Genomic DNA, 54,516 nt, shown 5'->3' with positions numbered 1-54,516 from the left:
GGCGCCTGGATCAGCGCCAAGGGCGCCGCAGGCACCTACAGCAAGGCCGCCACGCCTGGGCGGGAAATCAAGCTGAAACTGCACAAGCTGACGTTCGAGTCCCTGACCCTGGACGTGCGTGGCGGTCGCGGTGCGCCGGGTTACGCCGGGCTCGACGGTGCCCATGGCAAGCCGGGTGGTTGTACCTGGGGCCAGGCCAGTGCCGGCTACGATGGCCAGGACGGCACCGACGGGCATGCCGGCGCGGCGGGTGGCAACGTGGTGCTGGAAGTGCCGCACTATGTCGAGGTCGAGCGCCTGCAGGTGTTGCTCGACGGCGGCGAGGGTGGTGTGGCTGGCGCTGCAGGGCGGCCCGGCCACGGTGGCGCGGCCAAGGACTGCCTGCTCTATGGCGTCGATGGCGCCGCCGACGGCAACCCCGGCCAGCCGGGGCGCGCCGGCGCTGCAGGGCGCAGTGGCGCCGTGCAGGTCTTTCGTTTCTGAGGGACGCAGGCTGCCTGCGCCCAGCAGGCAGCCCGTTCGATCAGAAGCTCGGGCGCATCGCCACCAGCGTCATCAGCGCCAGGCCGACCAGCAGGTTGCTACCGACGATCTTGCGGATCTTCCCCAGTACCTCACCGCCGGCGGGCCAGTTCTCGGCCTCCACCGCGCGCCGCAGCTCCGGCAGCAGCAGGGCCTGGATACGCAGGAAGAGCGCGAGCATCACCAGGTACAGCCCCATCATGATGTGCACGTAGCGCGGCGCCGCGTCGAAACCGCCGTAGCTCAGGTGCAGCATGCCCACGCCGCTCAGCGGCAGCAGCAGTACCGCCAGCCAGACCCAGACGAAGAAGCGCTTGAACACGTTCAGCCACAGGCGCAGGCGGGCAGGCGGCTCCAGTGCGTCGACCGCTGCCGGGCGCAGGATCATCCAGGCGAAGAACATCCCGCCCACCCAGATGACGGCGGCCAGCAGGTGTAGCGCATAGAGTGGGGCGTAGGGGGTCATGCAGGGTCTCCAGAGGGTTCGGTTGACGGCTCGAGCTGCCCGATGTGCACGGGAGTCTGCGCCAGATCGATTGCCGCGTTATGATAGCGGCCGCTCCGCGAATACTGAAAATTTATCCAGCCTTTTTCGTTTCAGAATCCATGCTCAGTACCGAACTCAAGTCCCAGATTCAGGGCGCCTACTCGCGCTTCCTCGAGGCCAAGTCACTCAAGCCTCGCTACGGTCAGCGCCTGATGATCGCCGAAATCGCCAAGGTGCTCGGCACCATCAGGAGCGACGACGAGGGCAAGCGCCTGGGCGATCCCGCCGTGGTCGCGGTGGAGGCGGGTACGGGCACCGGCAAGACGGTGGCCTACAGCCTGGCGACGATTCCCACGGCCAAGGCGGCGGGCAAGCGCCTGGTCATCGCCACCGCCACCGTTGCGCTGCAGGAGCAGATCGTGCACAAGGATCTGCCCGACCTACTGCGCAACAGCGGTCTGAACTTCAGTTTCGCCCTGGCCAAGGGGCGTGGTCGCTACCTGTGCCTGTCCAAGCTCGATCACCTGCTGCAGGACGGCGCCGCGCAGAGCGCCACGGCGCAGCTGTTCGAAGAGGAAGGCTTCCGCATCGACGTCGATGAGCAGGGGCAGAAGCTGTTCACCGCGATGATCGAGAAACTCGCCGGCAACCGCTGGGATGGCGACCGCGACAGCTGGCCCGAAGAACTGGACGACAGCCGCTGGGCGCAGCTGACCACCGATCACAGCCAGTGCACCAACCGGCATTGCCCGAACTTCCAGCAGTGCGCCTTCTACAAGGCCCGCGAAGGCATGGGCAAGGTCGACGTGATCGTCACCAACCATGACATGGTGCTGGCTGACCTCGCGCTCGGTGGCGGTGCGGTGCTGCCCGATCCACGCGAAACCATCTACGTGTTCGACGAAGGTCATCACCTGCCGGACAAGGCCATCGGCCACTTCGCCCACTTCACGCGCCTGCGTTCGACCGCCGACTGGCTCACGCAGATCGATAAGAACCTGACCAAGCTGTTGGCGCAGAACCCGCTGCCGGGTGACCTCGGCCGGCTGATCGAGCAGGTGCCGGAGCTGGCGCGCGAGCTGAAGAGCCAGCAGCAGTTCATGTTCAGCGCCTGCGAAGAGGTCGCCGACTTCAAGGCCGGTGAGGACATGGAAGGGCGCGAGCGCCCGCGCCACCGCTTCGTCGGTGGGGTGGTGCCGGAGCACCTGACCGAGCTGGGGCTGGAACTGAAGAAAGGTTTCTCCAAACTCAACGACCTGTTCACCGGCGTCACCGAGTTGCTCAAGGAAGCGATGGACGGCGAGGGCGCGGTCGGCATCGCCAGCCACCAGGCCGAGGAGTGGTACCCGCTGTTCGGCAGCCTGATGGCGCGCGCCAAGGGCAACTGGGAGCTGTGGCTGGCCTTCACCGCCGAAGACCCGGAAGAAAGCCCGCCGATGGCGCGCTGGCTGACCCTGGCCGACAGTGGCGCGCTGTTCGACATCGAAGTCAACGCCAGCCCGATTCTCGCGGCGGAAACCCTGCGCCGCAACCTGTGGAACGTCGCCCACGGCGCCCTGGTCACCTCGGCCACGCTCACCGCGCTGGGCACCTTCGACCGCTACCGCATGCGTGCCGGGCTGCCCAAGGTGGCGGTCACCGCCATCGTGCCGAGCCCCTTCCATCACGCCGATGCCGGCGTGTTGCGCGTGCCCGACCTCAAGGCCGACCCGCGCGAGGCGGCCGTGCACACCGCAGCCATCGTGCGCGAGTTGCCGGCGCTGGTCGCGGGCAGTCGCGGCACCCTGGTGCTGTTCTCCTCGCGCAAGCAGATGCAGGACGTGTTCGACGGCCTGGATCGTGACTGGCGCAAGCGGGTGTTCATCCAGGGCAACCTGTCCAAGCAGGAGACGCTGAACAAGCACAAGGCGCGTGTCGACTCCGGCGAGGAGAGCGTGTTGTTCGGCCTGGCCAGCTTCGCCGAGGGCGTCGATCTGCCAGGTGCCTACTGCGAGCATGTGGTGATCGCCAAGATTCCCTTCGCCGTGCCCGATGACCCGGTCGAGGCCGCGCTGGCCGAGTGGATCGAGGCGCGGGGTGGCAACCCGTTCATGGAAATCGCCGTGCCGGATGCGTCGCTGCGCCTGGTACAGGCCTGCGGCCGCCTGCTGCGGACCGAGGCCGATCGCGGCACCATCACCCTGCTGGACCGACGCGTGGTGACCCAGCGCTACGGCAAGGCGATTCTCAATGCCTTGCCCCCCTTTCGTCGGGAAATCCAGTGAGCGCCTGACTGTCGGCTGTAGCGCACGGGTCCGGAAGAGTCCGGGCCAGCGCCGAGTCGCCCGCGTGCCCCGCGTAACATCGACGGCCAGCGGTTCCCAACGGCGGCGGGGGCTGGAACAATGCAGGCAATTTCGTTCAAGGAGACAGATGTGCAGGTTCAGGGCTATTTCGACTTGCGTTTCGAGGCGGTGAGGGATGCCTTCGCCAGCCTGTTCGAGGACTCCCAGGAGCGCGGCGCGGCGCTCTGCGTGCAGATTGGCGGCGAAACCGTGCTGGATCTGTGGGCCGGGGTGATGGACAAGGACGGCCAGCAGGCCTGGCACAGCGACACCATCGCCAACCTGTTCTCCTGCACCAAACCCTTCGCGGCGGTCGTCGCGCTGCAACTGGTGGGCGAGGGCAAGCTCGACCTGGATGCGCCGGTGGCGCGCTACTGGCCGGAGTTCGCCGCCGCCGGGAAAGAGCGCATCAGCGTGCGCCATCTGCTCTGTCACCAGGCCGGTTTGCCGGCGTTGCGCCAGCCGTTGCCGGCCGAAGCCCTGTATGACTGGCAGACCATGACCGCCGCGCTGGCCGCCGAACAGCCTTGGTGGCCGTTGGGCGAGGGGCACGGCTATGCGCCCATCACCTATGGCTGGCTGATCGGCGAGCTGATCCGTCGGGTGGAAGGGCGTGGCCCGGGCGAGAGCATCGCCGCCCGTATCGCCAGGCCGCTGGGCCTGGATTTTCATGTCGGCCTGGCCGACAGCGAGTTCGATCGCGTCGCGCACATCGCCCGCGGCAAGGGCAACCTGGGCGATGCCGCCGCGCAGCGCCTGCTCAAGGTGATGATGAGCGATGCCAGCGCCATGAGCACGCGCTCGTTCACCAATCCGCCATCGATCATGACCAGCACCAACAAGCCGGAGTGGCGGCGCATGCAGCAACCGGCGGCCAACGGCCACGGCAATGCCCGCAGCCTGGCCGGCTTCTATGCCGGCTTGCTCGACGGCAGCCTGCTGGACAGTGAGCTGCTCGGCGAAATGACCCGCGAGCACAGCCTGGGTGACGACAAGACCCTGCTGACCCGCACCCGTTTCGGCCTCGGTTGCATGCTCGACCAGCCCGAGGTAGCCAATGCGACCTACGGCATGGGCGCCGGCGCCTTCGGCCACCCCGGTGCCGGCGGTTCCAGCGGCTTTGCCGATCCGCAGCGCGACCTCGCATTCGGCTTCGTCATCAATAATCTAGGACCGTTCGTCTTGATGGACCCTCGAGCGCAGAAACTTGCGCAACGGGTTGCGGACTGTATCTGATCGAGCGGCTAGACTTGCGCCATTCGTTCAGTACCACCCATAACAAACCGACCATTAGAAACTTGTGCGACCTCGGGGGCTTCATGCGCGCCAACAAGATTTTTGCCTTTACCTGCTGCCTGCTGATTGCCGGCTGCGCGGGCTCGGAGAAGAAAGAGGTCGCCAAGGCGGCCGTGATGCCGCCACCGCAGGTGACCCGTGCCTGGCTCGACGAGTACGAGCCGCGCGTGCGTGACGCCGTCAAGGACAGCGCATTCGAGTTCGAGCGGCGCGACAACCTGCTGGTCGTCACCGCGCCGGTGAAGGGCTCGTTCAACCCGGACCGTCCGCAGATGCTGCTGCCGGCCAGCCTGGGCCCCATCACCCGGGTCGCCAAGCTGCTCGAGGCCGACAACGACATCGCCGTGGTGATACTCGGCCACGCCGACAGCAGCGGCGATGCCTCGCTGAACCGCGACCTCAGCCAGCAGCGCGCGCGTGCCGTGACCTCCATCTTCCGCCTCAGCGGCCTCAAGCAGAACCGCCTGCAGGTCATGGGCCTGGGTTCGGACATGCCGCGTGCCGCCAACGACAGCGCAGCCGGGCGTGCGCTCAACCGTCGTGTGGAAATCCTCCTGACCTCGCGTGACACCATGCAGGGGCTGATCGCCAAGTACAGCCAGCCGGCCAAGGCCGGCCTGAAGGATGGGCCCAAGGTAGCTGCCGCAGATCAAGGAAAACTGGGCAAGTCAGAGTAAGCTTGGCGGCATTTCCCACCTGTTGAGGGTGTATCCGCAACCCGCTGGCGACAGCGCCGAGGGTTGCGGCAGGCGCCCCGAGGAACTGCCATGACCCAGACACTGGCCGATATGCGCCGTGACTACACCCGCGACGGCCTGAGCGAAGCCCAGGCCCCGCTGGAACCCTTCACCCTGTTTCGTCAGTGGTTCGACGATGCCGTGAAGACCGAGCAACTGCCGGTCGAACCCAACGCCATGACCCTGGCCACCGTGGACGAGCAGGGCCGGCCGCACTGCCGCGTATTGCTGCTCAAGGGCCTCGACGAGCGCGGCTTCACCTTCTTCAGCAACTACGAAAGTGCCAAGGGGCGCCAGCTCGCGGCGCGCCCGTTCGCCGCCATGACGTTCTTCTGGCCCAGCCTGGAGCGCCAGGTGCGCATCGAAGGCCGGGTAGAGCGCGTCACTCCCGCCGAGTCCGATGGTTACTATCAGGTTCGTCCGCTGGGCAGCCGTATCGGCGCCTGGGCGTCGCCGCAGAGCCGGGTGATCCGTGATCGCGCCGAACTGGAAGGGCTGCTCACGGAAACCGAACGGCGCTTTCTCAACCAGGCCCCGCACTGCCCGCCACACTGGGGTGGCTATCGCCTGCTGCCGGAGCGCATCGAATTCTGGCAGGGCCGCCCGAGCCGCCTGCATGACCGACTCAACTACCGCCTGCAGGGCGAGGCCTGGATTCGCGAACGCCTGGCGCCCTGAGGGGGGCAGGGTTCGTTTACTGAATAGCAAAACGCTTGGTCTGGAGAGGGTGGGGAGCTACTTTCGGCCAGAAGCGGCCTTTGAGGTGGTTGCTGCGTGTGACGGCTTCTGGCTGGTTCCTGTAACTTCCCTACCCCAACCTTACTTAAAGAGCGCCCTATTCATCGTCTTCATTTGCGGCCTCGTTGGAAAATGCTTTACCTTGGGTAACTTCTAAACCCTCCCGATATAGCATTGGAACTTTCCATGTGTTCCGGCCGCGTATTTCCTCAAGGAAGCCTATTTCCTTTAGATGTCTTATGGCCCTGTTAAGGTCTTCATCTGCCATACCAAGCATCGAACTCAAGGATGCGAGGTTCTGCTCAGCCTTAGCACCTCGGAATTTGTCTATACGGCTAGCGGTTTCTACTCCAGCCTCTGCCATCAAGGTGTCCTCAACGCGTTGAGCGCTAAGTCTCACTTGAGCTGCTTTAATTGCGTCAGAAGCAATCAGAAATCTTTCGGCTTCTAAAGTTCTTGGCGTTCTGGCGTCCGCGCGTATTTGTTCTTCACGGGCCATCTCAACTAAATCGATCAGATTTCTCGGGGGACGGACATCATTGCCGTCACGTATCCTCGACATTATCCAATTTAGTGTCGTAGGTTTTCGTTCTGCCTGGTCAACTTTGGGAGGGAATATCTGATAAAAGATCTGCTCATCAGTAGAGTTATTTCCAGATATTTTTTCAATAAACTTCTCTCCATCCTTGATCCTTCGAGTCAGGAGATTCAATAAATCGGCTTCATCCCAGATGATTTCTTTTTTTCTTGCGTTGATATGGGTTAGGTTGACGAATCCATCTCCGATAATTCTACGAAATAGGTCGCGCCGTACGAACAGTTTTAAACGGAATTGGTCAAACTCCCAAAGGTCAAGATATGTCCTTAGCAGTGCACGTAGCGCTGGGATCTCAATATCTGGAAAGCCCTGAAAAGCTTCGTCAAGGCGATCCATTGCCACCCAGACTTTAACATCTAGCTCTTTGAGGCAGTCGTTTAATAGATTCAAAGAGTTTTCGTGGGGTATTTCCTTTACAGGAGCCTCCTCATTTCTCCCGAAATGCAATCTCGGTATTACTATGGGTACCCCGGTCTCAGAGATGCTCATCTCCATCTCTGCGGATGTTGGGGAGAAAACCCTTTGAATAGAGTTGATGATCTTGCTGAAGATAGTTGCAGGCTTATCATCAGCGGACCGTAACCCTGTATCGGTCAACAGATTTTCTAGTTTAATAAACGCCGGCGTTACGGCCTCTCCAACGATGCCGAGAGCCCAATTTCCAATCAGGGAAAGAAAGTAGGCTTTCCATAAAGAGGAATATTGCCCCTCAGTTAATTGCTCTTGCTGTACAAGCTTCTGAAATATCGGGCTGCCAGACAGATTGAAGCCCGGCAAAACTTCGATACCTTTTAATTCAGGTAGACTGGCATATCGCTTCTGAAGAATGCGATATACGGCTGTTTTGCCCGTGCCTTTGTCGCCCGCAATAATATCTGCGCGATCACTGATTAGCGAGTTGAATGCTTCGTTTTCTACAAAGTACTTCTCTAGTGATTGGTCAAACTCAGCAACAGAGTTTCCTACGTCTAGTAGATTTAAGACTTCCCGTGTATCAGTAGTAGTGTTCATGCTGATCTCCATAGACGCATGTACAAATCAGTTTGCTAATCGCTTTCTGCCTGAATTCCGGTCCGGGCGCAACAAAATAGTGCTGTTTGGGAGCGAGGGGCGTCCCCTGTCAGCCTCTGGGGCTGTACATCGTGCCAAAATGTAGAATTAGCCCAGCACAAGCGCCCGCTCCTGGCCGGTTGCCGCCGGTCTGCGCGCTACCTTATCCGCATATGCCAGCGATTTCCCCCCGCCTTCACAGCTACCGCCGAGCATGCCGGCTGCCAATGGGGCTGTATGCGAGGAGCACATGAGATACCCTTGCGCCACGAATCAACCAGAGCGCTGTGAACCGAACGATGGGTTTTGAACAACTAGCCGAACTGCGTGACCGCCTGCGGGCGGAAAAACAGCAGGCCGAACCTGAAAGTGCCAAGCCGCAGAAGCGCAAGGCACCGCAGAAAACCAGGGCACCGAAAACCAAGGCACGCGAGCAGGATCCGGCCGTCGAGGCGATCTGGCGACTGCAGAAGCATTTCCCCTTGGCCTTCCCGGTCAATCCGGCGCCCAAGGTGCCGCTGAAAGAGGGCATCCTCAAGGATGCCGAGCAGCATCTGGCGTTGCTCGGCATCAGTCTCGAGCAGCTCAAGCTGGGCATCGCCGCCTGGTGCCGGGGCGGGCGCTACTGGTCTGCGATGACCGAGAACGCGCCGCGCCTGGATCTCCAGGGCCAGCCGGTCGGCATGGTGACGGCGGCGCAGGCACTGCATGCCCGGCAGCAGGCCCGGCGGCAGCGCATGGAGGCCCGGCGCGCCCAGGCCAAGGCGAAGGCGCCGGCGGCTGACGAGGCTGTCGAGGCCGCTGCGCAGCCTGACGAGGCGTAAAGCTCCGGCAATCCGGGCTTGCCTCGGGTTCTGCGGCGCATCGTGAAGCGCCGCTGATGTGCCTACAATGACGGCCTCAATCGCGAGGCCGCTTCCGATGCTCGAACTCGATTCCACCCTGGCGCAGCACATCGTCGACCGCGCCATGGCCATCCTGCCGCACAACATCAACGTCATGGATGCCCAGGGGATGATCATCGGCAGCGGAGACCCCAGTCGTCTGCATACGCGGCACGAGGGCGCGCAGCTGGTGCTGGCCAATCGTCGCGTGGTGGAGATCGACGCGCAGGCGGCCGCGTGCCTGCGTGGGGTCAAGCCCGGGGTGAACCTGCCGCTGCTGCACGCCGAGCGCCTGATCGGCGTGCTCGGCATCACCGGCGAGCCCGAGCTCGTGAGGCCCTACGCCGAGCTGGTGCGCATGGCTGCGGAGATGCTCGTCGAGCACCGGGTGCTGCAGGCGGAGCGGCATTGGCAGCGCCATCAGCAGGAGGCCTGGCTGCGCCAGTTGCTCGACCCGCATCTGCGCCTCGCCAGCCTCGAAGCCGATGCCGAGCGCCTCGCCCTGCAGCTCTCCTGGCCGCGGCAGATCTGCCTGCTGCAGCTCGACGCCGACGGCGACCCGCTGCCACGCCAGGCGCGCCTGCTGGCCAGCCTCGGTGGCAAGAGCGATCACCTGATCGCCCCGCTTGGACGTGACGAGCTGCTCTGGTGCCGGCCGTTCAGTGCGAGCCGGGATGACCGGGCCTGGCTGGCCCAGGCCGACGAGCGCGAATGGGGCGTGCGCTCCCTGACGCTCAGCGATCCGCTGCACGACCTGGCCGAATTGCGCCAGGCCAGCCTGGTCCTGCGTGACCTGCAGGCCTACGGTCAGGCGCGCTTTCCCGAGCGCCGGCTGTTGCGCCTGGACGAGCTGCGCCTGCCGACGCTGCTGTATGCCCAGCGCCACAGCTGGTTGTTGCAGGGCTGGCTGGCTCCCTTGCGCAGCGTGCTGGCGCAGGACCCCCAGGGAACCCTGCGCACCACCCTGGAGGCCTGGTGCGCGCATGACGGTCAGGTACAGACCTGTGCCCAGGAACTGGGCATTCACCGCAATACCCTGCGCTACCGCCTGGAGCGCATCGCCGAGCTGAGCGGCCTGGACCTCAATCGCCTGGATCAGCGCCTGCAGCTGTCGTTGGGCCTGGGCCTGCTGGAGCCGGAGGCCTTGGCCGCGGCGCCGACGAGCGAATAGGCGGCCGGCAGGGCGATGCGGCTTTGTGCGCCCGCACAGGCCGGTGGCGTTCGTCAGCATTGTTTTGGTGCCTGCGCACAGGGCGAGGGGAGTGGTGGCTGAGCCACAATGAGGCGCCTGTCGGCACTTCCACTCGGGCGTCGCGCCCGCCATAACAACAATGAGGAGACTGGTCATGGGCCTGGTCCTGATTCTGGTGGCACTGATCGCGTTCATCGTGCTGTCCACTACCCGTTTGAAACTGCACCCCTTCCTGGCATTGCTGGCCGCTGCCCTGATCGCCGGCTTCGCCTATCAGTTGCCTGGCAACGAAATCATCAAGACCATGACCGCCGGCTTCGGCGGCATTCTCGGCTACATCGGCATCGTCATCGTCCTTGGCACCATCATTGGGGTGATCCTCGAACGCAGTGGCGCGGCGATCACCATGGCCGAGACGGTGATCCGTCTGCTGGGTCAGCGTTTCCCCACGCTGACCATGTCGATCATCGGCTATCTGGTATCGATCCCGGTGTTCTGCGACTCCGGCTACGTCATTCTCAACTCGCTGAAGAATGCCCTGGCGGCGCGCATGAAAGTCTCGGTGGTGGCCATGAGCGTGGCACTGGCGACCGGTCTGTATGCCACCCACACCTTCGTGCCGCCGACGCCGGGGCCGATCGCCGCAGCCGGTAACCTGGGCCTCGAAGCCTCCCTGGGGCTGGTGATCCTGGTCGGCCTGCTGGTCGCTGCGGTCACCGCCGTGGCCGGTATGCTGTGGGCCAACCGGTTCCTCAAGCAGAACGACCATGAGCTGCTGGAGGAGGCGCCCAGCGAGCTGCTCGCCGAGGATGTCGACTTCGACGCCCTGCGCGCCCGCTACGGCAAGCTGCCCAGCGCCTGGCAGGCGTTCTCGCCGATCTTCGTGCCGATCCTGCTGATCTGCCTGGGCTCGCTCGCGGCGTTCCCGAGCAAGCCTTTCGGCACCGGCGCGTTCTTCGACGTGCTGAGCTTCCTCGGCCAGCCGGTCGCCGCCTTGCTGGTCGGTCTGGCCCTGGCCTGCACCCTGCTCAAGGGGGAAGGCAAGCGTCAGCAGTTCCATGATCATGTCGCCCACGGCCTCAAGGAAGCGGCGCCGATCCTGCTGATCACCGGTGCCGGCGGTGCCTTCGGTGCCGTGCTCAAGGCCACGGCGCTGACCGCTTACCTGGGCGACACCCTGTCGGCCCTGGGTATCGGGCTGTTCATGCCGTTCCTGGTGGCGGCCGCGCTGAAAAGCGCGCAGGGCTCCTCGACCGTGGCGCTGGTCACCACGTCGGCCATGGTCGCACCGCTGTTGGGCAACCTGGGCCTGGACAGCGAGATGGGCCGGGTGCTCACCGTGATGGCCATCGGCGCTGGCGCGATGACCGTCTCGCATGCCAACGACAGCTTCTTCTGGGTGGTGACCCAGTTCAGCCGCATGAAAGTCGCCACCGCGTATCGCGCCCAGACCATGGCGACCCTGATCCAGGGCCTGGCCGGCATGGCAGCGGTGTGGCTGCTCAGCCTGGTTCTGCTGTAATCCGCTTTACCGGCGGGTGGCTGCGGCGCACCCGCCTCCTTCCGAGGTTCTAGTCATGAAAATCGTCATCGCTCCCGACTCCTTCAAGGAGAGTCTCAGTGCGCCCGATGTCGCCGCGGCCATCGCCCGTGGCTGGCAGCAGGTATTCCCCGACGCCGAGTGCCTGCTGCGGCCAATGGCCGATGGCGGCGAGGGCACGGTCGATGCGCTGCTCGCCGCCGTTGGCGGTGAGCGCCGCGAGTGCCGGGTCCGGGGTCCCATGGGCGAACCGGTCGTGGCCCATTGGGGCTGGCTGGGGGAGGGCACGGCCGTCATCGAGATGGCGGCGGCCAGCGGCCTGCACTGGGTGCCGCGCGAGCAGCGTGATGCACGCCTGGCCAGCAGTTACGGCACCGGCGAGCTGATCCGCGAGGCGCTGGATGCCGGCGCCACGCGCATCATCCTCGGCCTGGGCGGGAGCGCCACCAACGATGCCGGCGTCGGCCTGCTGCAGGCCCTGGGCATGCGCTTTCTCGATGCGCAGGGGCGCGACCTGGCGCCGGGCGGCGCTGCCCTGGCCGAGCTGGACCAGCTGGACCTGAGCAGCCTGGATGCGCGCCTGCTGAATGTGCAGATCGACGTCGCTGCCGATGTCGACAACCCGCTCTGCGGTCCGCGGGGCGCCTCTGCGGTGTTCGGGCCGCAGAAGGGCGCGACGCCCGAACATGTGGCGCAGCTCGATCAGGCGCTGGGGCGTTTTGCCCGCGTCACCGCGTCGACCCTGGGGGAGGATCACGCCGAGTTCCCCGGTGTGGGTGCCGCCGGTGGCCTGGGGTTCGCCGCGCGGGGGTTCCTCAAGGCCGGCTTCCGTCCGGGCATCGAGCTGGTGGCCGAGCTGTCCGGGCTGGCGGCTGCCGTGCAGGGCGCGGACCTGGTGATCACCGGGGAAGGGCGGATGGATGCGCAGACGCTGCACGGCAAGACGCCGGTCGGTGTGGCCCGCGTCGCGCGTGCAGCCGGCGTGCCGGTGATCGCCTTGTCCGGCAGCCTGGGTGACGACTACCAGGCGCTGTATGACGCCGGCATCGAAGCCGCGTTCAGCCTTGCTCCGGGGCCCTTGTCGCTGGAGCAGGCCATGGCCGGCGCCGCCGCCGAGCTGCAGGCACGCACCACGGATATCGCCAGGCTCTGGCGCCTGGCGCGGGCGTAGCGCCACGAACCTAACTGAACTCTGTCTGTCTGAGGCTACTATTGTTCAGGCTTTGCCGTGACAGTTGCGCGTGCCCGGCGTCTAATGGATCGAGATATCTCTGGAGGAATTGCTATGCGTAAACCCACTCTGCTCATGACTTCGCTGGCGGCGCTGCTGGCCCTAGGCGGTTGCGCATCGAGCCTGACTGGCGATACCTACAGCCGTGACGAGGCGCGCGCGGTACAGACCGTGCGCATGGGTACCATCGAGTCGCTGCGACCGGTGAAGATCGAAGGCACCAAGACGCCCATCGGCGCGGGTGCGGGTGCGGTGATCGGTGGCGTTGGCGGCAGTGGTCTCGGCGGCGGTCGCGGCAGCGCCGTGCTGGCGGTGATCGGTGCGGTGGCCGGCGGCCTGCTCGGTGCAGCCGCAGAGGAAGGCCTGACCCGTACCCAGGGCGTGGAGATCACCGTGCGCGAAGACGACGGCACCCTGCGCGCCTACGTGCAGGAAGTCGAGCCCAATGAGATCTTCCGTGTCGGCGAGCGCGTGCGCATCATGACCGTCAACGGAACCAGCCGCGTCGCTCACTGAGGACGCCGTTTCAACCGACCGGAGCCGCCTCGGGCCGCTCCGGTTTTTTGTGCCTGCCATACTGGACGACGCGCCGTCGTGTGGCGGTCAGCGATGCGCGCATCGCTATCCGCAACGGCTGATAGGCGCGGCGCAGAGCGGTGATAGAGAAAGACGCGTATTCACCTGCTGGTGCGTTTAGTAATAATTCAATGCATGACGATGCGTCGATAGGTATGGATAATCGGCGGTTATTCTTGTCGCGACAACGACTTAGCTGATTCGTTGTGGTGCGGGGTTCGTCACCGTCAGGGAGTTGCGACTCCAATTCTCGTCGCTGGTCGTGGTCGACTGGCGTGCCTGCTAAAGGGGTTTTGCCGATGGCGCTTGCGCTGATCATAGCCTTGCCGTTTCTGGGCGTTTTTCTACCGGTGCTGGCCGAGCGGCTGGGCCGCTCGGCGTGCGCCGTGGCCGCCGCGCTGCCGCCGCTGGTGGCGCTGGTGCTGCTGTTCAGTCTGCAGCCTGGCGTGTTCGCCGGCGAGGTCCTGCGCGTCAAGCTGGAATGGCTGCCGCAACTGGGGCTGAACCTGAGCCTGCGTCTCGACGGTCTGGGCTTCCTCTTCGCCCTGCTGATCCTCGGTATCGGCCTGCTGGTGATCCTCTACGCACGCTACTACCTGTCCAAAAGCGAGCCGATGGGGCGCTTCTTCGGCTTCCTGCTGCTGTTCATGGGCGCCATGCTCGGTGTGGTGCTGTCGGAAAACCTGCTGCTGATGCTGGTGTTCTGGGAGCTGACCAGCCTTTCGTCCTTCCTGTTGATCGGTTTCTGGGGGGCACGTTCCGACGCTCGCAAGGGCGCACGCATGGCCCTGGCGGTCACCGGTGGCGGTGGTCTGGCGTTGCTTGCCGGTATCCTGCTGATCGGCCATATCGCCGGCAGCTTCGAGCTGTCCCAGGTGCTGGCAGCCGGTTACGCGATTCGTGCCCATGAGCTGTATCCGGTCGCGCTGATCCTGGTGCTGCTGGGCGTGTTCACCAAGTCGGCGCAGTTCCCGTTCCACTTCTGGCTGCCGCATGCCATGGCGGCGCCGACGCCCGTCTCGGCCTACCTGCACTCGGCGACCATGGTCAAGGCCGGGGTGTTCCTGCTGGCGCGCCTGTATCCGGCACTGGCCGGCTCCGAGTGGTGGTTCTACCTGGTCAGCCTGACCGGTCTGGCGACCCTGCTGGTGGGGGCCACCCTGGCGTTGTTCCAGCATGACCTCAAGGGCCTGCTGGCCTATTCCACCATCAGCCACCTGGGCCTGATCACCCTGCTGTTCGGTCTCGATACGCGCCTGGCGGCGGTGGCGGCGGTGTTCCACATCATCAACCACGCCACCTTCAAGGCCTCGCTGTTCATGGCCGCCGGCATCATCGACCACGAGACCGGCAGCCGCGACATGCGGCGTATCAACGGCATGTGGAAGTACATGCCGCATACGGCGATGCTGGCGATGGTGGCGGCTTCGGCGATGGCCGGGGTGCCGTTGCTCAACGGCTTCCTGAGCAAGGAGATGTTCTTCACCGAGACGCTGCACCAGCACCTGCTCGGCAGCTTCAACTGGGTGATCCCGGCGGCGGCGACCCTGGCCGGCGTCTTCTCGGTGGCCTACTCGCTGCGCTTCATTCATGACGTGTTCTTCAACGGCGAGCCGATCGACCTGCCGAAGTACCCGCCGCACGAGCCGCCGCGCTACATGAAGGTGCCGGTGGAAGTGCTGGTGTTCCTCTGCCTGCTGGTCGGCGTCGTACCGGCCTACACCGTGGCACCGCTGCTGGCGTCTGCCGCGTCCGCCACCCTGGGCGGCGACCTGCCCGAGTACAGCCTGTCGATCTGGCACGGTTTCAACCTGCCACTGATCATGAGCGTGGTCGCGCTGGTGGGTGGTGTTCTCGTCTATGCCCTGCGCAAACCGCTGTTCCGCTGGTACGCCGGGATGCCCCGGGTGGATGCCAAGCTGGTCTTCGAGCGCATGGTGATGAGCCTGTTCGTCAGCGCCACGGCGTTCACCCGTGGCCTGGAGAACGGTTCGCTGCAACGCTACATCGCCTACCTGCTCGGCGCTGCCATCGTGGTGGTGGTGCTGGCGCTGGGGCCGCTGCCGGAGCTGAGTGGCTCGGTGCCGATGCAGCCGATCGACGGCATCACCGCGCTGGGCCTGGCGATCATGGTCATGGCCGGGCTGGCCACGGTGATCTTCCACCGCCAGCGCCTGGCCGCGCTGGTGATGCTCAGCGTGGTGGGGCTGATGGTGGCGCTGGCCTTCGCCCGCTACTCGGCGCCGGATCTGGCGCTGACCCAGCTGTCGGTGGAGGTGGTGACCATCATCCTGCTGATGCTGGCGCTGTTCTTCCTGCCGGCGCAGACGCGCGTCGAGTCCAGCAGCATGCGCGCCCTGCGCGACTTCAGCCTGGCCATCGGCAGCGGGGTGATGGTGGCCATGCTGGCCTTCGCCGTGCTGACCCGCCCGTACACGAGCATCGCCGACTACTTCCTGGCCAACAGCGTCTCCGGTGGCGGCGGTACCAACGTGGTCAACGTGATCCTGGTGGACTTCCGTGGCTTCGATACCCTGGGCGAGATCAGCGTGCTGGCGATCGCAGCGGTGGGCATCTATGCCATGCTCGACGGCCTGCGCCTGTTCCAGCCCAACGCCGACGCCGAGGGCCGCAGCTGGGCGCGTGACCGCCACCCGCTGATCCTCGCCACGCTGTCGCGCGTGCTGCTGCCGATGGCGCTGCTGATCTCGGTGTTCATCTTCCTGCGTGGCCACAACCTGCCGGGCGGCGGCTTCATCGCCGGCCTGATCACGGCCGTGGCGCTGATCCTGCAGTATGTCGCCAGCGGCGTGCAGTGGACGCAGTCGCGCCTGCCTTTGAACTATCACCGCATGGCCGGTGGCGGCGTGCTCATCGCCACGGCCACCGGGGCGGGCAGCTGGCTGTTCGAGCGTCCGTTCCTGACCTCGGCGTTCGGCCATTTCCACATTCCACTGGTGGGTGAGATCGAGCTGGCCACGGCCATGCTCTTCGACCTGGGCGTCTATCTGACTGTGGTCGGGTCGACCCTGCTCATCCTCGCCAACCTGGGCAAGCTGACCCAGGAAAAGCCCGGACAGGAGGTACTCTGATATGGAAGCGCTGTTTGCCGTGGCGCTCGGCATCCTGACCTCGAGCGGCGTGTATCTGCTGCTGCGAGCTCGCACCTTTCCGGTGGTCATGGGGCTGACCCTGATCTCCTACGCGGTCAACCTGTTCCTCTTCGCCATGGGACGCCTGCAGGGCGGTGCGTCCAGCGTGATCGGGCAGGGCAGCCGCTATGTCGACCCGCTACCCCAGGCGCTGGTGTTGACCGCCATCGTCATCGGTTTCGCCATGACCGCGTTCGTCGTGGTGCTGGCCCTGCGCAGCGTCGGTGAACTGAGCACCGACCATGTCGATGGCCGGGAGCAGCATCGATGAATCATGCGTTGATCCTTCCCATTCTTCTGCCGCTGCTGGCCGGCAGTCTGCTGCTGGTGGCCGCTCGCCTGGACATGCCGCGCAAGCGCGTGCTGTCGGTCGGCGTGACCACGCTGCTGGTGCCGCTGAGCTTCTGGCTGCTGGCGTTGGCCGACCAGGGCACGATCCAGGTCTATGCCCTGGGTAACTGGCAGCCACCGTTCGGCATCGTGCTGGTACTGGACCGCCTCAGTGCGTTGATGCTGGTGGTGACATCGGTGCTGGCGCTGTTCGCGGTGCTCTACGCGATGCGTGGCGACGACGAGCGCGGGCGCAACTTCCATGCGCTGTTCCAGTTCCAGTTGCTGGGTATCAACGGGGCGTTCCTCACCGGCGACCTGTTCAACCTGTTCGTGTTCTTCGAGATCCTGCTGATCGCGTCCTACTCGCTGCTGCTGCACGGTGGCGGCAAGGATCGCGTGCGTGCCGGGCTGCACTACGTGGTGCTCAACCTGGTCGGCTCGGCGTTCTTCCTGATCGCCGTGGGCGTGCTGTATGGCGTCACCGGCACGCTGAACATGGCCGACATGTCGCTGCGCGTCGCCTCCGCCGGCGCCGACCATGCGCCGCTGATCGGTGCGGCCAGCATGTTGCTGCTGGTGGTGTTCGGCCTCAAGGCCGCGTTCCTGCCGCTGTACTTCTGGCTGCCGCGTGCCTACGCCTCGGCGACCGCGCCGGTGGCGGCGCTGTTCGCGATCATGACCAAGGTTGGTCTGTACTCGATTCTGCGGGTCTACACCCTGGTCTTCGGGGACGAGAGCGGCAACCTCTCGCACCTGGTCCAGGAGTGGCTGTGGCCGCTGGCCCTGCTGACCCTGGCGCTGGGCGCCGTCGGCGCGTTCGCCTCGGTGACGCTGCAGGGCATGCTGGCCTACCTGGTGGTGCTGTCGGTGGGCACGCTGCTCGCCGGCATGGCCCTGGGCACCCCCGAGGCACTGCAGGCGGCGCTGTTCTACCTGATCCACAGTACCTGGGTGGCAGGCGCGCTGTTCCTGATTGCCGATCTGGTCAGCCGCCAGCGCGGGATCAAGGAAGCGCAGCTGATCCAGGGGCCGGCGCTGCAGAATCCCTACATCCTGGGGGCGCTGTTCTTCGCCGGCGCCATCGCCGTGGCCGGCCTGCCGCCGCTCTCGGGCTTCGTCGGCAAGCTGCTGCTGCTCAAGGCCGCAGGGTCTGGTTGGGAAGCCGCCGTGCTGTGGCCGGTGGTGCTGATCGGTGGCCTGGTGACCCTGGTCAGTCTCAGCCGCGCCGGCAGCACCCTGTTCTGGCGTGTCGGGCTGAGCCAGCTGGACAGCGCCGAGCTGGACAACGGCCGCCTGCTCGCCGCCATCGGCCTGCTGCTGATGAGCCCGCTGCTGGTGGCCTGCGCCGCGCCCGCGCTGGACTACATCGGCGCCATGGTGACGCAACTGCATGACCTGGAGAGCTATCACATGATCCTGCACAGCGGAGGTGGCGCATGAACGGGCGTCGCTGGCTGCCCCATCCTCTGCTGAGCCTGTGCCTGCTCGGTGTCTGGCTGCTGCTGGTCAACGACTTCAGCTTCGGCCACTGGCTGCTGGGGGCCTTCCTCGGCTGGCTGATTCCGCTGGTCAGCCAGGTGTTCTGGATCAACCCGCCGCAGGTGCGCAAGCCGGTCAAGCTGTGCCTGTTCCTGCTGCGCGTGCTGGGTGACATCGTCGTCGCCAACCTGGAAGTGGCCAAGCTGATTCTCGGCCCGGCCAGCCGCATGCGTCCGGCGTTCGTCGAGGTGCCCCTGAAGCTGGACGACGAGCTGGCGCTGACCATGCTCGCCAGCATCGTCTCGCTGACGCCCGGAACGGTCTCCGCCGACCTCAGCGATGACAAGCGCACGTTGCTGATCCACGGCCTCAACGTGGATGACGAAGCCGCGCTGGTGCGCAGCATCCAGACCCGTTACGAAGCACCACTGCTGGAGGTGTTCGCATGCTCGCGTACGTGATTCCGATCTGCCTGGCCATCATGGGCCTGGCACTGGTGTTGACCCTGGCCCGCCTGATCAAGGGGCCGGACATGCCCGATCGCATCCTGGCGCTGGACACCCTGTACATCAACGCCATCGCCCTGCTGGTGCTGTTCGGCATCTGGCTGGGCTCGGACCTGTATTTCGAAGCGGCGCTGCTGATCGCGGTGATGGGCTTCATCGGCACCGTGGCAGTGGCCAAGTACCTGCTGCGCGGCGACATCATCGAGTAGAGGAGAGACAGCATGAACGCTTGGATCGAGGGCCTGGTCGCCCTGTTTCTGCTGCTCGGCAGCCTGTTCGCCCTGGTCGGCGCCATCGGCCTGTACCGCCTGCCGGACTTCTTCATGCGCCTGCATGGGCCGACCAAGGCCACCACCATGGGCGTGGGCGGCATGGTCATCGCATCGCTGATCTACTTCGGGACGCGTGGCCAGGGCATCAGCCTGCATGAGCTGCTCATCACCCTGTTCCTGTTCATCACCGCGCCGGTCAGCGCCCACATGCTGGCCAAGGCGGCCCTGCAGCAGAAGGTGCGCCTGAGCGAGCAGACCCGTGGCCGCCCCTGGGAGCAGTGACAGTTTTCACCCGTGACTGTGCCTGTAGACCCTTGCACGCAGGCCCTAGACTGAGCCCCTGGCTGGCAGCACCTGGCGCCGGCCACTGACTCAGGCGAGGTGAACATCATGATGCAGTTGCGCGCCGCGACCGCAGCGGACATCGAGGCCATGTGCGAGCTGTTGCTGGAGCATGGACCGAACCCCTGGAACCACTTGCCCGAAGCCGAGGTGCGCGCCCACCTGGCAGCCATCGCCGGTGGCGCGACGCGGGCCCTGCTGGCCGAGCAGGAGGGGGTGCTGCAAGGCTTCGTCAGTCATCGCCTGACCGATGGCTTCGCCGCGCATCAGCCGCCGTCACGCTCGGGCCAGGTGCATGCCTATATCTGCGAGGCCGTGGTGCACGCTCGGCAGGCCGGGCAGGGGCTGGGCTCGCGCCTGTTGCGTGGCGTGGTCGAAGGGCTGCTGGAGGATGGGCTGCGCGACATCTACATCGACCGCCACGAGGAGAATGCCGCCTCGGCTGGGATGATGCGCAAGGCGGGGTTCGTCGAGTTGCTCACCTACGCCGACCCGCAACGACGTCCGCACGGTTCGCGCCGCTCGACCCTCTGTTGCCTGCGCGCCGAAGACGCTTGAGCGCGCGGCGTGGCGGCGCCATCGCCTTGCTCGTCGGCGCGCAGCTGGTGCTGGCGGCACTGCTCTACAGCGGCGCCTTCGAGGCCTGTCGACAGCTGCTCGGCACGCTCCGCCGCGATATCGGCTACGGCGTGCAGTTGCAGCATTCGCTGTATCTCTTCGCCGCCCTGGCGCTGTTCAACGCGATCTGGCTGATGAGTTGCCGCAGCCGACGCAGTGGCCTGGCCGGCTGCTGCGCCTGCCTGTCGCTGTGGACGCTGTACTGGGGCAACCTCTTCACCAGCATGCCGCTGCGCAGCCTGCTGGTGGTCACTGTCGGCGTGCTGGTCCTGGCGCTGCCGGCATGCCTGCTGGTGTTGCGCTTCAGGCCACCCGGCTGAGTCCGGCCGGGCTCCTGTTCAGCGCTCCAGCCCGAGCATGTCCCTGGCCACGGCCTCGGCGACCCGGATGCCGTCGACGCCGGCGGAGAGGATGCCGCCCGCATAGCCGGCGCCTTCACCGGCCGGATACAGGCCCTTCAGGTTCAGGCTCTGCATGTCGGCGCCACGGGTGATGCGCACGGGGGAGGAGGTGCGCGTCTCGATACCGGTGAGCACCGCGTCATGCAGGTCGAAGCCCTTGATCTGCTTGGCGAAGGCGGGGATGGCCTCACGGATCGCCGCGATGGCGAAGTCCGGCAGCGACGGTGCCAGGTCGCCCAGGCGCACGCCCGGCTTGTAGGACGGCTGCACCTCACCCAGCGCGGTGGACGGCGTGCCCTTGATGAAGTCGCCGACCAGCTGCCCGGGGGCCTCGTAGTTGCGCCCGCCGAGCACATAGGCGTGCGACTCCAGGCGCTCCTGCAGCTCCACGCCGGCCAGTGGGCCACCGGGGTAGTCCTGCTCCGGGGTGATGCCGACGACGATGCCGGCATTGGCATTGCGTTCGTTGCGCGAATACTGGCTCATGCCGTTGGTGACCACGCGCTCCGGCTCGGAGGTGGCGGCGACCACGGTGCCGCCCGGGCACATGCAGAAGCTGTACACCGCGCGGCCGTTGCTGGCGTGGTGCACCAGCTTGTAGTCGGCGGCGCCGAGCTTCGGGTGACCGGCGTACTTGCCCAGGCGCGCGTTGTCGATCAGTGACTGCGGGTGCTCGATACGGAAACCCACCGAGAACGGCTTGGCCTCCAGGAACACGCCTCGGGCGTGGAGCATGCGGAAGGTGTCACGCGAGCTGTGACCGAGGGCCAGCACCACATGACGGCTGCGCAGCTGTTCGCCGCTTTCCAGCACGACGCCGCTGAGCTGCTCGTCCTCGATCAGCAGGTCGCTGACGCGCTCCTGGAAGCGCACTTCGCCACCGAGCGCCTTGATCTCCTCGCGCATGGTGGCGACCACGCCGGTAAGGCGGAAGGTGCCGATGTGCGGTTTGTTGATGTAGAGGATCTCGTCCGGCGCGCCGGCCTTGACGAACTCTTCCAGCACCTTGCGGCCGTGATGGTTCGGGTCCTTGATCTGGCTGTAGAGCTTGCCGTCGGAGAAGGTGCCGGCGCCGCCTTCACCGAACTGCACGTTGGACGTCGGGTCGAGCACGTTCTTGCGCCACAGCCCCCAGGTGTCCTTGGTGCGCTGGCGAACTTCCTTGCCGCGCTCCAGGACGATGGGGCGCAGCCCCGCCTGGGCCAGGATCAGTGCGGCGAAGATGCCGCAGGGGCCGAAACCGACCACGATGGGGCGTTCGTCGAGGCCACCGGCAGGCGCCTGGCCGACGGGCTGGTAGCGGATGTCCGGTGCCGGTCCGACGTGGCGATCACCTTCGAGGCGGGCGAGCAGGGCGCTTTCGTCCTGCACCTCGCAGTCGACGATGTAGATGAACGGCATGTCGCCGAAACGCTTGCGGGCATCGTAGCTGCGCTTGAACACGGTGAAGGCGAGCAGCTCGCCATCGGCGATGCCCAGGCGCTGGACGATGGCCGGGCGCAGGGCGTCGTCGGCGTGGTCGAGGGGCAGTTTCAGTTCGGTGAGACGAATCATGGCAGGTATCCAGCAGGGCCGGTGGTGATCCGGCAGGGGGTAACGAGGGCGGCGATTGTACAGGATCGCCGTGTGCCGGTCGTCGCCCGGCAACGCCATGGACGCAGCGGCGCAAGCGCCGCTGCGACGTTCAGCGCTGGCTGTCGCGGCTCAGGTGATGCCAGTACAGCAGGACGTCGAGCATGCGGTTGGCGAATGCCCATTCGTTGTCGTACCAGGCCAGCACCTTGACCAGGTCGTCCTGCACGCGGGTGTGGTTGAGATCGACCACGCAGGAGACCGGGTAGGCGTTGAAGTCGGTGGAAACCAGCGGCGCCTCGTTGCACTCCATGACGCCCGGCGTCATGGCCTTGGCACCGTTCTGCAACGCGGCATTGATCGCCTCGCGGCTGGTCGCACGCTCGGCGTTGAAGGTCAGGTCGAGCAGCGACACGTTGGGTGTCGGCACGCGCACCGAGAGGCCGTCGAGGCGCCCGGACAGCTCCGGCAGCACCAGGCCGATGGTCCGGGCGGCACCGGTGCTGGTGGGGATCATCGACAGCGCGGCGGCGCGGGCGCGATAGAGATCGCTGTGGGCCTTGTCCAGCAGGTTCTGGTCGTTGGTGTAGGCATGCACCGTGTTGACCAGCCCCTGGCGGATGCCCACCTCCTCGTGCAGCACCTTGGCCAGCGGCGCCAGGCAGTTGGTGGTGCAGGAGGCGTTGGAAACGATCTGCTGCTGGTTGCTCAGCAACTGGTGGTTGACGCCATAGACTACGGTCAGGTCCGCGCTTTCCAGCGGGTGCGAGAGCAGCACGCGCTGCGCGCCGGCGGTCAGGTGCTGCTCGGCTTGAGCACGCTTCTTGAACTTGCCCGAGCATTCCAGCACCAGGTCCACGCCCAGGCGGTTCCAGGGCAGGTTGAACGCCTCGCGCTCGCTGAGCAGGTGGATCGATTGGCCACCGAGGTGCAGCTGCTCGCCATGCAGTTCCACCTCGCCGGGAAAGCGGCCGAAGGTGGAGTCGAAGCGCGTCAGGTGGGTGAGGGTCTGGTAGTCGCCGAGGTCGTTGATCGCGACCAGGCGGATGCGTTGCTGCAGATCGCGCTGCACCAGAGCGCGCGTGAGTGCGCGGCCGATGCGTCCATATCCGTTGAGGGCTACTCGTAGCATGGTGGTCTCCTTCCTGCGATGCTGCCTTGAGCTTAGGCGGAGGGAGCGGGGGGCGCCTGCTTTCGATTGTGGCAAAAGATCACACGGGCTGTCGGCTGAGCCAGGACCTGCGCTCAGCCGTCAGCATCCGTGCCGCAGGCGGTGCGATCAGTTGCGCATGGCGCCGAAGTGCGCGCAGCCACGCAGTACCTGGCCGTCCAGGCGCAGTTCCGCGCTGAGGTGGTTCACCGCACCGCTCATGCCGTCGACGCAGCGCTGCGGCGCGACCCACAGCTCGAGGCGCTGGCCGTTGGCCTCGCTGCTGAAGTTGAGACGGCCTTCCGGCAGCTGTTCTTCCAGGTAGGGCAGGGCCAGTGGCTCATGCTCGGGACGGTTGAGCACCAGGCCCTTGCTGCCGACCTCCAGTTGCCAGAACGGCTCGTTGCCGCTGGCGCGCAGGGTCAGGCGCTTGAAGTTGAGGTCGTCGCAGCCATGGCCTTCACCCTGCAGGCGGTAGAGCTGGCTGACCTCGAAGCGGCCATCGTTGCCTTGGCCCTGGCTGCCGCCCAGCTGGCCGGCCAGGTCGGCGAACAGCTCTCCCTGGTCGCCAGCGAGCTGCCTGGCTTCACGCTCGATGTCGGTGTTGCCGCCGTCGACCAGGAGGAAGCGGCGCTGTTCCTGGCAGGGGCTGAACAGCAGCTGGCCGTTTTCCAGTTGTACCTGGCCCTGCAAGCGGGTGGCCGGTGGCGGGCCTTCCGGCTTGCCGGTGTAGACCTGGCAGGCGGTCAGAAGCGGGAGTAGGGCGATGCTGCTGAGCAGGGAACGGGTGATGGACATGAGGCCTCCGAAGCGAAGCGGCCACCATAGCTACAGCGTGACGCCGGCTCAAGCCGTTTGCTTTGACTGAACGCGGTGACTGCGGCCTAATTCGCCGCATCCGGACCGATGCGAGCCCCCGTAATGCCCAGCCCTGCCATGCGCCCCAGTACGCTTCACCTGCCCCAGGGCGACTGGGCGACGGTGCTCGACTGCCTGTGCGCGCACTTTCCCGCCATCGAGCGGGCGGTGTGGCTGCAGCGCATGGCGCGTGGCCGCGTGCTGGATGGCGAAGGCAAGCCCATCGATGCCGAGCATCCCTATCGCGCCGGCCTCAAGGTGCGCTACTTCCGTGAGGTGCCGAACGAGACGCCGATTCCCTTCGAAGAGCAGGTGCTGTGGCAGGACGAGCACCTGCTGGTCGCCGACAAGCCGCATTTCCTGCCCGTGATGCCGGCTGGCGAGTATGTCGAGCAGACCCTGCTGGCACGCCTGATCAGGCGCACCGGCAATCCTGACCTGGTGCCGATCCACCGCATCGACCGGCTGACCGCCGGCCTGGTGCTGTTCTCGGTAGACCCGGCCAGCCGCGGGCTGTATCAGGCGCTGTTTCGCGAGCGACAGGTGGAGAAGCGCTACGAGGCCATTGCCCCGGCGCTGACCGATCTGCAGTTCCCCTGTGTGCACCGTTCGCGGATGGTCGCCGGCGAGCCCTTCTTCCGCATGCAGGAGGTCGCCGGCGAGGCCAACAGCGAAACGCGGATCGAGGTGCTCGAGCGCCGTGGCGCGCTATGGCGCTACGGCCTGTCTCCGGTCACCGGGCGCAAGCATCAGCTGCGGGTGCACCTGGCCGGACTGGGCGCGCCCATCGTTGGCGACGACTTCTATCCGCACCTGCTGGAGTCGCGCCACCAGGCGGATGACTACAGCCAGCCGCTCAAGCTGCTGGCCCGTGGTCTGCGTTTCGTCGACCCGCTCAGTGGTCAGCCCCGTACGTTCGACAGCCAGCTGCACCTGCAGTGGTAGCGGGGCGCCGGGGCAGCCACTTGGGCGAAGCGGCAGTGCAAGCACCACGGGCTAGACGTGGCGCTTGCACCAGAGCTTGAACAGCGGCTCGGCGAGAAACATCACCAGAAACAGCCGCAATACCTGCAGCGCGGTGACCAGTGCCACCGAGAGCTGCAGGGCCTCGGCAGTCAGACACAGCTCGGTGATGCCGCCAGGCATCATGCCCAGCATCAGTGACAGGTGATCCTCGCCGGCCAGCCAGCCGAGCCCTTCACCCAGCGCAGCGGCGACCAGCATCGCCAGCAGGGTGAACAGCAGTACGCGGGCCAGGAAACCGGGAGCGCTGCGGAAGAAGGCACGGTCGAAATGACAGCCCAGCGCGCTGCCGATCAGCCACTGACCGAGCTGGCCGAGGCCTGGCGGCAGGCCCAGGTGCAGGTCGAAGGTGGCGCTGGCCACGGCGCAGGCGGTCAGCGGGCCAAGCATCCAGGGGTTGGGTTGCTTCAGGCGCCCCCAGCCCAGGGCCAGCACCGCGCCGGCGGCGAGCAGGACGATCAGCCAGGTCCAGTCCACTGGCGCGCGCGCCGGTGCACTGACAGCGGGCAGGCCCCAGGTGAACAGCGCCGGAATCAGCAGGACCACCAGCAGCAGGCGCAGGCTGTGCGCCGCGGCCACCCGTGCCGGTTGGGCGTCGTGGCGCAGGGCCAGGTTGACCATCTCGCTGGCCCCGCCCGGCATGCTGGCGAAGAACGCGGTGGCGCGGTCGACGCCGGCACGACGGAGGATGGCGATGCCGATGAGGCTGAGCAGGAGCGTGCCGAAGGCACCCATGACTATGATCGGCAGATGGCTGAGCACCTGCTCCAGCACTTCGCTGGTGAAGTGCAGGCCGATGCCGCTGGCGACCAGCCATTGGCCGGTCTTGCGGCCACCGGGGAGTTCGCTGAAGGCGCGGTTGGTCAGGCAGCGCAGGGCGATCACCGCGAGCAGCGAGCCGACCATCCAGGGCAGGGGCCAGCCGGCGAGGCTGGCCAGGTAGCCGCCGACCGCACCGGCCAGCGGCGTTACCCAGAGATCACGCGGCAGCGGCATCAGCCCCGGCCTTGATCTGTTGGCGACGACGCACCCAGCGGATGCCCGGCAACGCCAGCATCAGCGCGACCAGTGCCCAGAGCACCAGGGTGATCGGGCTGCCCCAGAGAATGCCCAGGTCGCCGGCCGAGATCGACAGCGCGCGGCGCAGGTTGTCCTCCATCAGCTCGCCGAGGACGAAGCCGAGGATCAGCGCCGAGAGCGGGAAGTCGAGCTTGCGCAGGATGTAGCCGAACACGCCGAGGAGGATCATCAGCACCAGGTCGAAGGTGGTGCTGTGCACGGCGTAGACGCCGACCATGCTGACCACGGTGATCGCCGGCACCAGCACCCAGTTCGGCACGCTGAGCATGCGCGAGAACAGGCCGACCAGCGGGATGTTCATCACCAGCAGGATGACGTTGCCGATGAACAGCGAGGCGATCAGGCCCCAGACCACGTCGGGCTGCTGTTCGAACAGCAGCGGGCCGGGCGTGATGTTGTACAGGGTCAGGGCGCCGATCATCACCGCCGTGGTGCCCGAGCCCGGTACGCCGAGGGTCAGCATGGGGATCAGCGAGCCGCAGGCCGAAGCGTTGTTGGCGGCCTCCGGGGCTGCCAGGCCACGCAGGTCACCGTCACCGAAGCGGCCCTTGCTGCCGGCCATGCGCTTCTCGGTCATGTAGGTCATGGCGCTGGCGATGGTGGCGCCGGCGCCGGGGAGGGTGCCGATGACGAAGCCGGCCAGGGCGCTGCGGATCATGGTCCAGAAGGTCTGGCAGAACTCCTTGAAGTTGAACAGCAGGCGGCCGCTGGCCTTGACCGCCTTCTGCCCGCCGTGGGTCTTCTCCAGCATCAGCAGGACCTCGCTGACGCTGAAGAAACCGATCACCACGATGACGAACTGGATGCCGTCGGACAGGCTGACGCTGTCGAAGGTGAAGCGATAGACGCCGGTGGTCGAGTCCACGCCGACCGTGGCCAGGGCCAGGCCGATCAGGGCGGCCATCAGGGTCTTGACCGGCTTGTCGCCGACCATGCCGCCGAGGCAGGCGATGGCGAACACCATCAGCACGAAGTATTCGGCGGGGCCGAAGGCCACGGCCCACTTCGCCAGCAGCGGCGCGAACAGCACCACGCCGCAGGTGGCGACGATGCTGCCGATGAAGGAGCTGACCGCCGACAGCGACAGGGCGATGCCCGCCTTGCCCTGACGCGCCAGCGGGTAGCCGTCGAGGGTGGTCATGATGGCCGCGGCGTCGCCCGGCACGTTGAGCAGGATGGCGGAGATACGCCCGCCGTACTCGCAGCCCAGGTAGACGGCGGCGAGCAGAATCAGTGCGGTTTCCGGCGGCAGGCCGAGGGCGAACGCCAGCGGCAGCAGCAGGGCCACGCCGTTGATCGGGCCGAGGCCCGGCAGCAGGCCGACCACGGTGCCGACGAAGGCGCCGAACAGCGCCACCAGCAGGTTGTCCGGGCGCGTGGCGACACCGAAGCCCTGCATCAGGAAGTTAAGGGTTTCCATTTCAGCTCTCCACGAAGGCTTCAAGCAGGCCGAGCGGCAGGGGCACGTCCAGCAGCAGATCGAACAACACGTACAGCAGCACGCCCATCGCTACCGCGCTGACCGCGCAGGGCAGCGGGCGGCCGGTGAACAGCAGGCCCAGGGCAAAGGTGGCCAGGCTGGTGCTGATGACGAAGCCGAGCGGCTCGAAGGTCAGCGCATAGGCCAGCAGAACCACCACGCACAGCGCGCTGCGCAGCGCCGTGGGAAGGTCCAGGCGTTGTTCGAGCATGCCCGGCTTGAACACCAGCCACAGGCTGCCGACACCCATCAGGGCCAGCAGCAGCAGCGGGTAGGCCCGCGGGCCGACCGGGTCATAGGCGAAAGGCGCCTGGAAGCCCCAGGCAATGACGGCGAGCCAGGCACACAGAAGCAGCCAGACCGCGGAGAACAGGCGAACGTACATGGTGATTTACCTCGGAAGCGCCAGGCCGGAGGGCAGCGCCGAACACGACCCGGGTGGGGTGCTCAGCGCCGCCCTCGGCAGGGCGCGGATTGCACAGGCGTGTTACTGGACCAGGCCGAATTCGCCGGCCAGGGCCTTGTAGTCCTGCACTTGCTTGAGCACGAAGGCGTTGAGCTCGTCGCCGGTCAGCGACAGCGGGAACAGGTCACGTTGTTCGCGCAGGGCGGCGAAGTCGTCACGTGCCAGCATCTTCTCGAACTGGCCCTGCCACCAGGCGAACTGCTCGTCGCTGACCTGCGGGCCCATGTAGAAGCCGCGAATCACCGGCCAGCTGATGTCGTAGCCCTGCTCCTTGGCGGTCGGAATGTCCGCCAGCTTGCCCGGCAGACGCTCGTCGGACAGCACGGCGAGGATGCGCACCTTGCCGGCCGCCAGTTGCGGGGTGACTTCGCCCAGGCCGCTGGAAGTGACCTGCACGTGACCGCCGAGCATCGCGGTCAGGGTCTCGCCGCCGCCTTCGAAGGCCACGTAGCGCAGGCTCTGCGGGTCGATGCCGGCCGCGCGGGCGATCAGTGCGGTCTGCATCCAGTCCTGGCCGCCGATGGTTGCACCGGCGCCGAAGACCACGCTGGCCGGGTCTTTCTTCAGCGCCTCGACCAGCTCGCCGAGGGTCTGCCAGGGTGCATCGGCGCGTACGGTGATGGCGCCGTAGTCGGTGCCGATCGCCGCCAGCCAGCGGACGGCGTGTTCGTCGTAGCGACCGAACTTGCCCTGGGCCAGGTTGAGCAGCGAGCCGGAGGAGAAGGCGGTGATGGTGCCCGGGTCCTTGGCGCGCTGGGCGACCACGGCGTTGTAGGCAACGGCGCCGACACCACCCGGCATGTAGGTGACGCGCATGGGCGCCTTGAGCAGGCCGGTGTCCTTGAGGCCGCTCTGGGCCAGCTTGCAGGTCAGGTCGAAGCCGCCGCCGGGCTTGGCCGGTGCGATGCATTCGGGACGCTTGGGTTCGGCAGCCAGCAGCTGGCCGGCGAAGGCCAGGCAGGAAACCGCCAGTGCGGCTCGGGTCAGGGCAGATTTCATGATTGGGTTCTCCTGGAGAATCTTATTGTGGGTTACCAGATGGGCAGGGTGTAGCCGACGATGACGCGGTTTTCATCTGCATCGCGGGCAAAGTCGGAGCGGAAGCTGGCGTTGCGTACGCGGACGTAGAGGTCCTTGAGCGGGCCGTTCTGCACCACGTACTTGAACTCGATGTCGCGTTCCCATTCGCCGCCACGCTCGTCGCTGCCGGCGATGCGCGCATCGTCACCACGGATGTAGCGGGTCATGAAGGTCAGGCCGGGAACCCCGACGCTGGCGAAGTTGAAGTCGTAGCGCGCCTGCCAGGAACGTTCGTCGGCGTTGGCGAAGTCGTTGATCTGCACGAAGTTGACCAGGAACGGATCGCTGCCGTCGATGTAGGCGAAGCCGGTGTCGCCGCTCATGTCCTGAAAGCCCAGGCCGAACTTGTGCGCACCGATGCCGTAGCTGAGCATGGCGTTGATCGCGCGGTTGTCCACCTTGCCCGCCTTGGCGGCGCCGGTGTCGTCGCTGTAGATCAGGCGCAGATCGCTGTTCAGGGTGCCGGCACCGAGCTTGTGGCTGGTCAGCAGGCCGAGGAAGTGCTGGCGGTAGATGTCGTCCAGGTCGGCGTAGTAGTAGCGGCCGGTAAAGCCGGGCGCGAACTTGTAGTCGGCGCCGGCCAGGTCCAGGTGGTCAGCCTGGATGCCACCGGCGAAGCGGCGGTTCTTGCTGTTGAGCACCAGGTCTTCGTCGTCGGTGGAGGCGCGGTCGATGACCTTGTCCAGGCGACCACCGGTGAAGGTCAGGCCTTCCAGCTCGGAGGAGGTCAGCAGGCCGCCCTCGAAGACCTGCGGCAGCAGGCGGCTGTCGCTGGCCTTGACCACGGGCAGCTCCGGGACGTGCGAGCCATAGCGCAGCTCGGTGGCGGACACCTTGATCTTGGCGGTCAGGCCCAGGCGGCTGAAATCGTCGGCCGAACGCCCGTCATCATGCACCGGCAGCAGGTCGGTGCCGGTGCGGCCGCGTCCCGAGTCGAGCTTGAGGCCGAGCAGGCCCATGGCATCGAGGCCAAAACCGACGGTGCCTTCGGTGTAACCGGACTGCAGGTCGAGACGGAAGCCCTGACCCCATTCTTCGCGCTTGTTCTGGCCGGAACCTTCGCGGAAGTCACGATTGAGGTAAATGTTGGTGGCGGTGAGGCTGGCAGTGCTGTCTTCGATGAAGGCGGCGTTGGCGAGCGGGGTCGCACTGGCGGCGATGGCCAGGCAGAGCAGGCGGACAGGCGGCAGGGCCTGACGTGAGGCTGCGTACATGTGTGGTCTCCGTTTTTGTTCTTGTTGCGACCTGGCACCACTGCAAGGTCGCTTGAGCAGGTGGATCGAGCCACCTTGAAGCGATGCTATGAGGGCAAGCTTTCAGCAGGCTTTCATGGCTGAAAGTTTTTTCCGGCGGTGCTGGCAGGGGCGTCCGCGCGGCTGGCGGTGGCAACGAAACCTGGCAACTGGGCAATTCACAGCGGCGTCGAGGGCGCTACACTGCGCGCCTCTAACGATGCTGCAGCTGGAGGTGGCGGTGCGTATCCTGCTGGTCGAAGACCATCCGCAACTGGCGGAAAGCGTGGCCCAGGCCTTGAAAGGCGCGGGCTGGACGGTGGACGTGCTGCACGATGGCGTCGCCGCCGACCTGGCGTTGTCGAGCGAGGAGTATGCGCTGGCTATTCTCGACATCGGCCTGCCGCGCCTCGACGGCTTTGCCGTGCTGGCGCGCTTGCGTGATCGCGGGCAGACCCTGCCGGTGCTGATGCTGACCGCGCGTGGCGAGGTCAAGGACCGCGTGCATGGCCTCAACCTCGGCGCCGACGATTATCTGGCCAAGCCCTTCGAGCTGAGCGAACTCGAGGCGCGGGTCAAGGCATTGCTGCGGCGCAGTGTGCTGGGTGGCGAACAGCTGCAGCGCTGTGGCGAGCTGGTCTACGACCTCGGGGCGCGGCGCTTCAGCCTGAAGGGCGAGGCGCTCAGTCTGACCGCCCGCGAGCAGGCCGTGCTGGAGGCGATGATCGCCCGACCGGGCCGGGTGATGAGCAAGGAGCAGCTGGCCGCGCAGGTATTCGGTCTGGACGAGGATGCCAGCCCCGATGCCATCGAGATCTACGTCCATCGCCTGCGCAAGAAGCTCGAAGGCAGCGCCGTGCGCATCGTCACCTTCCGCGGTCTCGGCTACCTGCTGGAGGCGGTCGAGGCATGAGCCGTGGCTTCAGTCTGCGCGGGCGCCTGCTGCGGCGCCTGGCCCTGCTGTTGTCGGTCATCCTGTTGCTGAGCAGCCTCAGCGCCTACTGGAGCGCGCGGCGCGCCGCCGACGAGGCCTACGACCGCACCCTGCTGGCGTCGGCACGTGCCGTGGCCGACGGCCTCTACGCCGAGGACGGGCGCCTCAGGGCCAACATTCCCTACGTGGCGCTGGACACCTTCGCCTATGACAGTGCCGGGCGCATCTACTACCAGGTGCTCGATCTCGAGGGGCATCAGGTATCCGGCTACGAAGACCTGCCAGCCGCGCCCAAGGGCACGCCGCGCACCGACGACTACCCGGCGCTGGCGCATTTCTACGACGCCGAGTACCGCAATCAGGGGGTGCGCGTGGTCAGCCTGCTACAGCCGGTCAGCGAGCCGCAGTTGAACGGTATCGCCGAGATTCGCGTGGCCGAAACCCAGGGCGCGCGCGAGCGCATGGCCCGCGAACTGCTGGTGGGGACGCTGTGGCGCATGGGCCTGCTGTCGATCAGTGCGCTGCTGCTGGTCTGGCTGGCGGTGAACCTGGCGTTGCGACCGCTGGAGGCGTTGCGCCGGGAGGTGGCCGAGCGCACCAGCGATGATCTGCAGCCCCTGCACGACAGCGGCTTGCCCCGCGAGGTGCTGCCGCTGGTGGAGACGCTGAACCAGTTCAACGAGCGGCTGAGAGGCCTGTTCGAGCGCCAGTCGCAGTTCATCGCCGACGCGGCGCATGAGCTGCGCACGCCGCTGGCCGCGCTCAAGGCGCGCATCACCCTGGGCTTGCGCGCCGAGGAAGCGCAAGAGTGGCGCAGGACGCTGGAGGAGGTGGCGCTGCAGGGGGATCGCCTGACCTTGCTGGCCAATCAGCTGCTGTCCCTGGCGCGGATCGAAAGTGGTGCACGCGCCATCACCGAGGGCGGTGCGCAGCGCATCGATCTCAGCCAGCTGGCCCGCGACCTGGCGCTGGCCATGGCGCCGCTGGCGCATGCCCGTGGGGTGGCGCTGGCGCTGGAGGCCGAGCAGCCGGTCTGGATCGATGGCGAGCCGACCCTGCTCAACGAACTGCTGAACAACCTGCTGGACAACGCGCTGGCACATACCCCCGCTGGCGGCAACCTGGTGATCCGCGCGGTGGCCCCGGCCGTGCTGGAGGTCGAGGACGATGGTCCGGGCATTCCCGAGGCCGAGCGCGAGAAGGTCTTCGAGCGCTTCTACAGGCGCAGCGCACAGGGCAACGGTGCCGGTCTGGGGCTGGCCATCGTCGGGGAGATCTGCCGTGCCCACCAGGCCCGCATCAGCCTGCACCAGGCCCGGCCGCACGGCCTGCTGGTGCGGGTCGAGTTTCCGCTGCTAGTAGAGGCTTAGCGGCTGTTGGATCTCCAGCAGGTACTGGGAGATCTTGCCGCTGGCACGGAGCTGCTCGAGACCCCGGTTGAAGCGCGCCATCAGCTCGGCATTGCCCGGCACCTCGCGCGAAAGCAGCAGGTGCAGGCTGTCGCTGCGCAGTGGTTTGGCGTGAAAGCTCAGGCGCCGGCGCTCGGCCAGGCTGAAGTGCTGGTAAAGCAGGTCGAAGCCGACCACCTTGTCCACGGGAAACAGGTCGACGCGCCCGGCCAGCAGCTGGCGTAGTCCCTGCTCGTCACTGGTCAGGCGCATGACCTCGAGGTCGCCGGCCGCTTCGGCACGCTGGAAGGCTTCGCCGTAGTCGTAGCCGCGCGTGCCGGCAATGCGCAGGCCGCGCAGGTCATCGATACCGGACCAGTCGAATGCGTCGTCCTTGCGGTGGAACAGGTAGTAGCCGCTCTCCACGACCGGCGCGCTGACATGGAAGTGCTGCTGCCGTTGCGGGTTGTTCAGCCACACCGCGCTGCCGTCGCGTAGGCCCTGCTCGGCCATCTTCAGCGAGCGTGCCCAGGGGTGGAACTCCCATTGCACCGTGATGCCCTGCGAGGCGAAGGCCTCTTCGACGATGCGCGAGGCAACGCCGTGATGGGGGAGGGTTTCGCCCAGGTAGGGGGGCCACTCACCGTTGGTCAGGCGGACGCGATCAGCGGCGTGGAGGTTGCCGAACAGCAGGACGAGCAGGAGAAATGCGTAACGCATGGCTCTACTTCCTCAGGCGAGTGACCTGAGTGTAGAGGCGATATGCCATCCATGGCGAGATGCTTTTACTGCAGCATGCCCATGGCCGCTTCCATGGCGGCGGAGAGGTCTTCGTCGGCCTGCATGTCGACCTGCGGGTCGAGGCCCAGCTTGGCGAACGCCGGCACCTTGCTCCAGTCGAGCTGGGTGTAGGGGTGCTCGCTGCCCAGGTAGCTCTGCAGGGTCGCGACCTGGACGATGTCGACGTAATCGACCTTGGCCGAGTTGCGGGTGAAGTCCAGGTAGTGGCTGGGCACGATGGCGATCGGCTCGGGGAACTCCCAGGTGCGCAGGATCTTGTCGCCGATGATCGGGTGAATCTGCTCGATCACATGGTTGAGGCTGATGGAATCGGCCAGCAGTTCGTTGTGTTCTTCGGCGTAGGTCAGGATCGGGAGTACGCCGATCTGGTGAACCAGGCCGGCGAGGGTCGCCTGGTCCGGCATCAGGCGGGTGTAGTGGCGGCACAGAACGTGGCAGATGCCCGCAATTTCGGTGCTCTTGTTCCACACTTCACGCATCTTGCGGTCGACCACGTCGCTGGTGGCCTGGAACATCTGCTCCATCGCCAGGCCGGTGGCCAGGTTGCAGGTGTAGTTGATGCCCAGGCGGGCGACGGCCATCTGCAGGTCGGTGATTTCCTTGTTGCTGCGCAGCAACGGGCTGTTGACCACCTTGATGATGCGCGCGGTCAGGGCGGCATCGTTGCCGATCACCTTGCTGATCTGCGGGATACCGACATTGGGGTCTTCTGCGGCCTCGCGAACCTTCAGTGCCACTTCGGGCAGGGTTGGCAGTACCAGCTCATCGTTCTCGATGGCGTTGATCAGATCCTGTTGGACTTTTTCGGCAAGCTTGCTCATCAAAAGGCTCTCTTAGGCGAACCGGTGTGGCGCCGGGAAGTTTAGTCAGCGCTGGATTTCCTTGTCGGCATCCAGCTGGTAGGGCAAGTCGAGCAGGGCCAGTGCCGGGCCCTCGTTGCTGCCGAGGTGAATGCGGCCGTCATTGACTGCATCTTCCTGCAGTACGGCGAGCAGCTCAATGTCTTCGTCAGCCTGCGCGGCCAGCACCACTTCTCCGACACTGGAGCCGTGGACCGGGGAGAACAGCTCGCTGCCGACGGCCGGTAGCGCTGCGCCGACCAGGCGCAGGCGGTACAGGCGACGCTTGAGCTTGCCGAGGTACTGCATGCGCGCGACGATCTCCTGGCCGGTGTAGCAGCCCTTCTTGAAGCTCACGCCGCCGAGCGCCTGGAGGTTGATCATCTGCGGAATGAACCGCTCGCGCGTCGCGCCGAACACCTGGCCGAGGCCGGCGCGGACCTGCGCCAGCAGCCAGTCGTTGAGCGGCGCCTGGCGCAGGTGCTTGCTCAGCACGGCGAGCAGTCGCTCGGACTCGGCGTGCGGCGCCCAGAGTTCGGCACGGCCGTCGCCAAGGCGAACGGCGAGCAACTCGCCGCTGCTGGCCACGGCATCCGCCTGCTCGCCGAGCTCGATGCCCAGCTCGCTCAGCGCGGCGTTCCCGCCGGCCAGGCCGAAGCGCACCCAGGCCGCGCTTTCATCGGCGGGCTTGGATTTGGCAAACACCGCGTATTTGTGCAGCTCGGCCTGCTGAGCTTCGATCAGCTCGCGTGCCATCGCCAGCAGGTAGCCGTCAGCGACCGGCACGATGCGGAAGCTGGAGAGCATGCGCCCTTTCGGCGTACAGCGGGCGCCCAGGCTGGACAGATGGGCATCGAGGTAGTTGAGGTTGCAGGTCAGTTGCCCCTGCAGGAACTTGGCGGCATCGGTGCCGCGCACGGCGAGAACGCCTTCGTGATCGAGGAGGGTGAAATACGCGCTATCGGCCATGATGCAAGTCGAATCACTGGATAAAGGTCAGGGGCGTCATCATAGAGGGCGTGATAGGCCTTGTCAGCGCAATTGCGCCTCGTCGCGGTGAACAGCGGCGCAATTCGCCGTTATACTGCGGCCCTCGTTCGAGGAGTCCGTTGCATGGTTGAGCAAACTGAACTGAATCGCCTGTTCTGGCATAGCCGTCGTGGCATGCTGGAGCTGGACGTACTGCTGGTGCCTTTCGTCCAGGAGGTGTACCCCAGCCTGGATGCCGAGGATCAGGCGCGCTACCGCAAGCTGCTGGAGTGCGAGGATCAGGACATGTTCGGCTGGTTCATGCAGCGCGGCGAGCCGGAAGACGCCGATCTCAAGCGCATGGTGCGCATGATCCTGGATCGTGTCCAACCCAAGTGACGTATTCGAGTGTCAGTGGCGGCCGTCACGCTGGCTGCTGAGGCTCTATCTGCTGGTCCTGGCGCTGGCCATGCCGGCGCCCTGGCTGGCCGACCTGCCGCTCTGGTCGAAGCTGTCGATCTGTGCGCTGTTGTTGGTGCATGCAGCCTGGGTGCTGCCGCGCCACATCCTGTTGTCATCGCCACAGAGCGTCGTCGGCCTGCGCCGCGATGCATTCGGCTGGTCGTTGCAGCGTGCAGATGGCTCCTGGCAGGCCGTGCAGCTGCGCCCGGACAGCATGGCGCTGCCGCTGCTGGTGGTTCTGCGTTATCGCCTGCCGGGGCAGCGCTTCAGTCGCGGGTTGTGCATTCCCCGCGACGCGCTGCCGACCGAGCAGCATCGACGCCTGCGCCTGCGTCTGAAGTTCAGTCGCAGGCGCTGGGCTGAGCCTGTGGCGTCGGCGTCGGCGTCAGAATAGTATCGCGGGCTTCGGCCAACTGGTCGGGGTAGTCCAGGGTGTAATGCAGGCCACGGCTCTCGTGGCGGCGCATGGCCGAATTGATCATCAGCTCGGCGACCAGGGCGAGGTTGCGCAGCTCGATCAGGTCGCGACTGACCTTGTAGTTGCTGTAGAACTCGTCGATCTCGTCCAGCAGCAGTCGTACCCGGTGCTGCGCGCGCTGCAGGCGCTTGTTGGTGCGCACGATGCCCACGTAGTCCCACATGAAGCGCCGCAGTTCGTCCCAGTTGTGGGCGATGATCACGTCCTCGTCGGAGTCCGTCACCTGGCTGGCGTCCCAGCAGGGGACGTCACTGGGCATGTCGACCCGGTTCAGGTTGGCGACGATGTCGTTGCAGGCCGAACGGGCGTAGACGAAGCACTCCAGCAGTGAGTTGCTGGCCATGCGATTGGCGCCGTGCAGGCCGGTGAAGCTGGTTTCGCCAATGGCATACAGCCCGGGAACGTCGGTGCGGCCGCAGCGGTCGACGACCACGCCGCCGCAGGTGTAATGCGCTGCGGGCACCACCGGGATGGCTTGCCGGGTGATGTCGATGCCGAAGCCCAGGCAGCGTTCGTACACCGTGGGAAAGTGGCTCTTGATGAAGTCGGCGGGCTTGTGACTGATGTCGAGGTAGACGCAGTCGATCCCGAGGCGCTTCATTTCGTGGTCGATGGCACGGGCGACGATGTCGCGGGGCGCCAGTTCGGCGCGCTCGTCGAAGCGCGGCATGAAACGCTCGCCGTTGGGCAGCTTGAGCAGTCCGCCTTCGCCGCGCACCGCCTCGGTAACCAGGAAGCTCTTGGCCTGCGGGTGATACAGGCAGGTGGGGTGGAACTGGTTGAACTCCAGGTTGCCCACGCGGCAGCCGGCGCGCCAGGCCATGGCGATGCCGTCGCCGCAGGCGCCATCGGGGTTGCTGGTATAGAGATAGACCTTGGCTGCACCGCCGGTGGCGAGAATGACGAAGCGGGCGGTGAAGGTGTCGACCTCGCCACGGGTCCGGTCCAGCACGTAGGCGCCGAGGCAGCGTTCACCCTCCAGGCCGAGCCTGCGCTCGGTGATCAGGTCAACGGCGACGCGCTGTTCCAGCAACTCGATGTTCGAGCGCCCGCGGGCCTGTTCCAGCAAGGTGTTGAAGATCGCGGCGCCGGTCGCATCGGCGGCGTGAATGATGCGGCGGTGGCTGTGCCCGCCCTCGCGCGTCAGGTGAAACTCGAAGCCGCCGTCTTCCAGTGCGGTTTCGTCTTCACGGGTGAAGGGCACGCCCTGGTCGATCAGCCACTGGATGGCCTCGCGGCTGTGCTCGACGGTGAAGCGCACGGCGTCCTCGCGACACAGGCCGGCGCCGGCGTCGAGCGTGTCGGCCACGTGCGATTCGACCGTGTCGGTATCGTCCAGTACGGCGGCAACGCCACCTTGCGCCCAATAGGTCGAGCCATTGGACAGGTCACCTTTGCTCAGGACCGCGATGCGCAGATGGGAAGGCAGGGTAAGGGCTAGGGTCAGGCCGGCGGCACCGCTACCGATGACCAGAACGTCGTGCTGGAAATGTAAGCTCATGTCCGAGTTCCGCGTGAAAGCGAGTCCTAGTATATAGAGAGGGGCGACGGCACAATAGCCGCCCAAGTCCTGCTCGGGATCACCCTGTTGCAATGCGGTCTTCGCGGGCGCCGATCCGCTGGGGCCGCTTGTTTGGGTGAGTGAATCGAACCGCTGCGTCTGTCCTGCCGGCAGCGCTCTGGCTCGAGAGGTTATGAACAGGCCTTATGACCGACCGCAGTGCTCGGGAACTTTCTTAGTCGTTAAGGTTCCATAGAGGGTCGTCCATGTAAGGGAGGACGCGTGCGCGTGCCTGCCTCCGAGCATTGTCGAGGAGGTCGGATGGGCGGCGATAAGATTATTCGCGCTGGCGGAAAGGTTCCGCTGGCGCCATTTCTGGCAGAGAGAAGATAACTCTGCGGGAAAGCTTGCTTGGAGGGGAGAACTTTTGCGTAAGGCCCGAGTCTATCTTGGCAAGCTGATTCGCTTACGGGCGCAAGCCTCCTCCAAGCGTCATGAGGAGAGTGCATGCTAACCCAGGAAGACGATCAGCAGCTGGTCGAGCGAGTGCAGCGCGGTGACAAGCGCGCCTTCGATCTGTTGGTGCTGAAGTATCAGCACAAGATCCTCGGTTTGATCGTGCGATTCGTGCACGACACCCACGAGGCTCAGGATGTCGCTCAGGAGGCCTTCGTCAAGGCCTACAGAGCGCTTGGAAACTTTCGCGGTGACAGCGCGTTCTATACCTGGCTGTACCGCATCGCCATCAACACGGCGAAGAATTATCTGGTGTCGCGCGGTCGCCGGCCGCCAGATAGTGATGTCAGTAGCGATGACGCGGAGTTCTATGATGGTGATCACGGCCTCAAGGACATCGAGTCACCGGAGCGGGCATTGCTGCGCGACGAGATCGAAGCCACCGTGCATCGAACCATCGCCCAGCTGCCGGACGACCTGCGTACGGCACTGACCCTGCGCGAGTTCGAAGGCTTGAGTTACGAAGACATTGCCAGCGTCATGCAATGTCCGGTGGGTACGGTGCGTTCACGGATCTTCCGTGCACGTGAGGCAATTGATAAGTCCCTGCAACCGCTGTTGCAGGAAGCCTAAGGCAGCGGCGATAGCCAAGAGAGGTACGCCATGAGTCGTGAAACCCTGCAGGAATCGCTGTCCGCGGTGATGGATAACGAAGCGGACGAACTGGAATTGCGGCGTGTGCTCGCAGCCAGCGAAGGCGGCGAGCTGCGTGACACCTGGTCGCGCTATCAGCTGGCCAGGGCGGCCATGCATCGCGAGGTGCTGGTGCCGAAGCTGGACATCGCTGCTGCGGTATCCGCAGCGCTGGCCGACGAAGCGGCTCCGGCGCGCAAGACCCCCATGTGGCGCAGCGTTGGTCGTGTCGCCGTGGCAGCGTCCGTGACGGTCGCCGTGCTGGCTGGTGTGCGCTTCTACAATCAGGACGAGCTGACGGGTAATCAGCTGGCCCAGCAAGACGCCTCTCCGGTGCTCTCTGCGCCGCAGGTCCAGGGGCCTGCACTGCTCGCCGGCTACAACAGCAGCGAGGAAGCCGGTGAGCCTGCCAAGGTTGGCACCGTAAGCTGGCATGATCAGCGTCTGCCCGACTACCTGCGTCAACATGCGCAGCAGGCCGTGATGGGGGGTGGTGAAACCGCTCTGCCTTACGCCCGGGCCGCCAGTCTGGAAAACCGCTAAGGAGTCACATGCGCGCGATTCCCCTCTGTCTGCTCAGTGGTCTGCTGGCGTTGCCGGTGCACGCCTCTGAGGTTCAGGACTTGCTTGGACGCCTAGCCGAGGCGGAGCGTCAGCAAAGTTTTCAGGGTACGTTTATCTATGAACGTAACGGTAGTTTCTCCAGTCATGCCGTCTGGCACAAAGTGGAGGATGGGGGACAAGTGCGTGAGCGCCTTCTGCAGCTGGATGGTCCGGCGCAGGAGGTGCTGAAGGTCGATGGACAGACGCAATGCGTCAGTGGTGCGCTGGTCGATCAGGTCAGCGAAGGCCAGACCTGGCCCGCTCGCCACCTGGATGCCGATCAGTTGAGCAACTGGTACGACATTCGTGTCGTGGGTCAGTCACGCATCGCTGATCGCAGCGCCGTGGTCCTGGTGCTGGCGCCCAAGGATCAGCACCGCTATGGCTTCGAACTGCACCTGGATCGGGAGACCGGTCTGCCGCTGAAGTCCTTGCTGCTCAACGAGCGCGGCCAGCTGCTTGAGCGTTTCCAGTTCACCCAGCTCGATGTCATGACGCCGGAAGCCGAGGCCCTGCAGCCCAGCTCGCGCTGTCGTCCGGTGCGCATTCGCCCCGTCGACAATCTGGCCGAAGGCAGCTGGCGTTCCGACTGGCTGCCGCCAGGCTTCACCCTCAACATGGCACAGCTGCGCCACGAACCCTCTTCCGATGCCAGCGTTGCCTACCTCATGTACGGCGATGGCCTGGCCCGCTTCTCGGTCTTTCTCGAGCCGCTGAACGGCCGTGTCGTCGAAGACGCACGTAGCCAGCTGGGCCCGACCGTCGCCGTGTCGCGGCGCATGAGCACCGAGGCGGGTGACGTGATGGTCACGGTGGTTGGCGAGATTCCCCTGGGGACTGCCGAGCGCATCGCGCTGTCCATGCGCGCGGGCGCGTCTGAAACAGGAGCGCCTGAACAGGCCAGCCAATGATCGAGGAACAGGGGCGTGTAGTGGCGCTCGAGCCCGGCGCCGTCTGGGTCGAGACGCTACGCCGGAGTACCTGCTCCAGTTGCTCGGCCAATGCTGCCTGCGGGCAGGGCGTGATGGAACGCCTGGGCGTGGGCCGTGAGCGTGGTCATGTGCGCGCGCTGTCCACGCTGCATCTGAACGTTGGTGACGCCGTGGTGATCGGCGTCCGTGAAGAGCTGCTGGTACGCAGCTCTCTGCTTGTCTACCTGCTTCCCTTGCTGGGCCTCATGGCTGCCGCCCTGGCAGCCGACGCAGCAGGGCTCTCCGAACCTCTGTGCATCCTCTCCGGCCTTGCCGGTCTGTGCGTTTCCTGGCTGCTGGTACGCTGGCGAGCGTCCAGGGTCGCCGATGATCCCCAATTGCAACCTGTTGTCCTGCGCGCATTGCTGGCTGCCAGCCCGTGATTTCCTGCGTGTATTTCATTCTGCATCTGGAGTTGTAGCCGATGAGAAATATCAAGTCCGTTGTGCCGGTGTTGATGGCCGCCCTGTTGTGGGGGCAAAGTCTGGTGGCGCAGGCCGATCTGCCTGATTTCACGCCGTTGGTCGAGGAAGCCTCGCCTGCGGTGGTCAATATCAGTACGCGGCAGAAGGTGCCTGAGCGCGCCGTTGCCGGGCAGTCCGGGCTGCCCGATCTGGAAGGCCTGCCACCGATGTTCCGCGAGTTCTTCGAGCGCAGCATTCCGCAGGTGCCGCGCAATCCGGGCGGGCGTCAGCGCGAGGCGCAATCGCTGGGTTCCGGCTTCATCATCTCGCCGGACGGCTACATCATGACCAACAACCATGTGGTCGCCGACGCCGATGAGATCATCGTGCGCCTGTCCGATCGCAGCGAGCTGGAGGCCAAGCTGATCGGCGCCGACCCGCGCAGTGACGTGGCGCTGCTCAAGGTCGAAGGCAAGAACCTGCCAACCGTGCGCCTGGGCAAGTCCGAGGAGCTCAAGGTCGGCGAGTGGGTGCTGGCCATCGGTTCGCCGTTCGGTTTCGATCACTCGGTGACGGCCGGTATCGTCAGCGCCAAGGGCCGCAGCCTGCCCAGCGACAGCTACGTGCCCTTCATCCAGACCGACGTGGCGATCAACCCGGGCAACTCCGGCGGCCCGCTGTTCAATCTCAAGGGTGAGGTCGTCGGCATCAACTCGCAGATCTTCACTCGCTCCGGCGGTTTCATGGGCCTGTCGTTCGCCATTCCCATGGAAGTTGCCATGCAGGTCGCCGACCAGCTCAAGGCGGATGGCAAGGTCACGCGCGGCTGGCTGGGTGTGGTCATCCAGGAAGTAAACAAGGACCTGGCCGAATCCTTCGGCCTGGACAAGCCTGCCGGTGCGCTGGTTGCGCAGGTGCTGGAAGACGGCCCGGCCGACAAGGGCGGGCTGCAGGTTGGCGATGTCATCCTCAATCTCAATGACAAGCCGATCATCATGTCCGCGGACCTGCCGCATCTGGTCGGTGGCCTGAAGCCGGGTGAGAAGGCGCAACTGGACGTGGTGCGCGACGGTTCGCGCAAGAAGCTCAACGTGACCATCGGCACGCTGCCGGAAGAAGGGCAGGAGCTGGCCGCTGGCGACCCGGCTCAGGGTGGCGAGCGCAGCAACAACCGCCTGGGTGTCACGGTGGTCGAGCTGACTGCCGAGCAGAAGAAAGGCCTCGACCTGAAAGGCGGTGTGGTGGTCAAGGAAGTGCTCAATGGTCCGGCCGCGATGATCGGCCTGCGTCCGGGTGACGTGATCACGCACCTGAACAACCAGGCCATCGACTCCACCAGCACCTTTACCCAGGTGGCGCAGGAGTTGCCGAAGAACCGGTCGGTCTCCATGCGCGTGCTGCGTCAGGGGCGCGCCAGCTTCATCACCTTCAAGCTGGCGGAGTAATTCTTCCGGCAAGGCTGAACAGGGGCGCTTTCGGGCGCCCTTTTTGCGTGCACGCCAGGCGCTGCAGCAGACGTGACGTGGTTGCGAGGGATCGGGTACAATCCGCGGCTATTTTCGGCAAGCGTCTTGCCCGTGCCCTCTTCGAGTGTTGATCTGTGAGTGACCTGAGTCATATCCGCAATTTTTCCATCATTGCCCACATTGACCACGGCAAGTCCACCCTGGCTGACCGTTTCATCCAGCTCTGCGGCGGTCTCACCGCGCGTGAAATGGAGGCTCAGGTCCTGGACTCCATGGATCTGGAGCGTGAGCGCGGCATCACCATCAAGGCCCACAGCGTCACGCTTCACTACAAGGCGCAGGACGGCAAGGTCTATCAGCTGAACTTCATCGACACCCCCGGCCACGTCGACTTCACCTATGAAGTCAGTCGCTCGCTGGCGGCCTGCGAAGGTGCGCTGCTGGTGGTCGATGCCGGCCAGGGCGTGGAAGCGCAGTCGGTTGCCAACTGCTACACCGCCATCGAGCAGGGCCTCGAGGTCATGCCGGTGCTGAACAAGATGGACCTGCCGCAGGCCGATCCGGAGCGCGTCAAGGACGAGATCGAGAAGATCATCGGTATCGACGCCACCGATGCCGTGGCCTGCAGCGCCAAGAGCGGTATGGGCGTGGACGAGGTGCTCGAGCGCCTGGTGCACACCATTCCCGCGCCCGAGGGCGAGATCGAGGCGCCGCTGCAGGCGCTGATCATCGACTCCTGGTTCGACAACTACCTGGGCGTCGTGTCGCTGGTGCGCGTGCGTCACGGTCGGGTGAAGAAGGGTGACAAGATCCTGGTCAAGTCCACCGGCAAGGTGCACCTGGTCGACAGCGTCGGTGTATTCACCCCGAAACACACCGCCACCGCCGACCTCAAGGCCGGTGAAGTGGGCTTCATCATCGCCAGCATCAAGGACATTCATGGTGCGCCGGTCGGCGATACCCTGACCCTGTCCACGACCCCTGAGGTCGAGATGCTGTCGGGTTTCAAGAAGATCCAGCCGCAAGTCTACGCGGGCCTGTTCCCGGTCAGCTCGGACGATTTCGAGGACTTCCGTGAGGCGCTGCAGAAGCTGACCCTCAATGACTCGTCGCTGCAGTACGCACCGGAAAGCTCCGATGCGCTGGGCTTCGGTTTCCGCTGCGGCTTCCTCGGCATGCTGCACATGGAGATCATCCAGGAGCGCCTGGAGCGCGAGTACGACCTGGACCTGATCACCACCGCGCCGAGCGTTATCTACGAACTCGAGCTCAAGACCGGTGAGACCATCACCGTCGACAACCCGTCCAAGCTGCCGGATGTCTCGTCCATCGCCGATTTCCGCGAGCCGATCGTGACGGCGACCATCCTGGTGCCGCAGGAGCACCTGGGTAACGTCATTACCCTGTGCGTCGAGAAGCGTGGCGTGCAGCGTGACATGCAGTTCCTCGGTTCTCAGGTTCAGGTTCGTTACGACCTGCCGATGAACGAGGTGGTGCTGGACTTCTTCGATCGTCTGAAATCGACCAGCCGTGGCTACGCCTCGCTGGACTATCATTTCGATCGCTATCAGTCGGCCAACCTGGTCAGGCTGGATGTGCTGATCAATGGCGACAAGGTCGATGCCCTGGCATTGATCGTGCACCGTGACAATGCGGCGTACAAGGGACGTGCGTTGACCGAGAAGATGAAGGAACTGATTCCTCGGCAGATGTTCGATGTGGCGATCCAGGCAGCCATTGGCGGCCAGATCATCGCGCGAACCACTGTCAAGGCACTCAGAAAGAACGTACTGGCCAAGTGTTACGGCGGCGACGTGAGCCGTAAGAAGAAGCTGCTCGAGAAGCAGAAGGCCGGTAAGAAACGCATGAAGCAGGTCGGCAACGTGGAAATCCCACAGGAAGCCTTCCTTGCGGTGCTCAGGTTGGATAGCTAAGGCTCTATGTCGATCAATTTCCCGCTCCTGTTGGTTATCGCGGTTGCCGTTTGCGGCTTCCTGGCCCTGATCGATCTGATCCTGCTGGCTCCGCGCCGCCGTGCGGCGATTGCGGCGTACCAGGGGCGGGTCGACGATCCTGACGACAGGGTGCTGGAGCGCCTGAGCAAGGAACCCTTGCTGGTCGAGTACGGCAAGTCGTTCTTCCCGGTGCTGGCCATCGTGCTGGTGCTGCGCTCGTTTCTGGTGGAACCCTTCCAGATTCCCTCGGGGTCGATGAAGCCGACCCTGGAAGTGGGCGATTTCATCCTGGTCAACAAGTTCGCCTACGGCATTCGTCTGCCGGTCATCGACACCAAGGTCATCGAGGTGGATGACCCGCAGCGTGGCGACGTGATGGTGTTCCGTTACCCCAGCGACCCGAGCATCAACTACATCAAGCGTGTCGTGGGGCTGCCGGGTGATCGCATCCAGTACACCCAGGGCAAGCGTCTGCTCATCAACGGTGAGCCGGTGGCCGAGAAGCTGCTGGGCGAGGAGCCGGGCAGCCTGGGCAGCGCGGTTCTCTATCAGGAGCGCCTGGGACAGGTCGAGCACACCATCCGCAAGGAAATGACCCGCATGCGGCGTGATCCGGGCGGTGAGTGGGTCGTGCCGCAAGGGCACTACTTCATGATGGGCGACAACCGCGACAACTCCAACGACAGTCGCTTCTGGCGTGATCGCAACATCCCTCAGGAGCTGTGGGGCATGGTTCCGGACGACCACATCGTCGGCAAGGCCTTCGCCATCTGGATGAGCTGGCCGGAGCCGAAAACCGGCAATCTGCCCAACTTCTCGCGGGTCGGCCTGATTCATTGAGCACTGGCGCGCTGTTCAAGGCAGCGCCGCAGGCTATAAATAGTTCTAGCCACGAGGCTACAACAAGACCGTTTATTGGGGGATGAACATGACTTTCGCGCGTTCGCAGCAGGGGCTTTCCATTCTGGGCTGGCTGGTGGCTCTGGCCGTGGTGGCGTTCTTCGCCAGTACCGGTTTCAAGATCCTGCCGCATTATCTCGACTACATGTCGATGGAAAAGATCATTACCTCGGTGGAGACCGACCAGGCTGCGCAAGTGCGCACCGTTGGCGAGTTCTACAGCCACGTCGACCGTGGCATGCAGGTCAACAGCATTCGCGATCTGAACCTGCGTGACGTGATGCAAGTGAAGGTGGAGAACAACGAGTTCCGGGTCCACCTGAAGTATGAAAAACGTGAGCCGCTGATCGAGAACCTCGACCTGGTGGTGAATTTCGACAAAGAATTTCGTGTACGGATGCCGTGAGTCCCAATCTGTCCCGCCTCGAGCGCAAGCTCGGCTATAGCTTCAAGGACCAGGATCTGATGATCCTGGCCCTCACCCATCGCAGTTTCGCCGGCCGCAACAATGAGCGGCTGGAATTTCTCGGTGATGCCATTCTCAACTTCGTCGCCGGCGAGGCGCTGTTCGAGCGCTTCCCGCAGGCGCGCGAAGGTCAGTTGTCGCGTTTGCGCGCCCGTCTGGTCAAGGGCGAGACCCTGGCCGTGCTGGCGCGCGGTTTCGAGCTGGGCGAATACCTGCGCCTGGGCTCGGGTGAGCTCAAGAGCGGTGGTTTTCGCCGCGAGTCAATCCTCGCCGATGCGCTGGAAGCCCTGATCGGCGCGATCTATCTGGATGCCGGCATGGATGCGGCCCGCGAGCGCGTGCTGGATTGGCTGACCGGCGAGCTGGATGGCCTGACCCTGGTCGATACCAACAAGGACCCGAAGACGCGCTTGCAGGAGTTCCTGCAGTCGCGCGCCTGCGAGCTGCCTCGTTACGAGGTGGTGGACATTCAGGGCGAGCCGCACTGCCGTACCTTCATGGTCGAGTGCCAGGTGGCCCTGCTCAATGAAAAGACCCTGGGCCAGGGCGGCAGCCGGCGTATCGCCGAGCAGGTCGCTGCGGCTGCGGCGCTGATCGCCCTCGGGGTGGAGAATGGCAATGACTGATGCACCCGTGACCCGCTGTGGTTACGTCGCCATAGTCGGCCGGCCCAATGTGGGCAAGTCGACGCTGCTCAACCACATCCTCGGACAGAAGCTGGCGATCACCTCGCGCAAGCCGCAGACCACCCGTCACAACATGCTCGGCATCAAGACCGAGGGTGATGTGCAGGCCGTCTACGTCGATACGCCCGGCTTGCACAAGCACAACGACAAGGCGCTCAACCGCTACATGAACCGCAGCGCCTCCACGGCGTTGAAGGATGTCGATGTCGTGGTGTTCGTGGTCGACCGCATGCGCTGGACCGACGAGGACCAGCTGGTGCTGGAGAAGGTCCAGCACGTCAAGTGCCCGATCCTGCTCGCGGTGAACAAGGCTGACCGTCTGGAAGACAAGAGCGAGCTGCTGCCGCACCTGAACTGGCTGGCCGAGCAACTGCCGCAGGCGGAGATCGTGCCGATCTCCGCGTTGCAGGGGCAGAACCTCGACACCCTGGAAGCGCTGGTAGGCGAGCGCCTGCCGGAGTCCGAACACTTCTACCCGGAAGACCAGATCACCGACCGCTCCAGCCGTTTCCTGGCGGCCGAGCTGATCCGCGAGAAGATCATGCGTCAGCTCGGTGCCGAGTTGCCGTACCAGATCACCGTGGAGATCGAGGAGTTCAAGCAGGAAGGCCGCGTGCTGCACATCCACGGCCTGATCCTGGTGGAACGCGACGGGCAGAAGAAGATCATCATTGGCGACAAGGGCGAGCGCATCAAGCGCATCGGCCAGGACGCGCGCAAGGACATGGAAACCATGTTCGATTCCAAGGTGATGCTCAATCTCTGGGTCAAGGTCAAAGGCGGCTGGTCCGACGACGAACGCGCGCTGCGTTCGCTGGGCTACCTGGATTGAGCCGCGGGCTGCACGCCATGCGCTGCGCCATAGCTCGCGCTTGAGGCTTGCAGCTTGGACCTTGCCGCTTATGTCCTGCATAGCCGTCCCTACAAGGAAAGCAGCGCCCTGGTGGATTTCTTCACCGCTCAGGGGCGCATCCGTGCGGTACTGAGAGCCGCGCGCGGCAAGGTCGGCAGCATCGCCCGTCCGTTCGCGCCGCTCGATCTCGAACTGCGTGGCCGTGGCGAGCTGAAGACCGTCGGCCGTCTGGAAAGCGCCGGCATCCCGTTGCTGCTGACGGGCGAGGCGCTGTTCTCCGGGCTCTATCTCAACGAACTGCTGATCCGCCTGCTGCCCGCCGAGGATCCGCACCCCGCGATGCTCGACCACTATGGCCTGACCCTGCAGGCGCTGGCTGCCGGCCGGCCCCTGGAGCCGCTGCTGCGCGCATTCGAATGGCGCCTGCTGGACGAGCTGGGCTATGGTTTCGCCCTCGATCGCGATCAGCATGACCAGCCCATCGACCCCGCTGCGCTGTACCGCTGGCAGCAGGACGTCGGCCTGGTGCAGGTGATACAACTGCAGCCTGGGGTATTCCAGGGCCGCGAGTTGCTGGCCATGGCCGAAGCGGACTGGCAGACGCCGGGTGCGCTGGCTGCCGCCAAGCGCCTGATGCGCCAGGCACTGGCACCCCATCTTGGCGGCAGACCACTGGTCAGCCGCGAACTTTTCATGACGCTCAAGGAGTCCAAGCGTGACTGAGGCCAATCGTATTCTGCTCGGCGTGAACATCGACCACGTCGCCACCCTGCGCCAGGCTCGCGGTACGCGCTACCCGGACCCGGTCAAGGCCGCCCTGGATGCCGAGGAGGCCGGTGCCGACGGTATCACCGTGCACCTGCGCGAAGATCGCCGGCACATCCAGGACCGTGACGTGCGGGTGCTGGCCGATGTGCTGCAGACACGGATGAACTTCGAGATGGGCGTCACCGACTTCATGCTCGGTTTCGCCGAGCAGATCCGCCCGGCGCATGTCTGCCTGGTGCCGGAAACCCGCCAGGAGCTGACCACCGAAGGCGGCCTGGACGTGGCCGGGCAGGAGGCGCGCATTGCCGCGGCGGTCGAGCGTCTGTCCCTGGCCGGTTGCGAGGTGTCGCTGTTCATCGACGCCGAGGAGCGGCAGATCGAGGCGGCCATGCGCGTCGGCGCTCCGGTCATCGAACTGCACACCGGCCGCTACGCCGATGCCCATACGGCGGAGGAGGCGGCCCAGGAGCTGTCACGCATCCGCGACGGGGTGATCTGCGGTTTGAACCACGGCTTGATCGTCAATGCCGGCCATGGCCTGCACTACCACAACGCCGAAGCCGTGGCCGCGATTCCCGGGGTCAACGAGCTGAACATCGGCCACGCCATCGTCGCCCATGCGCTGTTCGTCGGCTTCAAGCAGGCGGTCGCGGAGATGAAGGCGCTGATCGTCGCGGCGGCCGAGCGCGGCTAGCGGACGTTGTGGGAGGGGCTTCAGCCGCGACTTTCCATGGCCTGTCGCCGCTGAAGTGCTTTCGATTCAGCCCTGGCTGAACGCCTGAGTCATCTGCATGGCCAGTGCCTCGATGGCATCGTTGTGCTGATGGCCGCGAATCAGCTTGATGTGGTACTCGCCCAGCGCCGGCAGGCCCTGTTCCGCGCCCAGGCGGCGCAGAGGAGGCTTGACCAGGCTGCGGGGGAAGGGGGCGATGGCCAGGTCGGCAGTCATCGCCGCCTCCTGGCCGGCACACTGCTCGCAGGAATAGGCGACGCGGTAGCTCAGGCCCTGGCGGTCCAGCGCGTCGAGCGCGGTCCGGCGCCAGGCACAACCCGGGTTGGCCAGTGCCAGCGGTAGTGGCGAGCGCTGCACCGCCAGGCCGCCATCGCGGCCGGCCCAGACCAGTTCCTCGGAATAGATGACATCACCGCGTGAGTCGTCCAGACCATCGTTGCCCGCGTTGATCAGGGTCAGGTCCAGCTCGCCGGCATCCAGTTTCGCCACCAGATCGACGCTGCGCCCGACATTGACCTCGACCTCCACGGCCGGATGGCTGCGTGCGAACAGGGTCAGGACGCCGGGGAGTACGCGGTCGCCGATGTCGTTCGGCGTGCCGAAGCGCACGCGGCCGGTCAGGGTCGGCGTCAGGAAGCGCGCTACCGCTTCCTCGTTGAGCTTGAGCAGGCGCCTGGCATAACCCAGCAGCAGCTCGCCCTCGGCCGTCAGGTGCACGCGCCTGGCTTCGCGTGTGAACAGGCGCTGGCCGAGGGTTTCCTCCAGGCGCTTGATCTGCAGGCTGACCGCCGCGGTGCTGCGAAACACCTGGGTGGCGGTGCGGGTGAAGCTGCCGCTGTCGGCGATGGCGACGAAGGTACGCAGCACATCGCTTTCCAGCAATGGCAATGACAGGGGAGCGGTCGCGTTCATGATCGTTAAATATTACTTAATCGATGATTTGAAATTTGTCGTTTGTTTGAACGATAGGCGCGTTTCATTCTGATCGCAAGCCCGGTACGACCCGGCAGCGCAGAAGGAGGAAACGCCATGAAAAGTTCGAACCATCACGACAAGCCGCGCCCAGCCATGCCCGAGTTCTACATGCCGGCCATGTGGCCACTGGACCTGCAGAATGCCATCGTCGACTGGATCGGCGCCTGGTTCTGGCGCCGCCGCATGCGCCGCCTGCTGGCCCAGGACATCGAGGGGCGCATCCGTCTGGGCGGCGCCCGTGGCGTGGTCGAGCAGGGGGCGGCTGAACCGCTGCGCTCGATCGCACAGCGGCGGGCACGTTGGCTGCGCCCGCAGGGCGGGTGCAACCGGCCACGCTGAGGGTTAGGGCTTGCGCGCGATCAGCACGGCGCGGGTCGGTGCCGGCAGGCCTTCGACGGTACGGCTGTGGTCAGCCGGATCGAGAAACTCCGGCAGCGACTGGAAGCGCATCCACTCGGTGGCGCGTTGCTCCTCCACCGAAGTGGTGCTGACATCGACGCAGCGCACGTCCTCGAAGCCGGCGCGGCGCAGCCAGCGCTCCAGCGCCGGTACCGACGGCAGGAACCACACATTGCGCATCTGCGCGTAGCGGTCCTCGGGCACCAGCACCTGCTCGACGTCGCCTTCCACCACCAGGGTTTCCAGCACCAGTTCGCCGCCCTTGAGCAATGCATCCTTGAGGTCGAGCAGGTGATCGATGGGCGAGCGGCGGTGGTAGAGCACGCCCATGGAGAACACCGTATCGAAGCCCTGCAGCCTGGCTGGCAGCTCCTCGAAGGCCAGCGGCAGGTGCCACACCGGCTGGTCCGGCAGGTAGCGCTTCATCGCCAGGAACTGGCAGAGGAACAGCCAGTTGGGGTCGATGCCCACCACGCTGTCCGCGCCGGCGCCGAGCATGCGCCACATGTAGTAGCCGTTGCCGCAACCCACGTCGAGGATGCGCTTGCCGGCGAGGTCCAGATGCGGCGCGACGCGCTGCCATTTCCAGTCCGAGCGCCATTCGGTGTCGACGTGCACGCCGAACAGTTCGAAAGGCCCCTTGCGCCAGGGAATCAGGCCTTGCAGGGCGCCCTGCAACTGGGCGCGGTTCGCCTCGTCGCAAGGGCCGTCGAACGCGAAGCGCTGGTCGAGTTCGATGTCGCTCGCCGTCAGCGCGGGCAGCGCCTGCACCGCGCCGTACCAGCGCGCCAGGTCGCCATGACCGATGGCCAGCTTGGCATCGAGCTGGCCGGGCAGTGAACAGGCCCAGTCCTGCAGCGGGGTGCCGGCCAGTTGTGCCTGCAGTGCGTCGAGATCCAGATTGCGCATCATGGCAGGGCCACCAGGGAGGCGAAGTTCAGGCACTGGAACCAGGGCACCACCTTGCTGAATCCTGCCGCCAGCAGGCGTTCGCGATGCTGCTCGAGGCTGTCGGGTTTCATCACGTTCTCGATGGCGCTGCGCTTCTGCGCGATCTCCAGCTCGCTGTAGCCGTTGGCGCGCTTGAAGGCAACGTGCAGTTCGGTGAGCAGTTCGTGCTGGGCATCGTCCTCGAAGCGCAGCTTCTCCGAGAGAATCAGCGCGCCGCCCGGCAGCAGCGCCTGGCGGATGCGCGTGAGCAGCTCCAGGCGGCGCTCCGGCGGGATGAACTGCAGGGTGAAGTTGAGCGTGACCAGCGAAGTCGGTTGCAGGGGGAGGGCAAGGATATCGGCCTCGATCACTGCAACCGGCAGCAGCTCCTGGAACATGGCGTCCTGGGCGTGCAGGTATTCGCTGCAACGCGAAACCATGGCCGGCGAGTTGTCCACGGCGATCACCCGGCAACCGTCGCTGCGCACGTGCCGGCGCAGCGCCTGGGTCACCGCGCCGAGCGATGCGCCGAGATCGTACAGCGTGGTATGTGCCTGGGCGAACTGGCCGGCGAGCACGCCGATGTTCTCGACGATGGTCGGGTAGCCCGGCACCGAGCGCTTGATCATGTCGGGAAAGACCCGCACGACGTCCTCGTTGAAGACGAAGTCGGGCACATCGGCCAGGGGCTGGGCGAACAGGCGGTCGGATTCTTGGCTCACGGCGATTGCGACGGGTAGCGGAAAAGGCCGGCATTTTAGCCAAGTGCGGCCCAGCCGTCAGGGCTTTCCTGACGGCGCGTCGGGCTTGCTGTCAGGCCTTGCTGCGGGCGAACGCCGAGGCGGTGATGCCCCACTGGCCCAGCCAGTAGGTGAGGATGATGGCGTAGGGCGCGGCGTCGAAGCTCATGACGAAGCGGTCGATGCCGATCAGGCTGTCGGAAATCACGAACAGCGCGGCGCCGGCGGCGGCCAGGCCGGCGGAGCGCGCGGCAATGGCGCGGTGGCCGATCCGCGCCAGGGCGCGCCAGAGCATCAGGGAAATCACCGTGGCATAGCAGGCAACCGGGATCAGCAGCTCGCCGAGGCCGCTGCTGGCCAGCACGGCGAACATCGCCCCGCCGGCAATCAGCGCCAGCAGCAGTGCGGCCAGGGCTGGTTGGCGGCTGTCGGAGCAGTAGGCGCGCACGTAGGCGAGATGGCCCAGCAGGAAGGCGCCGAGGCCGAACACGAACAGGTCGCCGGGCCAGTCGAGGAGGATGTCGCCGGCCAGGGAGAACACCAGGCCGATGCCGATCCAGCGGCGGTAGGTGCCAGGAGGCGCCTGGCGCAGCCAGAACAGCAGGGCGATGACCGGGATGCCCTTGCTCAGCAGGCTGAGCTGCGCGTCGCCGCTGACACGGCCATAGAGAAATACCGCAGCACCCGCCAGACCGAGCAGCAACCAACGCATAACAGGACTCCCTTGGTGATCTTCGATGGCGCGACTATGCCCAGCGCGACCCTGGCTGCCAATGCAGCGGGTGCCAAATGGAGGGGCGGATCGTGCCGAGGCTCGACGCCGCCGGCAGGATTGGGCAACGTATGCACCTGCCCTGGAGACGCGCATGTCGATATCGCCCCCCATCACCGAGCTGATCGAACGCCTGTACCGCGACGAGTCGCGCCGTGTGCTGGCGACGCTGATCCGTCTGCTGGGCGACTTCGACCTGGCCGAAGAGGCCCTGCACGAGGCGTTCCGCAGTGCGGTGGAGCAATGGCCGCGCGAGGGTGTGCCCGACAATCCGCGGGCCTGGCTGGTGTCTGCCGGACGCTTTCGCGCCATCGACAGCCTGCGGCGGCAACGCCGCTTCCAGCCCCTGGACGAGTGGGTCGACGTGCCGGGCGAGGACGATGCGCAGGAGGTCGAGCTGCTGGAAGACGATCGCCTGCGGCTGATCTTCACCTGCTGCCACCCGGCGCTGGCCAGCGACGCGCAGGTGGCGCTGACCCTGCGTGAGGTCTGCGACCTGAGTACCGAGGAGATCGCCCGCGCATTCCTCTCCAGTCCCTCGACCCTGGCCCAGCGCATCGTGCGGGCCAAGGCGAAGATCCGCGACGCGCGCATTCCTTACGAAGTGCCGGGGCGCAACGAGCTGCCCGAGCGCCTGGAGGCGGTGCTGCGGGTGGTCTACCTGGTCTTCAACGAAGGTTACTTCGCCAGTTCCGGCGATTCGCTGACCCGCAGCCAGCTGTCCGATGAAGCCATCCGCCTGGGCCGGCTGTTGCTGGAGCTGTTGCCCGAGCCGGAAGTGCAGGGGCTGCTGGCGCTGATGGTGCTGCACGAGTCTCGACGCCAGGCGCGCAGTGCTGCCGATGGCGAGGTGATCCTGCTGGAGGCGCAGGACCGCAGCCTGTGGGACCGCGAGCTGATCGCCGAAGGCGAGGCGCTGGTGTTGCAGGCCCTGCATTCCCGTCGCTTCGGGCCCTACAGCCTGCAGGCGGCGATCGCTGCGGTACATGCCGAGGCGGCCAGCCTGGAGGAGACCGACTGGGCGCAGATCGTTGGCCTGTATGACGAGCTGCTGCGGCTGAATCCGTCGCCGGTGGTCGCCCTCAACCGCGCCGTGGCCCTGGCCATGCACGAGGGCGAGGAAGTCGGCTTGATGGAGGTCGAGCGCCTGCTGGCCAGCGGCGAGCTGGATGGGTACCACCTGCTGCATGCCGCACGGGCCGACTTGCTGCGGCGGCTGGGGCGCACTGATCAGGCCATTGCGGCCTATCGCCAGGCCCTGGCGTTGGCGCAGCAGGGGGCGGACCGGCAGTTTCTGCAGAAGCGGCTGGAGGCGTTGGGCAGTCCCTAGGGTGCGCCCGAGAGCCAGTCAGTCCGTAGCCCGGATGCAATCCGGGGACTCACTTGGGCGAGCGTTCCCGGATTGCGTCCGGGCCAGTGCGCTGGCGCAGGGGGCGCATTGCGCACCCTGCGCCGGGACGAGGCCGTGTCAGCCCGCTACCAGCACGCGGATCGCTTCCAGGCGCAGGGCAGCCTTGTCGAACATCGCCAGGCTCTGTTCGCGCTGTTCGCGCAGGGCGGTGACTTCGCTGTCGCGCACGTTGGGGTTGACCGCGCTGAGCGCGACCAGGCGCGCCAGTTCCTCGTCCAGCTCGGCGACCAGGCGCCGCTTGGCTTCGGCCACGCGCTCGACATGGCGCGGCATGATCTTGGCCTCGGCATCGTTGATCTGCTTGGCCAGCACGTCGCGCTGAGCCTGGACGAACTTGTTGGAGCTGGCCCGTGGCACGCTTTCCAGCTGGTCGTTGAGGGTCTCGAAGCCGACCTTCGGCGCCAGGTCGTTGCCGTTGGCATCGAGCAGGCAGCGCAGTGCCGCCGGTGGCAGGAAGCGTCCGAGCTGCAGCTTGCGCGGGCCGACCACTTCACTGACGTAGAGCAGTTCGAGCAGCACGGTGCCGGGCTTCAGCGCCTTGTTCTTGATCAGCGCGACGGCGGTGTTGCCCATCGAGCCGGACAGCACCAGGTCCATGCCGCCCTGCACCATGGGATGCTCCCAGGTGAGGAACTGCATGTCCTCGCGGGCCAGCGCCTGGTCGCGGTCGTAAGTGACGGTGACCGCCTCGTCGTCGCCGAGGGGGAAGCTGGCGTCCAGCATCTTTTCGCTGGGGCGCAGGAT

56 protein-coding genes (2 of these 56 only partly in view) are annotated in these 54,516 nt (G+C 65.6%); 37 read left to right on the top strand and 19 right to left on the bottom strand.

Annotation, left to right across the window (positions count from 1 at the left end):
- A protein-coding gene (locus EPK82_RS08615) for a collagen-like protein (RefSeq protein WP_134676325.1) crosses the window boundary here: on the top strand, positions 1-483 show its 3' portion. The gene continues 279 nt to the left of window position 1, outside the view; the window shows 483 of its 762 coding nt (coding positions 280-762); the start codon falls outside the window, past its left edge; the stop codon is at positions 481-483.
- A gap of 40 nt (positions 484-523) precedes the next feature.
- Here the strand turns inward: EPK82_RS08615 and EPK82_RS08610 are convergent, their stop codons facing one another.
- Complete coding sequence (locus EPK82_RS08610) at positions 524-988, bottom strand: CopD family protein (RefSeq protein WP_134676324.1); 465 nt, start codon at positions 986-988, stop codon at positions 524-526.
- Positions 989-1,128: 140 nt separating this feature from the next.
- Between EPK82_RS08610 and dinG the strand changes: the two genes are divergently transcribed.
- The 4 genes from dinG to pdxH all read left to right on the top strand — a co-directional run bounded on the left by dinG (position 1,129) and on the right by pdxH (position 6,044).
- A complete protein-coding gene (gene dinG, locus EPK82_RS08605) occupies positions 1,129-3,273 on the top strand; it encodes an ATP-dependent DNA helicase DinG (protein WP_037049053.1) in 2,145 nt (714 codons plus the stop codon).
- Positions 3,274-3,423: 150 nt separating this feature from the next.
- Entirely contained in the window at positions 3,424-4,569 is a 1,146-nt protein-coding gene (locus EPK82_RS08600; RefSeq protein WP_134676323.1) for a serine hydrolase domain-containing protein, read from the top strand.
- Positions 4,570-4,652: 83 nt separating this feature from the next.
- Complete coding sequence (locus EPK82_RS08595; protein ID WP_037049048.1) at positions 4,653-5,306, top strand: OmpA family protein; 654 nt, start codon at positions 4,653-4,655, stop codon at positions 5,304-5,306.
- Positions 5,307-5,396: 90 nt separating this feature from the next.
- Positions 5,397-6,044 carry a pyridoxamine 5'-phosphate oxidase gene (pdxH, locus tag EPK82_RS08590; RefSeq protein ID WP_134676322.1) on the top strand — a complete coding sequence of 216 codons (648 nt, stop codon included), beginning with the start codon at positions 5,397-5,399 and terminating at the stop codon, positions 6,042-6,044.
- A gap of 157 nt (positions 6,045-6,201) precedes the next feature.
- Here pdxH and EPK82_RS08585 read toward each other — a convergent pair whose 3' ends face one another.
- Positions 6,202-7,713: a P-loop ATPase, Sll1717 family gene (locus tag EPK82_RS08585; protein WP_134676321.1), complete on the bottom strand. Its 1,512-nt coding sequence runs from the start codon at positions 7,711-7,713 to the stop codon at positions 6,202-6,204.
- A 338-nt stretch (positions 7,714-8,051) separates the two neighbouring features.
- On the opposite strand from EPK82_RS08585, the gene EPK82_RS08580 reads away from it, so the two are divergent.
- The 13 genes from EPK82_RS08580 to EPK82_RS08520 all read left to right on the top strand — a co-directional run bounded on the left by EPK82_RS08580 (position 8,052) and on the right by EPK82_RS08520 (position 20,197).
- The gene (locus tag EPK82_RS08580; protein WP_134676320.1) at positions 8,052-8,576 is read left to right on the top strand and encodes a ProQ/FinO family protein; all 525 of its coding nucleotides are present in this window, start codon (positions 8,052-8,054) and stop codon (positions 8,574-8,576) included.
- A gap of 97 nt (positions 8,577-8,673) precedes the next feature.
- Positions 8,674-9,807, top strand: coding sequence for a sugar diacid recognition domain-containing protein (locus EPK82_RS08575; protein WP_134676319.1), 1,134 nt, complete (start codon positions 8,674-8,676; stop codon positions 9,805-9,807).
- A gap of 175 nt (positions 9,808-9,982) precedes the next feature.
- Entirely contained in the window at positions 9,983-11,350 is a 1,368-nt protein-coding gene (locus EPK82_RS08570; RefSeq protein ID WP_047590515.1) for a GntP family permease, read from the top strand.
- A 55-nt stretch (positions 11,351-11,405) separates the two neighbouring features.
- The gene (locus EPK82_RS08565; protein WP_134676318.1) at positions 11,406-12,539 is read left to right on the top strand and encodes a glycerate kinase; all 1,134 of its coding nucleotides are present in this window, start codon (positions 11,406-11,408) and stop codon (positions 12,537-12,539) included.
- Between the two features lie 114 nt (positions 12,540-12,653).
- Positions 12,654-13,115 carry an outer membrane lipoprotein gene (locus EPK82_RS08560; RefSeq protein ID WP_037049026.1) on the top strand — a complete coding sequence of 154 codons (462 nt, stop codon included), beginning with the start codon at positions 12,654-12,656 and terminating at the stop codon, positions 13,113-13,115.
- A gap of 359 nt (positions 13,116-13,474) precedes the next feature.
- Entirely contained in the window at positions 13,475-16,267 is a 2,793-nt protein-coding gene (locus EPK82_RS08555; protein ID WP_037049023.1) for a monovalent cation/H+ antiporter subunit A, read from the top strand.
- Position 16,268: 1 nt separating this feature from the next.
- Positions 16,269-16,598, top strand: a complete 330-nt coding sequence (locus EPK82_RS08550; protein ID WP_037049020.1) for a Na+/H+ antiporter subunit C — start codon at positions 16,269-16,271, stop codon at positions 16,596-16,598.
- Complete coding sequence (locus EPK82_RS08545) at positions 16,595-18,100, top strand: monovalent cation/H+ antiporter subunit D (protein WP_134676317.1); 1,506 nt, start codon at positions 16,595-16,597, stop codon at positions 18,098-18,100. Before EPK82_RS08550 ends, EPK82_RS08545 begins: the two co-directional genes overlap by 4 nt.
- Positions 18,097-18,600 carry a Na+/H+ antiporter subunit E gene (locus EPK82_RS08540; RefSeq protein ID WP_037049016.1) on the top strand — a complete coding sequence of 168 codons (504 nt, stop codon included), beginning with the start codon at positions 18,097-18,099 and terminating at the stop codon, positions 18,598-18,600. Before EPK82_RS08545 ends, EPK82_RS08540 begins: the two co-directional genes overlap by 4 nt.
- Entirely contained in the window at positions 18,585-18,854 is a 270-nt protein-coding gene (locus EPK82_RS08535) for a K+/H+ antiporter subunit F (RefSeq protein ID WP_037049014.1), read from the top strand. The genes EPK82_RS08540 and EPK82_RS08535 overlap by 16 nt, the downstream gene beginning before the upstream one ends.
- Positions 18,855-18,866: 12 nt before the next feature.
- Complete coding sequence (locus tag EPK82_RS08530) at positions 18,867-19,199, top strand: Na+/H+ antiporter subunit G (RefSeq protein ID WP_037049012.1); 333 nt, start codon at positions 18,867-18,869, stop codon at positions 19,197-19,199.
- 108 nt (positions 19,200-19,307) lie between these two features.
- A complete protein-coding gene (locus EPK82_RS08525; protein ID WP_134676316.1) occupies positions 19,308-19,817 on the top strand; it encodes a GNAT family N-acetyltransferase in 510 nt (169 codons plus the stop codon).
- The gene (locus tag EPK82_RS08520) at positions 19,814-20,197 is read left to right on the top strand and encodes a hypothetical protein (protein ID WP_134676315.1); all 384 of its coding nucleotides are present in this window, start codon (positions 19,814-19,816) and stop codon (positions 20,195-20,197) included. The genes EPK82_RS08525 and EPK82_RS08520 overlap by 4 nt, the downstream gene beginning before the upstream one ends.
- A gap of 18 nt (positions 20,198-20,215) precedes the next feature.
- Here EPK82_RS08520 and EPK82_RS08515 read toward each other — a convergent pair whose 3' ends face one another.
- The 3 genes from EPK82_RS08515 to EPK82_RS08505 all read right to left on the bottom strand — a co-directional run bounded on the left by EPK82_RS08515 (position 20,216) and on the right by EPK82_RS08505 (position 23,798).
- Positions 20,216-21,832, bottom strand: coding sequence for an NAD(P)/FAD-dependent oxidoreductase (locus EPK82_RS08515; RefSeq protein ID WP_134676314.1), 1,617 nt, complete (start codon positions 21,830-21,832; stop codon positions 20,216-20,218).
- A 130-nt stretch (positions 21,833-21,962) separates the two neighbouring features.
- Positions 21,963-22,982: a type I glyceraldehyde-3-phosphate dehydrogenase gene (gene gap / locus EPK82_RS08510; RefSeq protein ID WP_134676313.1), complete on the bottom strand. Its 1,020-nt coding sequence runs from the start codon at positions 22,980-22,982 to the stop codon at positions 21,963-21,965.
- Positions 22,983-23,129: 147 nt separating this feature from the next.
- A complete protein-coding gene (locus tag EPK82_RS08505) occupies positions 23,130-23,798 on the bottom strand; it encodes a COG3650 family protein (protein ID WP_037049002.1) in 669 nt (222 codons plus the stop codon).
- A gap of 123 nt (positions 23,799-23,921) precedes the next feature.
- Between EPK82_RS08505 and EPK82_RS08500 the strand changes: the two genes are divergently transcribed.
- Positions 23,922-24,803 (top strand): RluA family pseudouridine synthase, encoded by an 882-nt coding sequence (locus EPK82_RS08500; protein ID WP_047592867.1) that lies wholly within the window; start codon positions 23,922-23,924, stop codon positions 24,801-24,803.
- Between the two features lie 51 nt (positions 24,804-24,854).
- Here the strand turns inward: EPK82_RS08500 and EPK82_RS08495 are convergent, their stop codons facing one another.
- The 5 genes from EPK82_RS08495 to EPK82_RS08475 all read right to left on the bottom strand — a co-directional run bounded on the left by EPK82_RS08495 (position 24,855) and on the right by EPK82_RS08475 (position 30,201).
- Complete coding sequence (locus tag EPK82_RS08495) at positions 24,855-25,877, bottom strand: AbrB family transcriptional regulator (RefSeq protein WP_037048998.1); 1,023 nt, start codon at positions 25,875-25,877, stop codon at positions 24,855-24,857.
- Positions 25,861-27,381 carry a tripartite tricarboxylate transporter permease gene (locus EPK82_RS08490; protein WP_037048995.1) on the bottom strand — a complete coding sequence of 507 codons (1,521 nt, stop codon included), beginning with the start codon at positions 27,379-27,381 and terminating at the stop codon, positions 25,861-25,863. Before EPK82_RS08490 ends, EPK82_RS08495 begins: the two co-directional genes overlap by 17 nt.
- A gap of 1 nt (position 27,382) precedes the next feature.
- Positions 27,383-27,826 carry a tripartite tricarboxylate transporter TctB family protein gene (locus EPK82_RS08485; protein ID WP_134676312.1) on the bottom strand — a complete coding sequence of 148 codons (444 nt, stop codon included), beginning with the start codon at positions 27,824-27,826 and terminating at the stop codon, positions 27,383-27,385.
- A gap of 102 nt (positions 27,827-27,928) precedes the next feature.
- Positions 27,929-28,906: a Bug family tripartite tricarboxylate transporter substrate binding protein gene (locus tag EPK82_RS08480; protein ID WP_037048989.1), complete on the bottom strand. Its 978-nt coding sequence runs from the start codon at positions 28,904-28,906 to the stop codon at positions 27,929-27,931.
- A 32-nt stretch (positions 28,907-28,938) separates the two neighbouring features.
- Positions 28,939-30,201 carry an OprD family porin gene (locus tag EPK82_RS08475; RefSeq protein ID WP_037048987.1) on the bottom strand — a complete coding sequence of 421 codons (1,263 nt, stop codon included), beginning with the start codon at positions 30,199-30,201 and terminating at the stop codon, positions 28,939-28,941.
- A gap of 259 nt (positions 30,202-30,460) precedes the next feature.
- Between EPK82_RS08475 and EPK82_RS08470 the strand changes: the two genes are divergently transcribed.
- Together EPK82_RS08470 and EPK82_RS08465 are read left to right on the top strand one after the other, a co-directional pair.
- Positions 30,461-31,132 carry a response regulator gene (locus EPK82_RS08470; RefSeq protein WP_047592876.1) on the top strand — a complete coding sequence of 224 codons (672 nt, stop codon included), beginning with the start codon at positions 30,461-30,463 and terminating at the stop codon, positions 31,130-31,132.
- A complete protein-coding gene (locus EPK82_RS08465; RefSeq protein ID WP_037048984.1) occupies positions 31,129-32,523 on the top strand; it encodes a sensor histidine kinase in 1,395 nt (464 codons plus the stop codon). Before EPK82_RS08470 ends, EPK82_RS08465 begins: the two co-directional genes overlap by 4 nt.
- On the opposite strand, the gene EPK82_RS08460 is transcribed toward EPK82_RS08465, so the two are convergent.
- The 3 genes from EPK82_RS08460 to ygfZ form a co-directional block, all read right to left on the bottom strand.
- Complete coding sequence (locus EPK82_RS08460; RefSeq protein WP_134676311.1) at positions 32,509-33,261, bottom strand: substrate-binding periplasmic protein; 753 nt, start codon at positions 33,259-33,261, stop codon at positions 32,509-32,511. The two genes, EPK82_RS08465 and EPK82_RS08460, sit on opposite strands and share 15 nt — an antisense overlap.
- A gap of 65 nt (positions 33,262-33,326) precedes the next feature.
- Positions 33,327-34,163 (bottom strand): HDOD domain-containing protein, encoded by an 837-nt coding sequence (locus tag EPK82_RS08455; protein WP_037048978.1) that lies wholly within the window; start codon positions 34,161-34,163, stop codon positions 33,327-33,329.
- 45 nt (positions 34,164-34,208) lie between these two features.
- The gene (gene ygfZ, locus EPK82_RS08450) at positions 34,209-35,150 is read right to left on the bottom strand and encodes a CAF17-like 4Fe-4S cluster assembly/insertion protein YgfZ (protein ID WP_134676310.1); all 942 of its coding nucleotides are present in this window, start codon (positions 35,148-35,150) and stop codon (positions 34,209-34,211) included.
- A gap of 144 nt (positions 35,151-35,294) precedes the next feature.
- Between ygfZ and EPK82_RS08445 the strand changes: the two genes are divergently transcribed.
- The gene (locus EPK82_RS08445) at positions 35,295-35,549 is read left to right on the top strand and encodes an FAD assembly factor SdhE (protein ID WP_037048972.1); all 255 of its coding nucleotides are present in this window, start codon (positions 35,295-35,297) and stop codon (positions 35,547-35,549) included.
- The gene (locus EPK82_RS08440; protein WP_134676309.1) at positions 35,533-36,006 is read left to right on the top strand and encodes a protein YgfX; all 474 of its coding nucleotides are present in this window, start codon (positions 35,533-35,535) and stop codon (positions 36,004-36,006) included. Before EPK82_RS08445 ends, EPK82_RS08440 begins: the two co-directional genes overlap by 17 nt.
- Here EPK82_RS08440 and nadB read toward each other — a convergent pair.
- A complete protein-coding gene (gene nadB / locus EPK82_RS08435; RefSeq protein WP_134676308.1) occupies positions 35,954-37,591 on the bottom strand; it encodes an L-aspartate oxidase in 1,638 nt (545 codons plus the stop codon). The two genes, EPK82_RS08440 and nadB, sit on opposite strands and share 53 nt — an antisense overlap.
- 507 nt (positions 37,592-38,098) lie before the next feature.
- Between nadB and rpoE the strand changes: the two genes are divergently transcribed.
- The 12 genes from rpoE to pdxJ all read left to right on the top strand — a co-directional run bounded on the left by rpoE (position 38,099) and on the right by pdxJ (position 48,506).
- The gene (gene rpoE / locus EPK82_RS08430; RefSeq protein WP_037048967.1) at positions 38,099-38,680 is read left to right on the top strand and encodes an RNA polymerase sigma factor RpoE; all 582 of its coding nucleotides are present in this window, start codon (positions 38,099-38,101) and stop codon (positions 38,678-38,680) included.
- A 30-nt stretch (positions 38,681-38,710) separates the two neighbouring features.
- Positions 38,711-39,283: a sigma-E factor negative regulatory protein gene (locus tag EPK82_RS08425; RefSeq protein WP_134676307.1), complete on the top strand. Its 573-nt coding sequence runs from the start codon at positions 38,711-38,713 to the stop codon at positions 39,281-39,283.
- Between the two features lie 8 nt (positions 39,284-39,291).
- Complete coding sequence (locus tag EPK82_RS08420; RefSeq protein ID WP_037048954.1) at positions 39,292-40,254, top strand: MucB/RseB C-terminal domain-containing protein; 963 nt, start codon at positions 39,292-39,294, stop codon at positions 40,252-40,254.
- Positions 40,251-40,697: a SoxR reducing system RseC family protein gene (locus EPK82_RS08415; protein WP_037048951.1), complete on the top strand. Its 447-nt coding sequence runs from the start codon at positions 40,251-40,253 to the stop codon at positions 40,695-40,697. Before EPK82_RS08420 ends, EPK82_RS08415 begins: the two co-directional genes overlap by 4 nt.
- Before the next feature lie 41 nt (positions 40,698-40,738).
- Positions 40,739-42,163, top strand: a complete 1,425-nt coding sequence (locus EPK82_RS08410) for a DegQ family serine endoprotease (protein ID WP_037048949.1) — start codon at positions 40,739-40,741, stop codon at positions 42,161-42,163.
- A gap of 155 nt (positions 42,164-42,318) precedes the next feature.
- Positions 42,319-44,118: a translation elongation factor 4 gene (lepA, locus tag EPK82_RS08405; RefSeq protein WP_134676306.1), complete on the top strand. Its 1,800-nt coding sequence runs from the start codon at positions 42,319-42,321 to the stop codon at positions 44,116-44,118.
- Between the two features lie 6 nt (positions 44,119-44,124).
- Positions 44,125-44,979, top strand: coding sequence for a signal peptidase I (lepB, locus tag EPK82_RS08400; protein WP_037048943.1), 855 nt, complete (start codon positions 44,125-44,127; stop codon positions 44,977-44,979).
- A gap of 88 nt (positions 44,980-45,067) precedes the next feature.
- Positions 45,068-45,445 carry a DUF4845 domain-containing protein gene (locus EPK82_RS08395; RefSeq protein ID WP_037049139.1) on the top strand — a complete coding sequence of 126 codons (378 nt, stop codon included), beginning with the start codon at positions 45,068-45,070 and terminating at the stop codon, positions 45,443-45,445.
- A complete protein-coding gene (rnc, locus tag EPK82_RS08390) occupies positions 45,442-46,131 on the top strand; it encodes a ribonuclease III (protein WP_037048940.1) in 690 nt (229 codons plus the stop codon). Before EPK82_RS08395 ends, rnc begins: the two co-directional genes overlap by 4 nt.
- A complete protein-coding gene (era, locus tag EPK82_RS08385; RefSeq protein ID WP_047592068.1) occupies positions 46,124-47,023 on the top strand; it encodes a GTPase Era in 900 nt (299 codons plus the stop codon). The genes rnc and era overlap by 8 nt, the downstream gene beginning before the upstream one ends.
- A gap of 54 nt (positions 47,024-47,077) precedes the next feature.
- Positions 47,078-47,767 (top strand): DNA repair protein RecO, encoded by a 690-nt coding sequence (gene recO / locus EPK82_RS08380; RefSeq protein ID WP_134676305.1) that lies wholly within the window; start codon positions 47,078-47,080, stop codon positions 47,765-47,767.
- Positions 47,760-48,506, top strand: a complete 747-nt coding sequence (gene pdxJ / locus EPK82_RS08375) for a pyridoxine 5'-phosphate synthase (protein ID WP_037048930.1) — start codon at positions 47,760-47,762, stop codon at positions 48,504-48,506. The genes recO and pdxJ overlap by 8 nt, the downstream gene beginning before the upstream one ends.
- Positions 48,507-48,572: 66 nt before the next feature.
- Here pdxJ and EPK82_RS08370 read toward each other — a convergent pair whose 3' ends face one another.
- Positions 48,573-49,457: a LysR substrate-binding domain-containing protein gene (locus EPK82_RS08370; protein ID WP_134676304.1), complete on the bottom strand. Its 885-nt coding sequence runs from the start codon at positions 49,455-49,457 to the stop codon at positions 48,573-48,575.
- A 117-nt stretch (positions 49,458-49,574) separates the two neighbouring features.
- Between EPK82_RS08370 and EPK82_RS08365 the strand changes: the two genes are divergently transcribed.
- The gene (locus EPK82_RS08365) at positions 49,575-49,859 is read left to right on the top strand and encodes a hypothetical protein (RefSeq protein ID WP_134676303.1); all 285 of its coding nucleotides are present in this window, start codon (positions 49,575-49,577) and stop codon (positions 49,857-49,859) included.
- 3 nt (positions 49,860-49,862) lie between these two features.
- On the opposite strand, the gene cmoB is transcribed toward EPK82_RS08365, so the two are convergent.
- The 3 genes from cmoB to EPK82_RS08350 all read right to left on the bottom strand — a co-directional run bounded on the left by cmoB (position 49,863) and on the right by EPK82_RS08350 (position 52,301).
- Positions 49,863-50,831: a tRNA 5-methoxyuridine(34)/uridine 5-oxyacetic acid(34) synthase CmoB gene (cmoB, locus tag EPK82_RS08360; RefSeq protein WP_134676302.1), complete on the bottom strand. Its 969-nt coding sequence runs from the start codon at positions 50,829-50,831 to the stop codon at positions 49,863-49,865.
- Complete coding sequence (cmoA, locus tag EPK82_RS08355) at positions 50,828-51,571, bottom strand: carboxy-S-adenosyl-L-methionine synthase CmoA (RefSeq protein ID WP_134676301.1); 744 nt, start codon at positions 51,569-51,571, stop codon at positions 50,828-50,830. Before cmoA ends, cmoB begins: the two co-directional genes overlap by 4 nt.
- 91 nt (positions 51,572-51,662) lie before the next feature.
- Complete coding sequence (locus tag EPK82_RS08350) at positions 51,663-52,301, bottom strand: lysoplasmalogenase (RefSeq protein WP_037048916.1); 639 nt, start codon at positions 52,299-52,301, stop codon at positions 51,663-51,665.
- 154 nt (positions 52,302-52,455) lie between these two features.
- On the opposite strand from EPK82_RS08350, the gene EPK82_RS08345 reads away from it, so the two are divergent.
- Positions 52,456-53,691, top strand: coding sequence for an RNA polymerase sigma factor (locus EPK82_RS08345; RefSeq protein ID WP_134676300.1), 1,236 nt, complete (start codon positions 52,456-52,458; stop codon positions 53,689-53,691).
- 138 nt (positions 53,692-53,829) lie between these two features.
- On the opposite strand, the gene rapA is transcribed toward EPK82_RS08345, so the two are convergent.
- Positions 53,830-54,516: the end of an RNA polymerase-associated protein RapA gene (gene rapA / locus EPK82_RS08340; protein ID WP_037048911.1), read on the bottom strand. 2,157 nt of this gene lie beyond the right edge of the window; 687 of the gene's 2,844 nt are visible here — the last part of the coding sequence; its start codon lies off the right edge, out of view; its stop codon occupies positions 53,830-53,832.

This window comes from Ectopseudomonas khazarica (assembly GCF_004521985.1).
GTDB classification, from domain to species: Bacteria; Pseudomonadota; Gammaproteobacteria; order Pseudomonadales; family Pseudomonadaceae; genus Aquipseudomonas; species Aquipseudomonas khazarica.
This window is presented reverse-complemented; position numbering and strand designations above follow the sequence as displayed.

What these genes read in the sequence shown, in the direction of transcription:
- EPK82_RS08535 (WP_037049014.1), top strand. Translation starts at nt 18,585, where the DNA reads ATGCTCGCGTACGTGATTCCGATCTGCCTGGCCATCATGGGCCTGGCA.
- EPK82_RS08585 (WP_134676321.1), bottom strand. Translation starts at nt 7,713, where the DNA reads ATGAACACTACTACTGATACACGGGAAGTCTTAAATCTACTAGACGTA.
- EPK82_RS08560 (WP_037049026.1), top strand. Translation starts at nt 12,654, where the DNA reads ATGCGTAAACCCACTCTGCTCATGACTTCGCTGGCGGCGCTGCTGGCC.
- EPK82_RS08395 (WP_037049139.1), top strand. Translation starts at nt 45,068, where the DNA reads ATGACTTTCGCGCGTTCGCAGCAGGGGCTTTCCATTCTGGGCTGGCTG.
- lepB (WP_037048943.1), top strand. Translation starts at nt 44,125, where the DNA reads ATGTCGATCAATTTCCCGCTCCTGTTGGTTATCGCGGTTGCCGTTTGC.
- EPK82_RS08595 (WP_037049048.1), top strand. Translation starts at nt 4,653, where the DNA reads ATGCGCGCCAACAAGATTTTTGCCTTTACCTGCTGCCTGCTGATTGCC.
- EPK82_RS08460 (WP_134676311.1), bottom strand. Translation starts at nt 33,261, where the DNA reads ATGCGTTACGCATTTCTCCTGCTCGTCCTGCTGTTCGGCAACCTCCAC.
- EPK82_RS08350 (WP_037048916.1), bottom strand. Translation starts at nt 52,301, where the DNA reads ATGCGTTGGTTGCTGCTCGGTCTGGCGGGTGCTGCGGTATTTCTCTAT.
- EPK82_RS08465 (WP_037048984.1), top strand. Translation starts at nt 31,129, where the DNA reads ATGAGCCGTGGCTTCAGTCTGCGCGGGCGCCTGCTGCGGCGCCTGGCC.
- EPK82_RS08530 (WP_037049012.1), top strand. Translation starts at nt 18,867, where the DNA reads ATGAACGCTTGGATCGAGGGCCTGGTCGCCCTGTTTCTGCTGCTCGGC.
- EPK82_RS08545 (WP_134676317.1), top strand. Translation starts at nt 16,595, where the DNA reads ATGAATCATGCGTTGATCCTTCCCATTCTTCTGCCGCTGCTGGCCGGC.
- EPK82_RS08420 (WP_037048954.1), top strand. Translation starts at nt 39,292, where the DNA reads ATGCGCGCGATTCCCCTCTGTCTGCTCAGTGGTCTGCTGGCGTTGCCG.
- gap (WP_134676313.1), bottom strand. Translation starts at nt 22,982, where the DNA reads ATGCTACGAGTAGCCCTCAACGGATATGGACGCATCGGCCGCGCACTC.
- EPK82_RS08455 (WP_037048978.1), bottom strand. Translation starts at nt 34,163, where the DNA reads ATGAGCAAGCTTGCCGAAAAAGTCCAACAGGATCTGATCAACGCCATC.
- EPK82_RS08555 (WP_037049023.1), top strand. Translation starts at nt 13,475, where the DNA reads ATGGCGCTTGCGCTGATCATAGCCTTGCCGTTTCTGGGCGTTTTTCTA.
- EPK82_RS08515 (WP_134676314.1), bottom strand. Translation starts at nt 21,832, where the DNA reads ATGATTCGTCTCACCGAACTGAAACTGCCCCTCGACCACGCCGACGAC.
- era (WP_047592068.1), top strand. Translation starts at nt 46,124, where the DNA reads ATGACTGATGCACCCGTGACCCGCTGTGGTTACGTCGCCATAGTCGGC.
- EPK82_RS08480 (WP_037048989.1), bottom strand. Translation starts at nt 28,906, where the DNA reads ATGAAATCTGCCCTGACCCGAGCCGCACTGGCGGTTTCCTGCCTGGCC.
- EPK82_RS08570 (WP_047590515.1), top strand. Translation starts at nt 9,983, where the DNA reads ATGGGCCTGGTCCTGATTCTGGTGGCACTGATCGCGTTCATCGTGCTG.
- EPK82_RS08575 (WP_134676319.1), top strand. Translation starts at nt 8,674, where the DNA reads ATGCTCGAACTCGATTCCACCCTGGCGCAGCACATCGTCGACCGCGCC.
- cmoB (WP_134676302.1), bottom strand. Translation starts at nt 50,831, where the DNA reads ATGATGCGCAATCTGGATCTCGACGCACTGCAGGCACAACTGGCCGGC.
- EPK82_RS08580 (WP_134676320.1), top strand. Translation starts at nt 8,052, where the DNA reads ATGGGTTTTGAACAACTAGCCGAACTGCGTGACCGCCTGCGGGCGGAA.
- EPK82_RS08365 (WP_134676303.1), top strand. Translation starts at nt 49,575, where the DNA reads ATGAAAAGTTCGAACCATCACGACAAGCCGCGCCCAGCCATGCCCGAG.
- EPK82_RS08495 (WP_037048998.1), bottom strand. Translation starts at nt 25,877, where the DNA reads ATGCCGCTGCCGCGTGATCTCTGGGTAACGCCGCTGGCCGGTGCGGTC.
- EPK82_RS08485 (WP_134676312.1), bottom strand. Translation starts at nt 27,826, where the DNA reads ATGTACGTTCGCCTGTTCTCCGCGGTCTGGCTGCTTCTGTGTGCCTGG.
- EPK82_RS08610 (WP_134676324.1), bottom strand. Translation starts at nt 988, where the DNA reads ATGACCCCCTACGCCCCACTCTATGCGCTACACCTGCTGGCCGCCGTC.
- EPK82_RS08475 (WP_037048987.1), bottom strand. Translation starts at nt 30,201, where the DNA reads ATGTACGCAGCCTCACGTCAGGCCCTGCCGCCTGTCCGCCTGCTCTGC.
- EPK82_RS08445 (WP_037048972.1), top strand. Translation starts at nt 35,295, where the DNA reads ATGGTTGAGCAAACTGAACTGAATCGCCTGTTCTGGCATAGCCGTCGT.
- EPK82_RS08345 (WP_134676300.1), top strand. Translation starts at nt 52,456, where the DNA reads ATGTCGATATCGCCCCCCATCACCGAGCTGATCGAACGCCTGTACCGC.
- ygfZ (WP_134676310.1), bottom strand. Translation starts at nt 35,150, where the DNA reads ATGGCCGATAGCGCGTATTTCACCCTCCTCGATCACGAAGGCGTTCTC.
- pdxH (WP_134676322.1), top strand. Translation starts at nt 5,397, where the DNA reads ATGACCCAGACACTGGCCGATATGCGCCGTGACTACACCCGCGACGGC.
- rpoE (WP_037048967.1), top strand. Translation starts at nt 38,099, where the DNA reads ATGCTAACCCAGGAAGACGATCAGCAGCTGGTCGAGCGAGTGCAGCGC.
- EPK82_RS08500 (WP_047592867.1), top strand. Translation starts at nt 23,922, where the DNA reads ATGCCCAGCCCTGCCATGCGCCCCAGTACGCTTCACCTGCCCCAGGGC.
- EPK82_RS08550 (WP_037049020.1), top strand. Translation starts at nt 16,269, where the DNA reads ATGGAAGCGCTGTTTGCCGTGGCGCTCGGCATCCTGACCTCGAGCGGC.
- EPK82_RS08505 (WP_037049002.1), bottom strand. Translation starts at nt 23,798, where the DNA reads ATGTCCATCACCCGTTCCCTGCTCAGCAGCATCGCCCTACTCCCGCTT.
- EPK82_RS08490 (WP_037048995.1), bottom strand. Translation starts at nt 27,381, where the DNA reads ATGGAAACCCTTAACTTCCTGATGCAGGGCTTCGGTGTCGCCACGCGC.
- EPK82_RS08540 (WP_037049016.1), top strand. Translation starts at nt 18,097, where the DNA reads ATGAACGGGCGTCGCTGGCTGCCCCATCCTCTGCTGAGCCTGTGCCTG.
- EPK82_RS08415 (WP_037048951.1), top strand. Translation starts at nt 40,251, where the DNA reads ATGATCGAGGAACAGGGGCGTGTAGTGGCGCTCGAGCCCGGCGCCGTC.
- dinG (WP_037049053.1), top strand. Translation starts at nt 1,129, where the DNA reads ATGCTCAGTACCGAACTCAAGTCCCAGATTCAGGGCGCCTACTCGCGC.
- EPK82_RS08410 (WP_037048949.1), top strand. Translation starts at nt 40,739, where the DNA reads ATGAGAAATATCAAGTCCGTTGTGCCGGTGTTGATGGCCGCCCTGTTG.
- EPK82_RS08565 (WP_134676318.1), top strand. Translation starts at nt 11,406, where the DNA reads ATGAAAATCGTCATCGCTCCCGACTCCTTCAAGGAGAGTCTCAGTGCG.
- EPK82_RS08425 (WP_134676307.1), top strand. Translation starts at nt 38,711, where the DNA reads ATGAGTCGTGAAACCCTGCAGGAATCGCTGTCCGCGGTGATGGATAAC.
- EPK82_RS08370 (WP_134676304.1), bottom strand. Translation starts at nt 49,457, where the DNA reads ATGAACGCGACCGCTCCCCTGTCATTGCCATTGCTGGAAAGCGATGTG.
- nadB (WP_134676308.1), bottom strand. Translation starts at nt 37,591, where the DNA reads ATGAGCTTACATTTCCAGCACGACGTTCTGGTCATCGGTAGCGGTGCC.
- EPK82_RS08525 (WP_134676316.1), top strand. Translation starts at nt 19,308, where the DNA reads ATGATGCAGTTGCGCGCCGCGACCGCAGCGGACATCGAGGCCATGTGC.